Here is a 56823-nt window from a genome sequence, read left to right on the forward strand (position 1 = left end):
CCTGGAGGCGGAAGGCCTGCTCAGCCGCACCCGGAGCCGGGAGGACGAACGGGTAGTGATTGTCGAGCTGACCGAAGCGGGCCGGGCATTGCGCGACAAAGCGCAGACCGTGCCGCAGTGCATTCTCGGCGCCAGTGGCTTCACTCTGGAGCGCTTGCAGAAATTGCAGGCTGAATTGCAGGCATTGCGTGGCCACCTGGAAGACAGCCTGAATTAAGCCCCCACCATATCCCCCTGTAGGAGCGAGCCTGCTCGCGAAAGCGGTGCATCAGTCGAAGCGGATGTCGCCTGACACGACGCCTTCGCGAGCAGGCTCGCTCCCACATTGACTTCAACGATCACGAAAATATTTTTCGCGCCCGAACTCCCTCGCCAGGCGCTCTAGATCAAGCCTTACGCTCCCCTTCCATGCCTTGTCTTTGAGCAAAGCGCCCTTTTTTCCTGAAATTTATCTTGCGCACTAAACATTTGCGCTATACATTCTCTTCACACCTACTTAGCGCGCAAACAATTAGCGCATAACAACACCACCATGAGGCTCACACCATGCAAACTCTCTACACCGCAATCGCAACTTCCACTGGCGGCCGTGACGGTCGTGCTATCTCCAGCGACAACGTGCTCGACGTCAAACTGGCCACGCCGAAAGAACTCGGCGGTGCTGGCGGCGCGGCGACCAACCCTGAGCAACTGTTTGCTGCCGGCTACTCGGCCTGCTTCATCGGCGCGCTGAAATTCGTCGCCAGCCAGACCAAACGCAAGATTCCTGACGACGCGTCGATCACCGCTCACGTCGGCATCGGCCAGATCCCGGGCGGCTTCGGTCTGGACATCGACTTGCACATCAGTCTGCCGGGCCTGGAACACGCCGATGCGCAAGCGCTGGTCGACGCCGCCCACCAGGTCTGCCCGTACTCCAACGCCACCCGTGGCAACGTCGATGTCCGTCTGCACGTGACCGTCTAAAATCACCGAAGCCCCCGGCCCGAACAAGGAAATGGAACATGAACACTTTCAGCAAAGTCTTGACCGGTACCCTTCTCGCCCTGTCTGTGCACAGCGCTTTTGCCGGTGATGTCGAACACAACACTCAGGCCTTTCTCGATGCGCTGAATGCCGGCACCGGCAAGCCGATCGAGCAGCTGTCGCCCAAGGATGCCCGCGCCGTGCTGGTCGGCGCGCAGTCCGGAGTCAAGTTGACGCTGCCCAAAGCCGATGTCAGCGAGAAGACCATCCAGGTCGATGGCCAACCGTTGAGCCTGACCATCGTCCGTCCGGCCGGGGTCACGGGTGAGCTGCCGGTGTTCATGTTCTTCCACGGCGGCGGCTGGGTGTTGGGGGATTTCCCGACTCACGAACGTCTGGTGCGGGATCTGGTGGTCGGTTCGGGGGCGGCGGCGGTGTTCGTCAATTACACCCCTTCGCCGGAGGCGCATTACCCGGTGGCGATCAACCAGGCCTACGCCGCGACCAAGTGGGTGGCGGAACATGGCAAAGAGCTCAACGTCGACGGCAAGCGACTGGCCGTGGCCGGCAACAGCGTCGGCGGCAACATGGCCGCGGTTGTTGCGCTGATGGCCAAAGACAAGGGCACGCCGGCGATCAAGTTCCAGGTGCTGCTGTGGCCGGTGACCGATGCCAACTTCGACACCGGTTCCTACAACCAGTATGCCGAAGGGCACTTTCTCACTCGCAACATGATGAAGTGGTTCTGGGACAACTACACCACCGATGCCAAGCAACGTAACGAGATCTATGCGTCACCGCTGCGCGCCAGCACTGCGCAACTCAAAGGCCTGCCGCCTGCACTGGTGCAGACCGCCAGCGCCGACGTATTACGTGATGAAGGCGAAGCCTATGCACGCAAACTCGACGAGGCCGGGGTGCCGGTAACGTCGGTGCGTTTCAACGGCATGATCCACGACTACGGCTTGCTCAACGTGGTCAGCCAGGTGCCGGCAGTGCGTTCGGCGATGTTGCAGGCTTCGCAAGAGCTGAAAGAACACCTGAAATAAACACCTATCCCAATGTGGGAGCGAGCCTGATCGCGAACGCGTCCTGTCACACAACGCTTCACCGAATGACACACCGCTTTCGCGAGCAGGCTCGCTCCCACAGGGTTCAGAACGTTTGCAACAGGCACAAAAAAACCCGACTCAATGGTCGGGTTTTTTCTTTGCGCAAAAAGCAGTGCTTATTTGGCACGGCCTTTGTAGGAACCGCCTTCGCGGGTATCGATCTCGATCATGTCGCCGATTTCGATGAAGTCGGCAACCGACAGCTCGGTACCGTTCTTCAGTTTGGCAGGCTTCATCACCTTGCCGGAAGTGTCACCGCGCGCGGAGCCTTCGGTGTAGTCAACCTGACGCACGATGGTGGTCGGCAGCTCTACGGAAACCAGACGCTCTTCGAAGAACACGGCTTCGCAAACGTCGGTCATGCCTTCTTCAACGAAAGGCAGAACGCTTTCGATGTCTTCGGCGTTCAGCTCGTACATGGTGTAGTCAGTGGTGTCCATGAACGTGTAAGTGTCACCGCTGATGAACGACAGGGTGGCTTCTTTACGATCCAGGATCACGTCGTCCAGCTTGTCGTCCGCACCGTAAACGGTTTCGGTCTTGTAACCGGTCAGCAGGTTCTTCAGCTTGGTCTTCATGATCGCGCTGTTACGGCCCGACTTGGTGAATTCAGCTTTCTGAACCAGCCAAGGATCGTTGTCGATACGGATCACGGTACCGGGTTTGAGTTCTTTACCAGTTTTCATTGCGGATATCCGAATTTGGATGGGATTTACAAAAATCTAGGCCGCGTATCATATCCAATTTACATAAAACTGCACCAGCGCCGTGGCAAGATCGGCCTGCAAGGCCTGTTCCAGACACCATGCTTCGGCGTTTTCCCGCAGTTCGGGCCAATGATTTCGCGCCGCCAGCCAGTGTTCGCCGATAGGCTGGCCCGCGCTCCACGCTCGCCACAGACCGTTCATCGCCTCGGCAGCAGCAGGTGAAAGGCCCCTGCTGTAGAGCTCAAGGAAAGCATCGAGCTTGTCCAGATGAATGTCATCGTCCTGCTGATAGATGTGCCAGAGCATCGGCCGTCCCGCCCATTGCGCGCGCACGAACGAATCTTCGCCGCGCACCGCGTTGAAATCGCAACACCACAGCAAATGATCGTATTGGTCCTGGCGCACGAAGGGCAGTACTTGCACGGTCAGCGACTGACGCTGATGAATCGCCCCGACCGTCAGGGTTTCCACGCCCAGCCAGCGCGCCACATCGCCGAGAATCCGCCCTTCCGGCACCAGCAGGTGCGTAGGCTTTGCGTCGGCCGCCAACACCTCCAGCCAACTGGCCAAACCGGCGTTTTCGTAAGCAAACAGCGAGATCAATTGCGCATCAGGCGCAGGATCGATGCCGAGGCCTTGGAGGAATTGTCGCTGTGCCGGCCGATTCTGCTGAAATTGCCGACGCTGTTCGAGCAGTCCGCGTTCGCGCAGCAGCCCGCCCGTGCCCGGTTTGAAGCCCGGAAAAAAGAAGAACTTCTGCACCGTTTTGTATTTCACCGACGGCAGACCGTGGCAGCCGGTCACCCAGTCCTCGGCGCTGAGGTAATCGAGGTTGAGCCACAGCGGCGGCGTTTCCCGGGCGGCCATGCTGTCCATGTACTCGGTAGGCAACTGACAGGCAAAAGCGGCGATGACGACGTCGGCAGCGTCGGCATGCAGCCATTCGCTCGGCCAGTGGCGCACGTCGACACCCTGCTGCCATTGTTGCGCGAGATCGATGTCGATCTGCGGGCAGATGCGCTCGAATGCACGCAGATCGTCCACCCACAGGCGCACCGGCAAGGCCTGTTCGGCCACCAGTTGCCGGGCCAGACGCCAGGTCACGCCGATGTCGCCATAGTTGTCGACCACGGTGCAGAAAATGTCCCAGCGGGGTTTTCCTTCAGGCATGCCTTTCTCCCGTTGGCAAAAGCATCGATTGTCCGCATAAATGCGCTCGCGCAGAAGAGCCGACGGCGATTAATCTTCGTGCGACAATCGCCACTTGCCCGCAACCATCCGCCAGGAGGCCTGTCATGCCCTACCGTCCGAATTCGCGTCGTCCCTTGCCTGTTCAGCTTAGCGCGCTGCAACTGACCGGCAGCATTGCGCTCGGCCTGTGGCTGGGCTTCCTCGCCATTGCCCTGACCTGCTGGCTGCTTTCGCATTTGTTGTTTGCCAAGCAATTGGCCCCGGTGGCTCAAGCGGTGCAGCAATTGGCCAATCCGCCAGCAGCCGTCGAGCCACAGCAGGACGTTGCGCCGCCGCCATCGCCGATGTTCCAACAGTACGAAGAAAACCTGCGCAAGAACGAACAACAGGCCCGGCTGGATCAGGCGCGCGCCAATTCGCGCAATGCGTCGAACCCCAAATGCCAGTTCTGGCTGCAGCAGGACCAGACCGCGCCGACCGAAAAGAGCCGCGCCAACGTTTTGCAATTCTGTGATTGAACATGAACAAACACAGCGTTCACCAATTGATTCTCGACAGGCTGCGCATCGACCTCGACATCGCCGAACGCGCCGCGCAAACCGCTTACGAAACCGCGACCCACGAAGAAAACATCGCCGAAAACAAGTACGACACCCTGGGGCTGGAAGCGTCGTATCTGGCGGCAGGTCAGGCGAAACGGGTCGAGGAGATTCGCCAGTCACTGGCGCTGTGCCAGAAACTGACGTTGCGCGCTTATGACGAAAATCGCGGAATCGAGGTCGGCGCCCTGCTCGGTCTCGAAGATGAAAAGGGTCGCGAGCAATGGCTGTTTTTGGCGCCGGATGCGGCGGGCCTGAAAGTCGATGTGGTGGGTCAGCCGATCACCGTCATCACCCCGCGCTCGCCATTGGGCAAAACCCTGCTGGGCAAGCTCGAGGGCGATGAGGTGGAGATTCTGGTGGCGGGCACCCGGCAACAGTTCACTGTCACCGAGGTGCTCTGAAGCGGATGCTTAGTGAACGGGCAGTTCGACGCCGTCGAACAGCTCTTCCAGCTCTTGCTTGTTGTGGCACTGAATGGCTTTGGCCATGACCTCGCGGGTCAGGTGCGGGGCGAACTTCTCGATGAAGTCGCACATGAAACCACGCAGGAAAGTGCCACGACGGAAACCGATCTTGGTGATGCTCGATTCGAACAGCTCGCTGGCATCCAGCACCACGAGGTCGTTGTCGAGTTTGGTATCCACCGCCATCTTCGCCACGATGCCCACGCCCAGGCCCAAGCGCACGTAGGTTTTGATCACGTCGGCGTCAGCCGCAGTGAACACCACTTTCGGCGTCAGGCCACGATGGCTGAAGGCTTCGTCGAGTTTGGAGCGGCCGGTGAACCCGAACACGTAAGTGACGATCGGGTACTCGGCCAGCGCTTCGAGGGTCAGCTTCGGCAGTTTCGTCAGCGGGTGGCCCTGAGGCACGACCACGCAACGGTTCCAGCGGTAGCACGGCATCATCACCAGATCGCCGAACAGCTCCAGCGCTTCGGTGGCAATGGCAAAATCGACGGTCCCGTCAGCGGCCATTTCGGCGATCTGCATCGGCGAGCCCTGATGCATGTGCAAGGCCACGTCCGGGTATTGCTTGATGAAATTGCTGATCACCGGCGGCAGCGCATAACGTGCCTGGGTGTGAGTGGTGGCGATCGACAGGGTGCCTTTTTTCTCGTTGGAGAATTCCTGGGCGATCTGCTTGATGCTTTCGACCTTGCGCAGAATCTCGCCGGCGGTGGTGATGATGCGCTCACCAGCGGGGGTTACGCGGGTCAGGTGTTTGCCGCTGCGGGCGAAGACTTCGACGCCCAGTTCATCTTCCAGCAGGCGGATCTGCTTACTGATGCCCGGTTGCGAGGTGTACAGGCTTTGGGCGGTAGCGGAAACGTTGAGGTCGTGGTGCGCCACTTCCCAGATGTAGCGCAGTTGTTGAAGCTTCATATCAATCCCTCAAAGCAGGTAGACGCCACGGGCATCAGCGACGGTATATAACTATATTAATGGTTTGAAGAATAAATCTAGAACTTTTTATCAAAACGCCATTATTCCTGCTTCAGCGATCCTCCCGCCGCCGGCGCTCCATCAAAGGCACCAGATAAACCGGCACCTTGGCCAATTGCAGGACCCGCGCCGCCGTGCGCCCCAACGGCGTTTCCGCGCCGACGCCATGGCTGTGACTGCCGACGATCAGCAGGTCGACCGAGAGCTTGTGCACCTGCTCGAGAATCACCTGCGACGGGTCCCCCTGCAGCACGCGCACTGCGCGAATGCGCTGCAGATCCAGCTCGCCGTCGTCCCCCAGTTCTTCACGAAAGCTGTCCAGCACCCGCTGTTCGATATTGGCGATGACTGTTTTCAGACCCTGACTATGGAATTCGTTCAATGCCTGCTCGTCGAGATAGCTCTGCAACACCGACTCGGCAAACAGCCCCATGGGTTCCACCGCGTGCACCACATACAGATCGGCATTGAAAGTGCGGGCCAATGCCAGCGCATGCTGCATCACGAACGGTGCGTAAAGACCGAGGTCGGTGGCATACAGCATTGAGCGAATCATGGGACCTCCTCACGTGCCGACGATGGCGGAGATTGATTCAGCTTAGCAGCGCCTTGGCGAGTACGACGTGCGACGCAACGTCCTGAATGAAAAGGCTCTAGATCGTTGGTTCGTTACTGATGCCATGGGGCACGTGACCCGTGGCGACGACTTCGCGGGCCAGTTCGCAGTGGCCGGTCTGGTCATCGAAAAACACGTCGGCGGCGAAGGCTTCAAGGAACGCGGATTTGGTCAGTCCGCCGAGAAACAGCGATTCATCGAGACGGATATCCCATTCGCGCAGCGTGCGAATCACCCGCTCATGGGCCGGCGCCGAACGCGCGGTGACCAGCGCCGTGCGGATCGGGCAATCGTCATCGGGGAATTCGCGCTGCAACAGATTGAGCGCCGCGAGAAAACCTTTGAACGGTCCACCACGTAGTGGCTCACGCGCCGATTCGCGTTCCCTGGCCTGAAACGCTTCCAGCCCGCCGGACTGATAAACCCGCTCGGATTCGTCGGAAAAAATCACCGCGTCACCGTCGAAGGCAATGCGCAATTCATCGCTGGCCGCGCGGCTGGCGCCACCGGAGAGAATGGTCGCCGCTGCAAATCCGGCGTCCAGCGCCGCGCGAACATCTTCGGCATGGGTGGAGAGAAACAGGTCGCAGCCAAACGCTTTCAGATAAGGATACGGACTACGCCCACCGACGAACGCTGCGCGGGAAATCGCCAGACCGTAATGGTGAATCGAATTGAACACGCGCAGCCCGGTGTCGGCGCTGTTGCGCGAGACCAGAATCACCTCGACCCGCGCGCGACCAAGCCGACTGTTCAGGCTCAGGAGTTTTTCCACCAGCGGGAACGCATCGCCCGGCGCGAGAATTTCGTCTTCGTGCTCGATCTGATATTGCCGATAGGCTTCGACGCCGCTCGACAGGTAAACCTTGTGGCTTTCGCTCAGGTCGAACAAGGCGCGCGAGGAAATCGCCAGCACCAGTTTGTCATCGATGTTATTGGCCATGCCTTCCCCCAGCAAGCAACCGACTCAGGTATTGCGTCGGTCGATGAAACACAAAAGGCGATACAACGCCTCGATACGCGGCAACTCACAGCCCGCCGTTTTTGCCGCCGCCAGTGGCCGGGCGTAGATCGCCTCCAGCTCCAGCGGGCGTTTGTGTGAAAAATCGTGGTACATGCTCGGCCAGTAGTCGGGCATTTTTTCAGTCATGGTGAACAGGTACTCGGCGTAGCCGGGCGGGATCTCGTATCCGCAAGCCTTGGCACCCTGTACCACCTCGGCCATCAATGCCTGAATCGAAGCGCGACTGTCGGCATCGGCCATCAGCGCTGCGGTGCCCGCGCCGAGCAATACCGAAAGCCCGTTGTAAGGAACATTCCAGACCAGTTTCTGCCAGCGCGCCTGATGCAGGTTGGCCATGGCTTGCGAATCAATGCCAGCCGTGCGGAACAGCCCGGCGCCCTCTTCGACAATTGCCATGCGCGCGACTTCATCGATGGCCGGGCCACTGTGGTAGCCGACATTCACCGCGCCAAGCGCCTGATGGGTAATCTGCCCCGGGCCGTCGCGATGCACACAGATCAGGCACAGACCGCCGAGCAGATGCAACGAATCCGGCAACAGCGCCCGCAGGCTGTCTTCGACGTCCAGACCGTTTTGCAGCAACAGCACTTTGGCCTCGGGTTTAGCAGCCTGAATGATCGCCGGCGCCAGACCGGCGTTGCTGGTGGTCTTCGTGCCGACCAGCAGCCAGTCACAAGGTGGCATGTCTTCGGCGGCGGAATAGGCATTGGCCGGATGCAACGTTAAAGGGCCGTGCACCGCACTGTTGATCTGCAAACCGCGCTCAGCCACCGCCGAGAATTCGCTGCGCAACAAGAAGTGCACATCGAACCCGGCGCGCGTCAGCATCACCCCGTAGAACCCACCGATTGCACCGGTGCCGATAATCCCCACCACCGGTTTGCTGACTGTTTCGCTCATGGCAACTCCTCTGCAATTCGACCCAGCGCCTGCGCCACTGCCTGGTCGAGTTCATCAACGGTCAGGCGAGTGTGCACTGCGCCAAAGAACTCGCCGTCACGCACCACAAACAGCGCCGGCAAATGAAACACCTGATAACGCTCCACCAAGCCGCCATTGTCGCCGGCATCGATCCAGCACAGCCGATCGATGGCCAGCGCCTGGCCGGGCAGGACCTCGCGGGCATAGCGACAACTGGCGCAGCCGACGCTGGTGAAAATCACCAGGGAAACACCGCTCATCGCCAGCAGCCGCTGGTCGGCGTCGAAGTCGGTCAGCTCGTATTCGGCCACTATACTGGGGGAAACCGTGGCAACTGGCCGACACAGGGAGTCTGTGCTCATGGGACGTTTCATTCCTCATCCGGACGAAGTGCCGGTTGAATTGACGTTACTCAAGCCTGAATGCATTTCCAGACAACAGCTGCACACTATCAGCCTCGGCGGCATCGCTTGCAATTACCACCGCGCCTGGCGTCATGGCACCGCATTGCAAGTGCGCATGCCGACGCTGAATGCCGACTTCTGTTATCCGGGTTACGTAGCCTGGTGTCTGCGTCGCAAAAAGGGCTATCTGGTGGGCATCGCTTTCACTGACGAACAGACCCTGTTCAGCGCGCGAATGGGTGAGCAGATGTGTCAGATCGAACGCTATTACCGCATGCAGGACAGCCATGACGACCTGCAGGATATTCAAGCGCTGGCGCTGCAATGGGTCGAGCAGCACGCCGAAGAGTTCTCCCATGACAACCTGCGCAAGGCTTTTGCGCAGCCAGCGCTGGACTAAAGCACCGCTTGCCCATTGTCGAGCCGCGTCTGACGCGCTAAGGTTCGGCTCCCCCGACGCGCTAAATCCGCTGTGCTCCGCCGCGCGGGGATCGCTGGCGGCCGGCACCCGTGACCTGACGAGTAAACGATGGCTGATTTACCGATCAACGACCTAAACGTCGCCTCTAACGAGACCCTGATCACTCCCGATCAGCTCAAGCGTGATATCCCCCTGAGCGACGCCGCCCTGCGCACCGTCACCAAGGGCCGCGAAGTCATTCGCAACATTCTCGATGGCACCGACCACCGTCTGTTCGTCGTGATCGGCCCATGCTCGATCCACGACATCAAGGCCGCCCACGAATACGCCGACCGCCTCAAGGTGCTGGCTGCGGAAGTCTCCGACACCCTGTATCTGGTCATGCGCGTGTATTTCGAGAAGCCGCGTACCACCGTCGGCTGGAAAGGCCTGATCAACGATCCGTACCTGGATGACTCGTTCAAGATTCAGGATGGTCTGCACATCGGTCGTCAGTTGCTGCTCGACCTGGCCGAAAAAGGCCTGCCGACCGCCACCGAAGCCCTCGACCCGATCTCTCCTCAATACTTGCAGGACCTGATCAGCTGGTCGGCCATCGGCGCGCGCACCACCGAATCGCAGACTCACCGCGAAATGGCGTCCGGCCTGTCCTCCGCCGTCGGCTTCAAGAACGGTACCGATGGCGGCCTGACCGTAGCGATCAACGCCTTGCAGTCGGTGTCCAGCCCGCACCGTTTCCTCGGTATCAACCAAGAAGGCGGCGTGTCGATCGTCACCACCAAAGGCAATGCCTACGGTCACGTGGTGCTGCGTGGTGGTAACGGCAAGCCGAACTACGATTCGGTCAGCGTCGCCCTGTGCGAGCAGGCGCTGCACAAGGCGAAGATCAAGCCGAACATCATGGTCGACTGCAGCCACGCCAACTCCAACAAGGACCCGGCCCTGCAGCCGCTGGTGATGGAGAACGTCGCCAACCAGATCCTCGAAGGCAACCAGTCGATCATCGGCCTGATGGTCGAAAGTCACCTGAACTGGGGCTGCCAGGCAATCCCCAAAGACCTCGCCGATCTGCAATACGGCGTGTCGATCACCGATGCCTGCATCGATTGGTCCGCCACGGAAAACACCTTGCGCAGCATGCACGCCAAGCTCAAGGACGTACTGCCGAAACGTCAGCGCACGTAAACAGGGTTTCGCGGGCACAAAAAAACGCCGGGGATTGCCCGGCGTTTTTTTGTGTGCGGTTCAGATCTTCGCGGCGCGGCGCTGATGGCGCTCCATGTAGCGCTCAACGTAGGAACATGACGGAATCACCGTGTAACCCATTTCTTCGGCGTATTGCAGCGCCTTTTCCGTCAGCGCCGCGGCAATGCCACGGCCGCGCAGGGCGTTGGGCACGAAAGTGCGATAGATATCCAGGGTCTGCTTGCCCAGATCCATGTAGGTCAGGTAAGCACGGTGACCGTCCACAGTGGTCTCGAATTGATGACCAGCCTGGTCATGGTGGATGGACAACGCCTCGCTCATCACTACTCCTCGCGGGTCTTGGATTCTGACCCCTACCTTACCGATGTTTTCCCGGCGAAGGAACATCTACGCCACCCCGTGCCTGATGGACACCGAGAAGAGCCACACCGATCTCGCGCAACCTGACACCTGCTGAATAGTACGCACCAATGGCAAAAATGCTCAAGGTGCGCTCGTCATCGAACGGTTCGTGTGCAGCGGCTTCGATGCTCGCAGGTATAGCCGCACGAGGTTCTTCGCGGGCCATTTGCCTGTACATTGCCGGAATGTTGAGACTTAAGACGTGTAACCTTTTTTAAAGTCACCTGTACATCAACAAAGATACGCGAAGCGCTTCGCAGAAGCGCAACAAAAGTGTGGACGAATTCATTTAGAAAGACTCTAGCCAAACTCGCAAAAACAGCACGCGAGGGCGGGAACTTTTTCCGTTTGAGTCGCTCACACCGGGGCTTGCAGCTGGATATTTTTTATACAGCGCGGTTAAAAGTTGCTCGAAAAAGAATCAACGCCTACAATTTTTTTTGCTTCTTGCGCTACGTCAGTTTACTTACTACAAGTAATGGGTAGTATGTACGCCGGCTATTTCCTCAATCGTGAGGAGACAGCCACTTAATTTGAAAGTCCTTGAAGGGGAACACGATGAACAACGTTCTGAAATTCTCTGCTCTGGCTCTGGCCGCAGTTCTGGCTACCGGTTGCAGCAGCGCATCGAAAGAAACCGAAGCACGTCTGACCGCTACTGAAGACGCAGCTGCTCGCTCCCAGGCTCGTGCAGACGAAGCTTACCGTAAAGCTGATGAAGCTCTGGCTGCTGCTCAAAAAGCACAACAGACTGCTGACGAAGCTAACGAGCGTGCTCTGCGCATGCTGGAAAAAGCTAGCCGCAAGTAATAATCCCTCGGGATTGTTATCGAGCCGACCCGGTTTCCGGGTCGGCTTTTTTGTGCCCGGTGCTTTTCTCCGGGCCATAAAAAACCCGCCGATGCTGCAGGCATCGGCGGGTTTTCGATCAGTGCTTACTGCTGCAGATCGATCGGTGCACTGCTCACCATTGGCGCCGAAGTATTCGGCACGGCAATTTCTACCGGCAGGCCATCTTCGGCCGCGACCACATCACGCACCACATCCCAGTTCATGCGCAGGTTGCTGGTGATGTCTTCACGCTTGAGCATCGCGTTGATCACCGCTGTGTGCTTGTCGACCACCGACGGGTTGCCCTTGTCGTCGAGCGGCGTGTGCGCTTCCAGATAGACCTTGCCGCCACTGCGACCGAACTTGTAGGGATCGTTGATAATGCGCACCGAAGTGCCCACCGGCACCATGCCGGCCATTTCCAGTACGTTGTTGTTGAACATGCGGAAGCAGCCGTGGCTGGTGCGCATGCCGATGCCGAACTTCTTGTTCGAACCGTGGATCAGGTAGCCCGGCGTGCCAAGCGTGAACTTGAACGGGCCGAGCGGGTTGTCAGGACCGGCCGGCACAACGTTCGGCAGCGGGTCACCGTCAGCGGCGTGCTCGGCTTTGATCGAGGCTGGAGGCGTCCATGTCGGGTTAGGCGTTTTGGCGATGATCGAAGTGTGCGCGATCGGCGACCCCCAACCTTCACGGCCAATGCCCAGCGGGAAGGTGTACACCACGTCGCGGCCTTTCGGGTAATAGTAGAGGCGGTATTCGGCAAGGTTGATGACAATGCCTTCACGCGGGCCCGGCGGCAGGATGAAACGCGTTGGCAGGACGATCTCGGTACCGGCGCCCGGCAGCCAGGCATCGATGCCCGGGTTGGCCGCGACCATTTCCGAATAGCCCAGATCATAGGTGGTGCCCAGATCGGCGAAGGTGTCTTCGTACTTGGCTTTGATCACCTGCACCTGGCCGACGATATCCTCGCCGGGTGGTGGCAGGGGAAGCTCCAATGCAGCAACGGGACCGGCCACACACAGGGCGGCAAGTGACAGGCAGCGGGTGACGGCAGGAAAGCGCGGCAACATCCGGAAAATCCTTCGCATGATCATCAAGGGTATAGGGGCGCGATTGTACACCGCGGCCTGGGGATTCGGGGAAGTAGCGCCGCTATAGGCGACAGGGTGCGTTCAGGGTGGGAGCGAGCCTGCTCGCGAAAGCATTGTGTCAGCCAGCATGAATGTCGATTGAAAAGACCTTCGCGAGCAGGCTCGCTCCCACTTTTTGATCTTGAGCGGTCAGAGCTCGAAGCGCAGCTCAGGCCAGATCGGCGAGGTTCCGCGCTTCTGCGATTCGAGGATGGCCCGGCACAGCGAGCACAGGCGCTGATCCTGGAACACTCGGCGATCCACATTCGACCAGCGCGGTTGCGCCGGCAACAGGCTGCCGCACAGCGTCCGATCGGCCGAGCCACCGAGCTCCAGCTGACGCGTCACCAGATGCACCCGCACTTCCTGGCAGGCGAACAGGTCCAGCTGCTCGTCAGGCTCGATCAGTTGGTAGGCAAACAGGGACCAGGCAGGACGCGGCATCGGGGGCTCCAAATTCGGGGGCGCCACATTAGCCGAAAGCCTGCCACTAGAAAAGCCTCATAACAGCGGTTTTAGCGTCGGCCAGACATTTTCCAGCAACTTGCCCTGAGCCCCGGCCGCCGGGTGTAGACCGTCGGCCTGCATCAGGTCGGGATGGCCGCCGACACCGTCCAGAAAAAACGGCACCAACGGGATGTTTTTCTCTTCGGCGAGCTTGCCATAGACCTCGGCAAACGAATCGGTGTAACGCTTGCCGTAGTTGGGCGGCAACTGCATCCCCAGCAACAGGACTTTTGCACCGCTCTGGCGGGAGCTGTCGATCATCGAGGCAAGATTTTGTTGCAATTGCGTCGGCGGCATCCCGCGCAGGCCGTCGTTGCCGCCCAGTTCGAGGATTACCAGCGCAGGCTTATGCTCTGCAAGCAGCGCCGGCAGCCGCGCCTGGCCTCCGGCGCTGGTGTCGCCACTGATCGAGGCGTTGACCACTTTATCGTCGAAACCCTCCTGTTTGAGCCGCTGCTCCAACAGCGACACCCACCCCAGACGGGTATCCAGGCCGAAACCGGCGCTGATACTATCGCCAACGATCAGGACAGTACCCGCCGCTGCGTTCTGGGCCATGCACATCAAGGCCAGGCCAGCACTCAAAAACCATACACGCATCGGATTCTCCATGGGCGCAAGCATTCTCACCGCGAAGAACCTCAGCAAAGTGGTTCCCAGCGCGGAAGGTGAACTGACTATCCTGCACGAACTCAGCCTGGAACTGAACAAGGGCGACAGCCTGGCCATCGTCGGTGCATCCGGTTCCGGCAAATCCACCCTCCTCGGTCTGCTTGCCGGGCTCGATCTGCCCAGCAGTGGCGAAGTCACCCTCGCCGGCCAGGGCCTGAGCAATCTCGACGAAGACCAGCGCGCCAGAATCCGTGCCGAACACGTTGGATTCGTCTTCCAGTCATTTCAGTTGCTCGACAGCCTCAATGCGCTGGAAAACGTCATGCTGCCGCTCGAACTCGACGGCCGCAAAGACGCTCGCGAGCGCGCCACGCAACTGCTCCAGCGCGTCGGCCTCGGCCAGCGCCTGACTCACTCGCCACGCCAGCTCTCCGGCGGTGAACAGCAACGCGTGGCGATCGCCCGCGCCTTCGCCGCCGAACCCGACGTGCTGTTCGCCGACGAGCCGACCGGCAACCTCGACAGCCACACCGGCGAGCGCATCAGCGACTTGCTGTTCGAATTGAACAAGGAACGCGGTACCACTCTGGTGCTGGTAACCCACGATGAACGCCTGGCCCATCGCTGCCGGCGCCTGATCCGTCTTGAAGCCGGGCTGTTGGTCGCCCCTCTGGAGCCTTGATGGCACGCTTGCCGCTGTTGCGTCTGTTCAGTCTCGCCCTGCGCCAGCTCATGCGCGATGCCCGCGCCGGAGAGTTGCGCGTGCTGTTCTTCGCGCTGGTCGTGGCGGTGGCGGCAAGCACCGCCATCGGTTATTTCGGCGCCCGCCTCAACGGCGCGATGATGCTGCGCGCCACCGAGTTTCTTGGCGCCGATCTGGTGCTGGAAGGCAGCTCGCCGGCCCGCGAGGAGCAAATCCGCAGCGGCACCGAGTTGCGCCTCAATCATGCGCAAGTGGTGGAGTTCTCCAGCGTCATCGCCACCGACAACGGCATTCAGTTGTCGAGCATCAAAGCCGTCGACCGCGCCTACCCGTTGCGTGGAGAGCTGAAGAGCGCGCCAGCGCCATTTGCCAGTGAAGAAGTCGGCGGCGAACCGCAACCCGGTGAAGCCTGGGTCGAGGCACGCCTGCTGACCGCGCTGGACCTGAAGATCGGCGACAGCATCGATGTGGGGATGAAAACCCTCAAGCTGACTCGCGTGCTGACCTATGAACCGGATCGCGCCGGCAACTTCTACAGCCTGACGCCCCGGGTGCTGATCAACCTTGAAGACCTTGCCGCCACCGGCGTGGTGCAACCGGGCAGCCGGGTGAGTTACCGCGAACTGTGGCGCGGCGAAGCGCAGGCGCTGGAAACCTATCGCGATTTGATCAAACCGGGCCTGGCCGCGAATCAGCGAATCCAGGACGCCCGCGATGGCAACCGGCAGATCGGCGGCGCACTGGGCAAGGCCGAGCGCTATCTGAACATGGCCAGTCTGGTCGCAGTGTTGCTGGCCGGTGTCGCGGTGGCGTTGTCGGCCAACCGTTTTGCCAGTCGGCGCTTCGATGCCAGTGCCTTGCTGCGCTGCCTCGGTCTGTCACGCCGGGAAACCATGGTGCTGTTCAGCCTGCAACTGACCGTGCTCGGCCTGGTTGCCGCAATCAGTGGCGCCCTCCTCGGCTGGCTGGCGCAACTGGGTCTGTTCGCCTTGCTGCATGATCTGCTGCCGAATGATGTGCCACCGGGGGGCCTGTTTCCGGCGATGGCCGGGATCGGTACCGGACTGGTCGCACTTGCCGGTTTTGCCCTGCCACCACTGGCCGCACTCGGCCGCGTCCCGCCGCTACGAGTGTTGCGCCGCGACATGCTGCCGATTCCGTCGAGTACATGGATGGTCTACGGCGCGGCATTGGGTGCACTGGGCCTGATCATGTGGCGCCTGAGCCTCGACCTTTTGTTGACGTTCGCCCTGCTCGGCGGTGGTGTGGTCGCCGCGCTGGTGCTCGGCGGGTTACTGCTGTTGCTGCTGCAAAGCCTGCGCCGGATGCTGGCACGGGCCTCGTTGCCGTGGCGGCTGGGACTTGGCCAACTGCTGCGCCACCCGTTGGCAGCGGCCGGACAATCGCTGGCCTTCGGCCTGATCCTGCTGTCGATGGCGTTGATCGCTCTGCTGCGTGGCGAACTGCTCGACACCTGGCAAAACCAGTTGCCGAAAAACGCTCCAAACTATTTCGCCCTGAATATCCTCCCGGCTGATAAACAGGCTTTCGCCGATCACCTGATCAAGGTGTCCGCGCAAGCGGCGCCGCTGTATCCGGTGGTGCCGGGACGGCTGATCAGCATCAACGGCGAGGCGGTACAGCAAATCGTCAGCAAGGATTCGGCCGGTGACCGCGCCATTCAGCGCGACCTGAGCCTGACCTGGGCGGCTGATCTGCCGGCCGGCAACAAGCTCACCGGCGGTTCCTGGTGGAGCGGCCAGCCCCCCGACGACGTGCCGGGCGTCTCGGTGGAAGGCAAAGTCGCCGAAAGCCTGAAACTCAAGCTCGGCGATCACATGGTGTTCAGCGTCGGCGGGGTCAATCGTGAAGCGAAGGTCACCAGCCTGCGCGAGATCAACTGGGACAACTTCCAGCCGAACTTCTTCATGATCTTCCAGCCCGGCACCTTGAAGGACCTGCCGGCGACCTACCTGACCAGTTTCTACCTGGCACCAGGACACGATCAGCAAATCGTTGAGCTGTCGCGGACCTTTCCGGCAGTGACCATCCTGCAGGTCGAAGCGTTGCTCGAACAGCTGCGCAGCATCCTCGCTCAGGTCACCCTCGCCGTGGAATATGTGTTGTTGTTTGTCCTCGCAGCGGGGATGGCGGTGCTGTTCTCCGGTTTGCAGGCAACACTCGATGAGCGTATTCGCCAAGGTGCGCTGTTGCGGGCGCTGGGAGCCGAGCGGCGGTTGCTGATCAAGGCGCGGCGTATCGAGTTCGGCTTGCTGGGCGCGGTCAGCGGCTTGCTCGCGGCGATCGGTTCGGAAGTGGTCAGTCTGGTGCTGTACCGCTTCGCCTTCGATCTGCCGTGGCATCCGCATCCGTGGTTGCTGGTGTTGCCGCTGATTGGCGCAGCGCTGATTGGTGGCGCCGGCGTGTTCGGCACCCGTCGCGCACTGAACGCCAGCCCGCTGACAGTGTTGCGCGAGGGTTGATAGACTCCAGCGTTCTTAATCACAAGAAGTCGCCATGAGCCGTTATCGCCCTCCCCGCACCGCCGGCACCGCGCTGATCACCCCCGAAGGTGAAGCGCGGATGCGCGCTGAATTCCATGAGTTGTGGCATGTGCGTCGTCCGCAGGTCACCCAGGCTGTGAGTGAAGCGGCGGCGCAGGGCGACCGGTCGGAGAACGCCGAGTACACCTACGGCAAAAAAATGCTGCGCGAAATCGACAGCCGCGTGCGCTTTCTCACCAAGCGTCTGGAAGCGCTCAAGGTGGTCAGCGAAAAACCCAGCGATCCGAACAAAGTCTACTTTGGCGCATGGGTCACTATCGAAGACGAGGACGGCAAGCAATCGCGCTACCGCATCGTCGGCCCCGATGAACTGGATCTCAAACTCGGTTTGATCAGCATCGATTCGCCGCTGGCCCGCGCCTTGATCGGCAAGGCGCTGGATGCGGAAGTCCGGGTGCAAACGCCGACCGGCGAGCAGTTCGTTTACATCGTCGCCATCGAGTATCCGTAACCTGGATCAGCGGCGGGTGATCAAGCCTTGCCGCGCGACCCGGGTCAGTTGTTTGATCATTTCCGGCGCATCCTCTGCACTCGGCGCCTGAATCACCGCCAGATCGAAACTGTCGGTGGCGAAACGCGCCAGCGACTCGCCGTCATCGACAAACTGGATCAGGAACGCGGCAGGACCGCCGCTGCGACGTGGCCAGCCATCGAGATAACGCAACAGCGTTGGCTGATGTTTGCCACCAAGGAGGATTTTCGGGTTGCGCTGAGTGACATGTGCCGTGATCGGCGCGGGACGTGCTGGAGGGCGTAGTGCATTCATCGTGTCGAGTCTCTGCCTCAAAAGTCTGCATGGCAGGTGAGAGGCAACACCGAACCAGCGCTTTAGCGGTATTTCGAAGCCCTGTTCCGGCTTCTGACGGCGACTGTTGAAGTCACCTGGCGCCCCGCAAGTAGCTGTTTAAATCGGCGCATGAGCAACATCCTAGAGAACGTGACCGAGCAGTGTCAAGAATCGGCCGCAACAAAAAAGGCCCGCGCAATGCGGGCCTTTTCCTTGAGCCAGAGCCTTCAACCGGCGATGGCGCGATCCGCCGACAGCTTGCCGGCACCTTCGATCAGTACCGCGATGCTACCGGCCAGCAGAGCCAGGGCGAACTCGTAACCGTTGTTGGCCATGAACAGACCGTTGCCGATGTGCACCGAGAAGATTGCTACCAGCGACAGGAACGCCAGGCCCAGTGCTGCCGGGCGTACCAGCAAACCGATGATCAAGGCCAGACCAGCGAAAAACTCTGTACCGCCGGCCAGCGAGGCCATCAGATAACCAGGGGTCAGGCCGATGCTTTCCATCCACTGTGCAGTGCCGGCCAGGCCGTAACCACCGAACAGACCAAAGAGTTTCTGCGAACCGTGGGCGGCGAAGATCACGCCGACAGCAATGCGCAGGACAGTCAGGCCGTAACCGGCGCGGGTGAACAGAACCTTGTTGATCAGAGAGCTCATAGGGCATTCCTTGTTGTGCAGAAGTGTTTGTGTGTTTGGGTTGGCCGCTATATTAATCAGTTTATTTCATGTTTAAAGCGCAAAAATTGCGACATAACAATCTAATTACCAGATCATTTTCGAGAAACCACTTTCTGCCCCCGAGGCTCCAGCGACTCCCGCTCGCGGTCGAATGCCAGGTAGTACTTGTTCACGCTATTAACATAGCTGACGGCGCCCATTCCCACCTGCTCCATGGCAATGCGCTCGACCTGGAAGAACCACTGGTTCGGATTCAGGCCACGGCGGCGGGCTTCGGCGCGCATGCCCTGCACGCGCTCGGGGCCGATGTTGTAGGCGGCAAGGGTGAAAGCCATGCGTTCACGCTCATTGAGTTTTGGGCTGCTGAAAAACTTGCGGCGGATCATCGCCAGGTACTTGGCCCCGGCCTGCACATTCGCATCGAGATTCTGGATATTGCTCACGCCGACCCGTTGCGCAGCGGACGGCGTGATCTGCATCAGCCCGGTCGGGCCGCTGCCGCTGCGGGCGTTGGGCTGCAGACGGGATTCCTTGAACGCCAACGCTGCGAGGTTGAGCCAGTCCATGTTCTGCGCGTCGGCGTGCTTCTGCAGGGTCGGGCGCAGCTTTTCCAGACGCTGGCGATCGGCCTTGGCCAATGGATTGTGCACTTGATACAGACGTCGATAGATGCGCAGGAACGCCGCGTCTTCGTCCGAAGGTTTCTTGTAACCGGTAAGGAAGCGATCAATGCTGGCGCGCAACATCGACGCGTCGCGGCGTACAAACCAGTGCTCCTCGCCCGGCTCGCCGAGGCTCAGTTGCCGATCGAGGCGCAGCTTCGGCAGGATCTTGCCCCAGCGCTCGGCAATCGGTTGCTCGACGATGGTCAAATGGAAAATCCCACCCTGAACCATCTCCAGCACGTCCTCCACCGCCAGCGTCGGATCGACCCATTCGATGTTGATCGGCGCCAGCTTGTGCAGCGCCAGTTTCTGGTTGAGCTGACTGACCACCTCCCCCGCCGCACTGCCGGTCGGCAGCGCCAGGGTTTTGCCGGAGAGCTGTTCGACTTTGGTGTAACGGCGCTGGCCCTTGATGCCGACCAGCACCAGCGGCACGTTGCTGGCAATCGGCTCGCTGCTGGCGACCGCATAGCCCGACGGCAGATCGAGCAGCTCGCCGGGTGCCACCACGTCACCCTCGCCACGCTGCAAGGCGCCGAGCAATTGATCCTTGGCTTTGGGAATGATCTTGAGAGTGACGTCCTGGCCGTCGCGGGCATGGCCGTTGAGGTATTGCTCGAAGGCGCGCAGTCGATGGTATTCGACACCGATGGCCTGGCCCTGGACTTCGCCCGAGCTGTTGCGGCTCTGATTGACCAGCACTCGCAACACGCGGCTGCTGCGAATCTCGGAGAGATCGCGAACCTTGGCCGCCGGCACGGCTTGCAGCGGCCCGGGCAGGCGCGCGACCGCCGTCACCGGCAGCAGCAACGCAGCGCATAACAAGAGCAGAACCGAGGGACGATGCATCCACTCTCCGAAAAGAATACGGGGCGATTTCATCGTGAAAAGGATGTCATCACCGACGAAAACAGAGCGCTTCGAGCGCTGGTAAAGTGCGAGAGACTGGCACAGTGATGGCATTGTCGCCACCCCATGGTCTTTCGCGGCCTCAACAGACAGCCATAAGTCGTTGTAGTTCTTGGCTTTTCTTATAAATCTACAGCTCTGATATGCTTTCCGGCCTTCGGCCCGAGGTAGCACCATGCAACTCATCGATATCGGCGTCAACCTGACCAACCCCAGTTTCGCCGACAAACACCAGGCTGTGCTCGACCGCGCCTACGCCGCCGGCGTCTGCCAGCTGGTGCTGACCGGCACCAGTGTCGAGGGCAGCGAGCAGGCGCTGGAACTGTGCCAGCAACTGGATGAAAGCGGCCAACGGCTGTTCGCCACCGCCGGCATCCACCCGCATTCGGCCAGCGACTGGAACGCTGACAGCGGTCGCCGTTTGCGTAGTCTGCTGAAGGAAACCAACGTCGTCGCAGTAGGTGAATGCGGGCTGGATTTCAACCGCGACTTCTCCCCGCGCCCGCAACAGGAAAAGGTCCTGGAAGAACATCTGGCGCTGGCCGTCGAGCTGCAATTGCCGGTGTTCCTGCACGAGCGCGATGCCAGTCAGCGCCTGCTGGAGATCCTCAAGGACTTCCGCGATCAACTGCCGGGCGCTGTGGTGCACTGCTTTACCGGCGAGCAAAAAGCCTTGTTCAGCTACCTCGATCTGGATCTGCACATTGGCATTACCGGATGGATCTGTGATGAACGCCGGGGCACGCATCTGCATTCGCTGATGAAGGAAATCAAACCGGGGCGCCTGATGCTGGAAAGCGATGCGCCGTATTTGCTGCCACGCACGCTGCGGCCGAAACCGAAAAGCGGCCGCAATGAGCCAGCGTTTCTGACAGAGGTGTTGCGCGAGGTGGCTTTGCATCGCGGCGAGACCGAGGAACAACTGGCCGCGCACAGCACCGCGTGTGCCCAGGCATTTTTTAAACTTCCGACGTTGGTGTAAAACGCAAAAGATCGCAGCCTGCGGCAGCTCCTACAGGATTTACGCCGGTGAGAATGTAGGAGCTGCCGCAGGCTGCGATCCTTTGATCTGTTGATCCGCATCAAACAATGGCTTTCTGCATAGCGGCACAATAATGGCACCTTGCCAAAACTGTTTCCGCTATCAGAGAAGACCTCCATGGGTGCCTGGCTTAGCAACATCTCGCTGAAATACAAATTCTGGGCGGTCAACGCGGTCGCCTTTGTCACCACACTGCTGTTGGTGCTGTACGCCGTACACCTCGAACAGCAAGCCCGCTGCGACGCCGCGCAAGCATCCGCTCAGGGGCAGGCACAGTTGCTCAAGGCTTGGCCGCCCGGGCAGGCGCTGCCCAAATCCGCTCAGGTGCTGACCTTCAAGCACGGTGAGGCGCCGCGTCTCAACGACCAACCACTGCTGGAAATCACCGAGAGCAACGGCTGGAATGAGATCAACCGGTTGCCGCTGTTCGGCGAAAACCCGTTGCTGGGCGCCGAGGTGTTCAGCCGTGCCGACGGCGAACAAGTGGCCGTCCTCGCTTATGCCCCGAGCCTGAGCCAAGTGTTCAGCGAACGCTTCACCCACTATGCGCTGGCGGTGTTCGTGCTGATGCTGGCGATGCTCGGCGCCTCGCAACTGCTGATCCGCTTTCTGCTCAGCCAGCTCAACACCTTGAAGGACGTCATGCTGCACGTTGAAAAAACCGGCGACCTGGCGGCTCGCGTGCCCCTGGTTGGCAAGGATGAAGTCGGGCAGATGGCCAATGCCTTCAACGCCATGCAGGCCGGTTATCAACGTGTGGTTACGACGGTCGCCAATACTGCGCGACAACTGGATGTCGGTGCTGCGCGGTTGGCGTCGAGCATGAACGATGTGCGCCACGGCATGCTCGGCCAGCAGAGCGAAACCGATCAGGCCGCCACCGCGATCAACGAAATGACTGCCACCGTTTATCACATCGCCCAGCACGCCGGCGCCACCCGCGATCTGTCGAAAACCGCCGATGGTCTCGCCGGCAGTGGCCAGCAAGTGGTGTCGCGGGTGCAGCAGTCGATAGCCGGACTGTCCACCGGCGTGCAGCAGACCGCACAAATGATTCAACGTCTGGCCGAAGACAGTCAGAAGATCAACGGCGTGGTCAGCGTGATTCACAGCATCGCCGAGCAGACCAACCTGCTCGCCCTCAACGCGGCCATTGAAGCGGCACGCGCGGGTGAAATGGGCCGAGGGTTTGCCGTGGTCGCCGATGAAGTGCGCAACCTCGCCAAACGCGTGCAGGCCTCCACCGACGAGATCACCGGCATGATTACTGCGTTGCAGGCTGGCACCCGCGATGCGGTGGATTTCATGCAGGAAAGCTCGTACAAGGCCGACGATTGCGTGCAGCAGGCTCAGGAGGCCGGCGAGGCGCTGGCGGACATCACCGCAGCGGTAGCGCAGATGCGTGAAAGCAATACGCAGATTGCCGTGGCGGCGGAGCAGCAGAGCCAGGTCGCCGAAGAAATGAACCGGGCAGTTGTGAGCATTCGCGATGTGACCGAGAACACCGTGCAGCAGACAGTGGATTCGGCGACGACCAGTAATGAGTTGGCGACGCTGGCCGGGGCGCTTAACAAGGCGATCGGGCAGTTGAAGCTCTGAAGATCAAAGATCGCAGCCTTCGGCAGCTCCTACAGGGGGGAACGCATTCCAAATGCAGGAGTGAGCCTGCTCGCGATGGGGCCAGATTGGGCACCATCAAAAACAGCCATTGGCGCTATCAACTCAATAGCCAACCTTGATTCGCCGCACTCCGCGCCCGGGCCTATTCTTCAAGCATATGTTCGACATGGATTGAGGAGTAGCAAATTATGGGCAAACGTCACCCCAACCTTCCCGCGTGGCAATGGCGCGCTTACCCGGGCAATCATCAGCACCCGACCAATCTGGTTCTGCACCTGATTGCCGTGCCGCTGTTTATTGTCGCGTTTCTGCTGATCGTGTCGGGGGTGTTCAGCCTGAGCCTGGCCAGTGTTGCCATCGGTGTGATCGGTATCGTCGCGGCGCTGGGCTTGCAGCGCCACGGCCACGGCCTGGAGGCGCAAGCCTCCGAGCCGTTCAGTGATCACAAAGATGCCGTTTCACGCCTGCTGGTCGAGCAGTTTCTGACCTTTCCGCGTTTCTTTCTCAGCGGCGGCTGGTGGCGCCTGGCGTGAGCGTCACCGTCGGCATTGATCAGGCGAAGATCGTCACGGTCTGGCGACTCATGGCAATCAACTCCCCTTGCGCGCTCCACAGTTTCGCGGCCACATGGCCGTAACCGTCGGCAGCGTATTCGATATCGGCCAGGTATTGGCACCAGTCCAGCGTACTCAAATCGTGTAACGGCTGAACGAATTCGATGGTCCAGGTCAGCGTACTGCCCGGTGCAGGTTTCTTCAGATACGGCAGCAGCGCCGGTGGCCAGGCATCGACCAACGCCAGCAGATGCGCTTCGTTGACAGGCTCCTCCTTGACGTCCCCACGCAACCGCACCCAACCGCCCATCAAGCGCGATGGCGTACCGGAGAACGGAATGCCGCCGACGCTCCAGCGCATGGCCAGATGCCGCATGAATTCCGGGGTCACACCCTTGATGTAGGGCAGTTCCTGGCATTCTTCCCAATGTTTCATCGTTGGCGCCTGATAGGCTTCGACAGCCACTTCCGAGGGCCGCGATGCGCCGAAGCTGCCCTGAACGATCGTCACCACCTGACCATTCTGCAGAGCTCGGCCAAGCACCTGGCTGACGGCTTTGCCTTCGCGCAGCACGTCGACTTGAAAACTCACCGGCACGTCGGGTTCGACCGGCCCGACAAAAGTGATCGCCAGCGAACGCACCGGGCGCTCCGCCGGCACCCTGGCGCGCATGACTTCAAATTGCAGGGCGGCCACCAGCCCGCCAAAACTGGCCCGACCCTGTCCCCATTCGGCGGGGATGGTCACTTCTGGTTGTTGGCGGACAGCATCGAGCAGATCGCAAAAGCGCATGGCAACCTCGAAAAAGCGCAAAAGGAATGCAGGGATCTTACCCAGCCCGGGACAGAGGCGCAGCGTCTATTCCGGTCAAATGGGCTGACAGATAGGCCTTGACACGTTTCGATTTCGCCGCAAACCCTTGTAGGAGCTGTCGAGTGAAACGAGGCTGCGATCTTTTGAGCTGTTTGCAAATCAAGATCAAAAGATCGCAGCCTTCGGCAGCTCCTACAGAGGGAGGCGCAAGCTTCAGGATTTGAAACAAGCGGCGCTGAATTTTTCCAGCACCTGATCGGCCTTCAGCTCTGCCGTGACCAACCCGGCCTGCCACGTTGCCACGCAAGGTTGCAGATCGGCTTCCTGTTCGGCACGCGCCAGCCATTGCCAGCAATCGTGCCAGTCGCCCAGCGCACCTTGCGCGGACTTCAGATGCTTAAGTGCCGGTTTCGGCAAGCGATCCAGCTCGGGGTAGGCTTCGATGCCATAGCGCACGCGCTTGATCAGCAGGCGCAGACGATGGCGGTCGTGGGCGGGATCGTGCAGCGCCGCAACGAGTTTCTGCCATTGTTTGCTCAAACGTTTTTCGATGCGTTTATCCAGATCCTTGAGCAAGCCCTGACGCTGAGACGCGCGAAGGAAGCGTGGAAAGGCGTCGAGAATCATCAGCAACGAAGCCAGCTCTGCACTCGCTGCCAGCGCTGGATAGGCCTCGGCCATTTGTCCCAGGCGCCGCTGTGCGGCCTCGGGTTGATCATGCTCGAGCAGATAAGCGGCGAGCACCTCGCGATCGCGCCACGGCGTGGTCAGATCGCCCACCGCCGAAGCCGCTGCCTCCAATTGCTCGACACCCGGCAACCCACGCAACGGCCGCAACAGACTGCGCAAGCGCCGCACCGTGGTGCGCAAATCGTGCAACGCCTCGGGATCGGTACGCGCAGTCAATCGCGCCTGACACGCCAGCAGTCGCACATCCAGGCTCAACACATGAGCCACCAAACGATCGATCATGGGGGTCTACTCCGTAGACAGCGGCAAGCTTTTAGCTTTTAGCTGCAAGCTGCAAGCTGCAAGCTGAACGCGTTTGCTTCAAGCTTGCGGCTTGCGGCTTGCGGCTAGAAGCTTGCAGCTGCTTTTTAACGTCCTGCGCGGGATTCGCGGATGTAAAAGCGGGCTTTCTCGGCTTTCTTGCTGCAGCCTTCGAAGCCTTCGAATTGTTGCTGGGTCTTGGCAGCGGTCAGCAGCGACAGGGCTTTGGAATAGCTGACGGTGCCGGCGAAGCCTTCAGCCTTGGCCAGGTCCAGCTCGTGCCAGGCCGCGTCGAGTTGGCTGCCGCAGCTGTCGCGGTACGCGGTTTTGCCGGCGCAACCGGCCAGAACCAGAGCCATCAACGGTACACAGATCCAGGCTTTCATCACTTACACCTCAAGGTAGGTCAACAGTCGTGCAGGTAAGACGGCCCGGCAGCGAAAAAGTGCCTCGCTCGCGGCTCAAACCAACATGGCGCAGAGCATAGCGCCGAAGCATTGGGCGCGAGCGAAAAACGACGTCTCTGCCTCGCCCAGCGACCTTGGCGATTGAGCCGTCTGGCCGATGCGTGCATTGTGCAGGCTTGTCGGGAGGAAGTTTGATGAAAAAGCGTGTCGCACTGGTGCTGGGCTCCGGTGGCGCCCGGGGCTATGCCCATATTGGCGTTATCGAGGAAATTGAAAAACGCGGCTACGACATTGCCTGCATTGCCGGTTGTTCGATGGGCGCGGTGGTTGGCGGCATCTATGCCGCCGGCAAACTGGAAGACTATCGGCGCTGGATCGAAAGCCTCGATTACCTCGACGTGCTGCGCCTGGTCGACGTGAGTTTCCGTCTCGGTGCAATTCGCGGGGAAAAAGTCTTCGGGCAGATCCGCAAGATCGTCGGCGAGATCAATATCGAAGACCTGCGCATTCCCTACACCGCTGTCGCCGCCGACCTGACCAATCAGCAGGAAATCTGGTTTCAGGAAGGCTGCCTGCATCAGGCCATGCGTGCCTCGGCGGCGATTCCCAGCCTGTTCACTCCAGTGATGCAGGGCAACCGCATGCTGGTCGACGGCGGCATTCTCAATCCGCTGCCGATCGTGCCAGTGGTGTCCAGCCACTGCGACTTGATCATCGCGGTCAACCTCAACGCGACCAACCAGCGCCAATACAAGCTGCCAGTGATCGAACGGCCGCCGGCGTTCCGTTCGCGCTTCGACAGCCTGATCAATTCGCTGGGGTCGAAGTTGCCGTTCCGGCGCAAACAGGCCGAGCAATTGTTGAAGCTGGAACAGGAAGCGTTGCGCGCCGAAGCGGCGGAAATCAATCCGTGGCTTGAAGGCGTCGAACCGCAAAGCCAGCAACCGGCCGCGGCGCCCGAGCGTGAGGGCGCGCCGAAATCCGCCACCGGTTCCTTCATCATCGACAATGTCGGGCCGGCGTCACTGTTGGATCTGATCAACCAGAGTTTCGAGGTGATGCAGACCTCACTGGCGCAGTACAAGATCGCCGGGTATCCGCCGGATATCCTGATCAACGTGCCGAAGCGGGTGTGCCGGTTTTTCGAGTTTTACAAGGCACCGGAGTTGATCGCGCTGGGCCGGGAGATTGCCAGCGATACGCTGGATCGGTATGAGCAGGAACAGGGTTGATCTGATCCGGATATTTCAGGGCATTCGATGGCGTCTTCGCGAGCAGGCTCGCTCCCACAGGGGAGATGCATTCCAAATGTGGGAGCGAGCCTGCTCGCGAAGGCGCCGGATCAGGCGCCACAAACCTACAGACCACCCTCCCCCAACAACCGATACCCAACCCCCGCCTCGGTCACGATAAACCGGGGCTTTGTCGGATCATCCGCGAGCTTCTGCCGCAGATGCCCGACCACGATACGCAGGTAATGACTGTCCTCGGTGTGGGTCGGGCCCCAGATATCCTTGAGCAATTGTTGCTGGGTGATCACCCGCCCCGGATGCCGTGCCAGTTGCGCCAGCACCGCATATTCCTTGCGGGTCAGCGCCACTTCGACACCGTCGAGCAATACTCGCCGATAGGCCAGATCCACAGTCAACGGCCCGAAGCTCAGCGCCGCCTGCTGCGCCTCCCCCGCCGGCGCCTGACGCAACAGCGCACGGACCCGGGCGAGAAATTCCTGGATGCCGAACGGTTTGGTCACGTAGTCGTTCGCACCGCCATCCAGCGCTTCGACTTTCTGCCCTTCACTGGCACGCACTGACAGCACCAGCACCGGCATAGCCGCCCATTCGCGCAACTCGCGCAGCACTTGCTGACCGTCCATGTCCGGCAGGCCGAGGTCGAGCACGACCAGGTCCGGTTTGCTCAGCGCAGCCTGCGCCAGGCCTTCGGCACCGGTGCCCGCCTCCAGCACTTTATAGCCCTGTGAAGCGAGGCTGATGCGCAGGAACTTGCGGATCTGCGGTTCGTCGTCGATGACCAAAATGGTTGCGGTCTGGCTCATGAATTCACGTCAGCACAATAGAGTGGCAAGAGAGTAGCGCAGTCGGCCTCAGGCTTCATGGTCCATGCCCGGTTGCGCCTGCAGCGGCAGATGCAGAGTGATGCAGGTACCCCGCCCGTCGATGCCGTCAGACACCGAAATGTGCCCGCCGTGGGCGCCGACCATACCCTGACAGATCGCCAGGCCCAGCCCCGTGCCCTGCCCGCCGCGATCACCGCGCGCGGCGGTATAGAACATGTCGAAAATCTTCGCCCGCTCCTCTTCGGGAATCCCCGGGCCCTCATCGCTGACCGAGAAGAAAATCTCCTGCTCATCGGCGCCGGCGCGCAGCTGCAGGCGCCCGTGATTGGGCGAAAAGCGTGCGGCGTTTTCCAATACGTTGACCAACGCCTGCTCGATCAACGCCGCGTGCACGTAAAGCAACGGCAACTCGGCGGGCACCTCGGTGCTGACCTGCAGCGGCGCCAGCACTGCGCGCAGGCGATTGAGCGAACTGCCGACGATATCGGCCGGCGACACCCAGTCCCGCGCCAGCTTCAAGGCGCCGTGGCCCAGACGGGTCATGTCGAGCAGGTTCTGGATGTAGCGGTCGAGGCGTTCGGCCTCGTCACGGGTGCCTTCGAGCAACTCGCGACGATCTTCCAGGGGGATCGCTTCGCCGAGGGCCAACAGGCTGTCGATGCTGCCGCGCATGGCGGTCAGCGGCGTGCGCAAATCATGGGACACCGAGGCCAGCAAGGCGCTGCGCAATTGCTCGGTTTCGCCGTGCAGGCGCGCCGCTTCCAGGTCATCGGCCAACTGCGCGCGGGCCAGGGCTTGTGCCAGTGGCTGGCTCAACGCGGTGAGCAAGCGGCGGCGCTGACCGCTCAAGGTCTGGCCTTCTTTGGCGCACACCCCGAGCAGCGCCAGCGGTCCGTCCTCGACCGACAACGGCCACCACCACCAACGCCCGAACGGCAGCGTGCCGGTGCCCTTGCCCGCCGATTGATCGTGTTGCCAGGCCCAATCGGCAGCGGCGCGTTCCGCTTCGGTGAACTGCAGCGGCCCACCGGTTTCGACTTTCCAGGCACCCTGTGCGTCGCGGTTGAGCAGGCACAGTTGCAGATCGCTCCAGCCCTCGAGGTGCTGCGCCGCGGCGCTGACCACCGCCTGGCGATCGGTCGCGGCAGTAAGTTTGCGCGACAGGTCGAGCAGTTCGCTGGTCTCTTCCTGAGTGTCACGCAGGGCCTGCAATTGTCGACGCTGACGCGCCGCGAGATTGCCGGTGAGCGCCGCCATCAACAGAAAGAACAGCAGCGTCAGCACGTCTTCTTCGCGCTGAATGCTGAAAGAAAAATTCGGCGGGATAAACAGAAAATCGTAGGTCAGAAACGACAGCGCCGCACACGCCAGCGCCGGGCCGAGACTGCTGCGCACCGCCACCAGCAACACCGCCGCGAGAAACACCAGCGAGATGTTCGGCAGCGGCAGCACGCTCGACACCGCCCAGGCCAAGGCGCTGGCCAACAACGTCGCGACCAGCGCCAGCACATAGTCGAACCACACCAGCTTCAGCGGATTGCGTAGGCGCGGTTGATGTTGCTGGTGATCACTGTCGAGTACGTTGATTTCCAGGCCATGCGCCTGACGCAGCAGCCGCGCCGCCAGCCCGCCACCGAACAAACGACGGCGTAATCGCGGCCGCGACTGGCCAACCAGCACCAGGCTGGCACGGCGTTCGGCGGCGTGTTGGATCAGGGTTTTCGCCACTTCGCCGGCACGCAACAGCACCACCTCGCCGCCGAGGCGTTCGGCCAGTTGCTGCGCGCTTTGCAGACGCAATCGCGACTGCTCGTCGCGGGCGCTGCCGTTGTCGACATGCACCAGACTCCACGGCAGATGCCGACGCTGAGCCACGCGACTGGCGTGGCGCACCAGACGCTCGGCCTGCGCATCGCCGTCCACACCGACCAGCAACCGCCCGCGCACCGCCGGGGCGGCCTGACCGAGTTGGCGATAGCCTTGGGCGAGGTCGTTATCGACCTGCGCGGCGGCGGTCTGCATTGCCAGTTCGCGCAGTGCGGTGAGGTTGGTCTGGGTAAAAAACGCATCGATGGCCGCCCTCGCCTGCTCGGGCACGTAGACCTTGCCGTCACGCAGACGCTCGAGCAACTCACGCGGCGGCAGGTCGATCAGCAGCAGCTCGAAGGCTTCCTGCAAAACCCAGTCGGGCAAGGTTTCGCGTACCTGCACACCGGTGATGCCGCGCACCTGATCGTTGAGGCTTTCCAGATGCTGGACGTTGACCGTGGTGAACACGTCGATGCCGGCGGCGAGCAGTTCCTGAATGTCTTGCCAGCGTTTGGCGTGACGACTGCCGGGGGCATTGCTGTGGGCCAGTTCATCGACCAGCACCAGGTTCGGGCGGGCGGCGAGGATGCCGTCGAGATCCATTTCCTCCAGTAGCACGCCCCGGTATTCGCTGCGCACCAGCGGTTGTTGCGGCAGGCCACCGAGCAACGCTTCGGTTTCGGCGCGGCCGTGGGTTTCGACCACGCCGGCGAGGACTTTCACGCCCTGGCGCAGTTGCGAGTGGGCGGCCTGGAGCATGGCGTAGGTCTTGCCGACGCCGGGCGCGGCGCCGAGGAAAACCTTCAAACGGCCACGGCCGTCCCGGGGCAGGTCTGCTAACAGTGCGTCGGCGCGGCCGGAGTCGCTCATGCTTGGATTGCCTTGTTCGGTTTGAGATTGGTGTGAAGCGTCAAGAGATCGCAGCCTTCGGCAGCTCCTACAGGGGTAATGCGATTCATGTAGGAGCTGCCGAAGGCTGCGATCTCTTGATTTACAGGTTTTGCAGTGCCAGGTTCAGCTCCAGCACATTCACCACTGGCGGGCCCACCAGCGGCTGTTCGATGTGCGCATCAAGCAACTGCTGCAAGGTCGACACCGGCAGGTTACGCGCCGCCGCGACACGCGCCAGTTGATAGGCAATTGCTGCCGGTGGCAAGTGCGGATCGAGGCCGCTGGCGGAGGTGGTCAGCAGTGCCAGGGGCACCGGGCCCTGGCCGGGGATTTGTTGCTTGTGAGCGTCTTCGATCACACGGGTAGCAAGGGCCGGATTGCTCGGTGCGAGGTTGCTGGCGCTGCTGGCGACCGTGGCAAAGGCCCCGGCGGAGGGGCGCGGGTGGAACCAGCTGTCGCCGCTGAAATCCTGGGCGATCAACGACGAGCCGCGTACTTTGCCGTCGGCATCGTGGATCAGACTGCCGTTGGCCTGGGCCGGGAATGCGACCTGGGCGATGCCGGTGACCGCCAGTGGGTAGGCGACGCCGGTGATCAGGGTCATCAGCGCCAACAGGGTCAGGGCTGGGCGTAGTGTTGTGGACATTGCAGAATCCTCGATTCAGAAACCAGTACGGTGTTGAGTCAGATAAAGCGTTGCGCATTCTTCGCGAGCAGGCTCGCTCCCACAGGGGAATGCAGTTCCAAGTGGGAGCGAGCCTGCTCGCGAAGGGATCACACCAGATGCAACGCCGTAAGCAGCATGTCGATCGCCTTGATCCCCACGAACGGCACGACAATCCCGCCCACGCCATAGATCAGCAGATTGCGCCGCAACAAGGCCGCCGCACTCGCCGCCTGCACGCGCACACCGCGCAATGCCAGCGGAATCAGCACGACGATGATCAAGGCGTTGAACACAATTGCCGAGAGAATCGCGCTCCGCGGACTGCTCAAGTGCATGATGTTCAACACACCCAGTTGCGGGTAAATCGAAGCAAACAGCGCCGGCAGGATCGCGAAGTATTTGGCGATGTCGTTGGCGATGGAAAACGTCGTCAGCGCGCCCCGGGTTACCAGCAATTCCTTGCCGATCTGCACTACGTCGAGCAGTTTGGTCGGGTCGCTGTCGAGGTCGACCATATTTGCCGCTTCCCGTGCCGCTTGCGTGCCGTCGTTCATCGCCATGCCGACGTCTGCCTGAGCCAGTGCCGGGGCGTCGTTGGCACCGTCGCCGCACATCGCGACCAGGCGACCGTCGTTCTGCTCGTGCCGAATACGCGCGAGTTTTTTCTCCGGCGTGGCTTCGGCGAGGACATCATCGACGCCCGCTTCAGCGGCAATGGCAGCGGCGGTCAGCGGGTTATCGCCGGTGACCATCACCGTGCGAATCCCCAGTTTGCGCAGCTCGGCGAAACGCTCGCGAATACCCGGCTTGACCACGTCCTTCAGATGAATCGCACCGAGCAATTTACCGTCGGCGCAGACCAGCAACGGCGTGCCACCGCTCTGGGCGATCTTGTCGATTTCCCGCGCCAGCGCCGGGGCCAGATCCCCTCGTTGCTGGCCGAGAAATGCCAGCAACGAATCCACCGCGCCCTTGCGATAAACGCGGCCCTGATAGTCGACACCGGACAAACGGGTTTCGGCGCTGAACGGCACGGCGGTCAGGGTTTCCGGCGACGGCTCCGGTTGTGGATGCAGGCCACGGAGAAACTCGACGATCGATTTGCCTTCAGCGGTTTCATCCGCCAGGGAGGCGAACAGCGCGCCCTCCGCCAGCTCACGGCCGGTCACACCCGGCGCGGCGTACACCGCGCTGCAGCGACGGTTGCCGAAGGTGATGGTGCCGGTCTTGTCGAGCAACAGCACGTGCACATCACCCGCCGCTTCCACCGCGCGACCGGACTTGGCGATCACGTTCAGGCGCACCAGCCGATCCATCCCGGCGATACCGATGGCCGAAAGCAGCCCGCCGATGGTGGTCGGGATCAGCGTGACCAATAACGCCACGAGGAACACCAGCGGCAGGCTGCCATTGGCAAAGTGCGCGAACGGTTGCAGGGTGACGACCACCAGCAGGAAGATCAGGGTCAGGCCGATCAGCAGGATATCCAGCGCCACTTCGTTCGGAGTCTTCTGGCGTTTGGCGCCTTCGACCAGCGCGATCATGCGGTCGAGGGTCGATTCACCGGGGTTGGCGGTGATCTTCACCAACAGCCAGTCGGACACCAGTCGCGTGTTGCCGGTGACGGCGGAACGGTCGCCGCCGGACTCGCGAATCACTGGCGCCGATTCCCCGGTAATCGCTGCTTCGTTGACCGCCGCGATGCCTTCGATGACTTCGCCGTCACCGGGGATCATTTCCCCGGCTTCGACACGCACCACATCGCCCTTGCGCAGAGTGGCGGCGGGCACAATCCTGAAGCTGGCGTCAGCCTGACGGCAGCGCGCGCTGAGGCCTTCACTGCCGGCCTTGAGGCTGTCGGCGCGGGCCTTGCCGCGACCTTCGGCCAAGGCCTCGGCGAAGTTGGCGAACAGCACGGTGAACCACAGCCACAAGGCGATTTGTGCGGCGACGAAGGTCGGCACGTCGGCATCCGGAATGAAGCACAGCACGGTGGTGAAAATCGCCGTCAATTCGACCACCAGCATCACTGGCGAACGCGCCAGTTGTCGTGGGTCGAGCTTGACGAAGGCTTGCACCAACGCCGGGCGCCACAGGGCCGAGATCGCAGTTTTTGCTTGTTCCGGCGCTTTGACGGCGACGGGTTTTATTGCAGGCATATTCATGGATGGATTCCTTAGAAGCCCATACTTAAATGTTCGGCGATAGGACCGAGCGCCAGCGTCGGCAAGAACGTCAGGCCGCCCACCAGCAGAATGGTCACGGTCAACAGGGTCACGAACAGCGGGCCGTGGGTCGGGAAGCTGTTCTGGCCGACCGGTGCGCTTTTCTTCATCGCCAGGCTGCCGGCCAATGCCAGCACCGGCAGGATGTAACCGAAGCGGCCGATCAACATGCCCAGGCCGAGCATCAGGTTGTGAAATGGTGTGTTCGCGCTCAGGCCACCGAACGCCGAGCCGTTGTTGGCGCTGGCCGAGGTGTAGGCATAAAGCAACTGACTGAATCCGTGCGGGCCGGGGTTGCTGATGGTCGCCGCCGGGCCGGGCAGCACAGCCGCAATGGCGCCGAGCACCAGCACGCCCACCGGCATCACCAGCAGCGTCACCACCAGCAATTGCACCTCGCGGGCCTGGAGTTTCTTGCCGAGGTATTCCGGGGTGCGGCCAATCATCAGACCGGCGAGGAACACCGCGATCAACACGTTGAGCAACATCCCATAGAGCCCCGCGCCGACGCCGCCAAAGATCACTTCGCCGACCATCATGTTGACCAGCGCAACCATACCGCTGAGCGGGTTGAGGCTGTCATGCATGCCGTTGACCGAGCCGTTGGAGGCCGCCGTCGTCGTCACCGACCACAGCACCGTGGCAGTGGTGCCGAAGCGCGCTTCCTTGCCTTCCAGCGGCGCAGTCTGCTCGACGGCGGCGTTGTTCAGGGTCGGATTCGGCTGATATTCGGCCCACAGCGAGGTGGCGCCGCCGATCAGGAACAACGCCAGCATGCAGGCGATGATTGCGCGACTCTGGCGCAGATCCTTGACGTAATGGCCAAAGGTGAACACCAGCGCCACCGGAATCAGAATGATCGACGCGACTTCGAAGAGGTTGCTCCAAGCGCTCGGGTTCTCGAACGGATGCGCCGAATTGACTCCGAAGAAACCGCCGCCGTTGGTGCCCAGTTGCTTGATCGCAATCTGGCTCGCGGCCGGGCCGAGTGGAATCACTTGATCGACACCCTGCAGCGTCACGGCGTTGACATACTGGGCGAAGGTTTGCGGCACCCCCTGCCAGACCAGATACAACGCCAGCAACAGGCACAGTGGCAGCAGGCCATAAAGGGTGGCACGGGTCATGTCGACCCAGAAGTTGCCGAGGGTCTGCGCGGACTTGCGCCCGATGCCACGGCACAGCGCGACCAGCACGGCGAGACCGGTGGCGGCACTGACGAAGTTCTGCACGGTGAGACCGACCATCTGACTCAGGTAGCTGAGGGTCGCCTCGCCGCTGTAGGACTGCCAATTGGTGTTGGTCATGAAACTGACCGCCGTGTTGAACGCCTGCGTCCATTCCTGGCCCGGCAGATTCTGCGGGTTGAGCGGCAGGTGATCCTGAAACAATAGAATCGCAAACAGCAGCAGGAAACCGGCGAGGTTGAACGCCAGCAGCGCCAGCGTGTACTTCTGCCAGCTCTGCTCGGCCTGCACATCGACCCCGGCGAGCCGATAGCACCCGCGCTCGACCGGGCCAAGAATCGGCGTCAGCCAGGTTCGCTGGCCCTCCATGACCTTGTAATAGAAACGCCCGAGCAACGGTGCCGGCAGCAAGACCAGCGAAAAAAACCCGAGGATCAGCCAATAGTCATAACTGTGCATAGCCGCTCCTAGTTCCGGTCCGCGCGCAACAGCGCAACCAACAGATAAATGAACAGCCCCACTGCCAGCAGCAGTGACACCCCGTCCAGAACGCTCATGGAAGATCTCCGTGTAACGGCGTATTGCCGTGTGTGCGGTGATTGTCGGGAAGGAGGCTGTAAAGGAACGAGAGCGAGGCGCAGCGTGGGGCATAAAGAAAGCGTAAAGAGTGGGTTTATGCGAGCGTTACAGCTGATCTTTGCGGGGTCTGGACTGCCGTCTTCGCGAGCAGGCTCGCTCCCACATCTTGAATGCATTCACCCTGTGGGAGCGAGCCTGCTCGCGAAGACTGCAGAGCGGGCAACAACGCACCCAACTGGCGCACTCTGCCTGCACATTCAGCTCGAATCATCCCCGCTGCGACAGCTTTCAACTCATTACGACTTGTTTCACCGCAATGGCACGCCCACTGCACACGCCCTCTCCCGAGCTTTCCAACCGTTGCGGGAGCAAGCGCATGAACACACAACTCAAACCCACGCTGGGCACGTTGCACCTGTGGGGCATTGCCGTGGGGCTGGTGATTTCCGGGGAATATTTCGGCTGGAGTTACGGCTGGGGCGTGGCCGGCACGCTGGGTTTTCTGGTGACCTCGTTCATGGTCGCGACCATGTACACCTGCTTCATCTTCAGCTTCACCGAACTGACCACTGCAATTCCCCATGCCGGCGGGCCGTTTGCCTACAGCCGCCGCGCGTTCGGTGAGAAAGGCGGATTGATCGCCGGACTGGCCACACTGATCGAATTCGTTTTCGCACCACCGGCGATTGCCCTGGCGATTGGCGCTTATCTGAATGTGCAATTTCCGGCACTCGACCCGAAACACGCGGCGGTCGGCGCCTACATCGTCTTCATGGGGCTGAACATTCTCGGGGTAAAACTGGCCGCCACGTTCGAGCTGGTCGTCTGCGTGCTGGCCGTGGCTGAGTTGCTGGTGTTCATGGGCGTGGTCGCGCCGGCGTTCAGCTTCAGCAACTTTGCCCTGAATGGCTGGGCCGGTTCCGACGTCTTTGGCGCGCCTGCGATTGCCGGGATGTTCGCGGCGATCCCGTTTGCGATCTGGTTCTTCCTCGCCATCGAAGGCGCGGCGATGGCTGCCGAAGAAGCCAAGGATCCTAAACGCACGATTCCGAAAGCCTACATCAGCGGCATCCTGACCCTGGTGCTACTGGCGATGGGGGTGATGTTCTTCGCTGGCGGCGTCGGCGACTGGCGCACTCTGGCCAACATCAACGACCCACTGCCGCAAGCGATGAAAACCGTGGTCGGCGACAACTCCGGCTGGCTGCATATGCTGGTCTGGATCGGTCTGTTCGGACTGGTGGCGAGTTTCCACGGCATCATCCTCGGCTACTCACGCCAGTTCTTCGCCCTCGCCCGCGCAGGTTATTTGCCCGCTTCGCTGGCAAAACTGTCGCGCTTCCAGACACCGCATCGCGCGATCATCGTCGGCGGGCTCATCGGTATCACAGCGATCTACAGCGATGGCCTGATCAACCTCGGTGGCATGACGCTGACGGCGGCGATGATCACCATGGCCGTGTTCGGCGCGATCGTGATGTACATCATGAGCATGCTCAGCCTGTTCAAATTGCGTAAAGCGGAACCCAATCTGGAACGCACCTTCCGCGCGCCTTGCTATCCACTCGTTCCGCTGATTGCACTGGTGCTGGCGGTGGTGTGCCTGGTGGCGATGGCGTGGTTCAACACACTGATCGGGCTGATTTTCCTTGGCTTCATGGCGGTCGGTTTCGGCTATTTCATGCTCACCGGCCAACTGCGCGCCAACGCGCCTGCTGACGCCATGCTCACCGGCCTGTAACGACCGTCCCCTGTAGGAGCTGACGAGTGAAACGAGGCTGCGATCTTTTGATCTTGTTTCCAGGCTCAAGAGCTCGCAGCCTCGTTTCACTCGTCAGCTCCTACAGGAATTTCAGATGCACCGGGTACAAGCGGCCTAGAATGGAACCACTGCGAAGTCGTTTCGCTCAAAAGTGATAGGCAGCATCGCACGGCGAAATCCTCGCCCGTCGAGCTGCCATTAAGGAGAGCCGTTATGCCCTGGTATGCCTGGTTGATTCTGGTCGTTGCGATCGGCTCGATTGTTGGCGGATTGATGATGTTGCGCGACACCGCCAACAAGGTCGAACTGACCGATGAAGAACGCAAGCGCGTCGCGCAACGCAATGCCGAAGCGGATGCCAAGGACGCACAGGACCGCTGACACCAACCCCGCCAACATGGCGGGGTTGGTTTATCCAACGCAATCGGACTTACCCGCACGCCTTTTAGATTTTAGAAGTACAGTCACCATTTAATCTTCCGTGGTTAAGATGGCAGCATCTTCGCGGAGAGCTCCACATGCGTTACTCGCCAGACCACAAAGCCCAGACCCACCAACGCATCATCAAGGAAGCTTCGGCGCGATTTCGCAAGCACGGCATCGGCGCCACCGGCCTGCAGCCTTTGATGAAAGCCCTGGGCTTGACCCATGGCGGCTTCTACTCGCACTTCAGATCCAAGGAAGAACTGGTCGAAAAAGCCCTGCAAGAGGCCGGCGAGCAAGTCGCGGGCCTGTGCGAAGAAATCTTCGCGCAGGAAAATCCTCTGCAAGTGTTCATCGACACCTACCTGTCAGAGTGGCATCAGACCTCGCCCCACGAAGGCTGCCCGCTGCTGACCATTTCCTCGGAGCTGGGCCTGCGCGGCCAGCCAAGTCCAACCAGCGACGAAGTCCTCAATGCTCGGCTCGAACAGATTCAAGGAACACTCGAAGGCGAACACGTCGCTGAACGCAGCATCGTGATCATGGCAACCCTCGCCGGCGCACTGCTGCTGTCTCGCAGCGTCGCAGATGCCGACTTCGCCCAGCGCATCCTCGACGTCACCCGCGAACATCTTAAGCAATCGAGCGATTAAGCTTCCCAGCGTTTGAACAGCACGCTCGCATTCACCCCGCCAAAACCGAAGCCGTTGGACAACGCGAACTTGATCGGCATCGAGCGCGCCTCGCCATGGACAATGTCCACACCTTCGCTGGCCGGATCCGGGTTTTCGAAATTGAGCGTCGGCGGCACCACCTGATCACGGATCGCCAGCAGAGTGAAAATGGCCTCCAGTCCTCCCGCAGCACCGAGCAAATGACCGGTGGCGGATTTGGTCGAGGTTACGGCGATATTGTTTTCAGCACCAAACACAGCCTTGATCGCCGCCAACTCACCCAAATCACCGACCGGCGTCGAGGTCGCATGAGCGTTGAGGTGCTGCACCTGCTGCGGCGTCACCCCGCCCTGAGCCAGAGCCAATTGCATCGCCCGACGCGCACCACTGCCATCTTCCGGCCCGGCGGTCAGGTGGTAGGCATCGGCTGTCGTGCCGTAGCCGACCAGTTCCGCCAACGGCTTCGCCCCGCGTGCCAGCGCATGCTCCAGCGATTCGATGACCAACAGACCGGCACCCTCACCCATCACAAAACCATCGCGCCCGCTGTCGAACGGCCGCGAAGCTTTTTCCGGGGTGTCGTTGTAGCCGCTGGACAGCGCCCGCGCCGCCGCGAAACCGGCGAGACTGACGCGATCGATCGAAGCTTCAGCACCGCCACATACTGCGATGTCCGCCTCCCCCGCCCTGATCAACCGCGCTGCATCGCCGATCGCCTGAACCCCGGCGGCACATGCGGTCACCGGTGCGCCCAACGGCCCTTTGAGACCATGCTGGATCGAGACATGACCGGCCGCGAGATTGACCAGAAACGATGGAATGGTGAACGGCGACAAGCGTCGAGGGCCGCGGCTGTCGGTGGTGCGAACGGCATCGGCAATCGCACCGAAACCGCCGACGCCCGAGCCGATAATTGTCGCAGTCCGCTCCTGGCTTTCAGCGTCCGCTGGATGCCAACCGGCCTGCTCCAGCGCCTGCCGCGCCGCTTCCATGGCAAACATGATGAAACGGTCCATCTTCTTCTGTTCTTTGGGTGGCGTGGCGCGATCCGGATCAAACCCGGCCTCGGCATCCTCTTCCACCGTGGGCACGCTGCCGCCGACCCGGGTCGGCAGACCAGCCACAACCGCATCGGGCAGGTTGCGCAACCCGGAACGACCGGCCAGCAAACGCTGCCAGACGATTTCAACATCACTGCCCAAGGGTGAAACCAGGCCCATGCCCGTGACGACGACTCGACGTTGGTTCATATCGTGGTTACCCCTTATCAATTCAAAATTCGATGTGTAACGGTGTGCTGCGATTCGGCTGCTGAATCAGTCCCGAACAAAATTATTATAGGCATAATCAAGGCACAATATGATACCCGTAATTTTCAGCGTTCAGGCATCCACCAGATCGGCACCCAATAAAAAGGCCGGTCAATGACCGGCCTCTCGGCGTAGAACTGTCAGCTTAGTTCACTTCCAGCTTGTCACGGTTGCGATCCAGAATCGCCTTGCCAATCCCCTTCACTTCCAGCAACTCATCCACCGACGCAAACGGCCCGTTTGTATCCCGATACGCAACAATTGCCTGCGCCTTCGCCTCCCCCACACCCGCCAACTCCTTCTGCAACGTCGCCGCATCCGCGCCATTGAGGTCGATCTTGGCGCTTGCCGAGGGCGCAGCCGCATCCATCAGCAAAGGCGCTTTGGTTGTCTCGGTGGTCGCTACAGGGGCAGCAATCGCAGCGATCGAGGCGCTGGTGAGGAAAGCAAAGATCAGCGAGTAGAAATAACCGGTACGCATAAGTGACGCTCCATCATCGTTTTAGAAAGCAGCTTTTCCCAAGCTGCTCTCCAAACGTAGGTCATGATGGAGCGAAGTCAAAAATGTGAGCGTTACAGGATGTGAAACAATCAAGGATCGATACGACGTTGCTGGTAGATCCAGTCAACAATTTCTCCGTCGGGGGTGTAGCCAGAGACGGTTTCGCGCAGGAGTTGGCGGACGCGTGTGTAGTCGTCGGATTCGACGGCTTTGAGCAGCTCGCTCAACCGAGCTTTCAGGACATCCCAAGGAAGGTGATCTTCGTTGGCGCTCATGATCATCGGATGCGACGTCGCTGCGACGTTGTCACCGATCAGCAATTCCTCGTACAGCTTCTCGCCCGGGCGCAAGCCGGTGAACTCGATGGAGATGTCGCCCTGTGGGTTACGCTCCGATCGGATGCTTAGTCCTGACAGGTGAATCATCTTTTCCGCCAGCTCGACGATCCGCACGGGCTCGCCCATGTCCAGGACGAAAACGTCTCCGCCCTGCCCCATTGAACCCGCCTGGATGACCAACTGTGCGGCTTCCGGGATCGTCATGAAGTAGCGAGTGATTTTCGGATGAGTGACCGTCAGTGGCCCGCCGGCCTTGATCTGGCTATGGAACAGCGGGATGACTGAGCCCGAAGAACCCAGCACGTTGCCGAAACGGACCATGGTGAAACGGGTTTTGTTGACTCTGGAAACGTTGGCCTTATCGCCGAATAAAACAGGGGCGATCTCACGGCTCAAAGCCTGAAGCGTCAGTTCCGCCAAACGCTTGGTGCTGCCCATGACATTGGTCGGGCGGACCGCTTTGTCAGTGGAGATCAAAACAAAATTAGCCACTCCGCACTGTAACGCGGCCTGAGCGGTATTTAGGGTACCGATCACATTGTTCAGAACACCTTCGGCAATGTTGTGCTCAACCATGGGCACATGTTTGTAGGCAGCCGCGTGATAAACCGTATCCACATCCCAGGTTTTCATGACATCCAACAGCTTGTGTTGATGGCGGATGGAACCAAGGATTGGTAACAACTGGACCGCCACCGACTCTCGGCCTTCTCTCTGTTCAAGCTCCGAAAGAATACTGTAGAGATTGAACTCGCTATGATCGAAGAGTATGAGCTTGGTTGGCCCAAGAGAAAAAATCTGCCTGCAGAGCTCAGAACCAATAGAACCGCCGGCACCGGTTACTATAACCGTTTTGCCTTTAATACAGCGTTCGAGCAATTCAGGTTGTGCTGGAACCGAGTCGCGTCCCAGCAAATCTGCAATATCCACTTCCTGAATATCTTCCACCTTGACACGGCCACTCGCGAGGTCCGTGAAGTTCGGAACACTGCGAATATGCAGGGGGAAGCTTTCCAGAAAATTAAGAATCTCCCGGCGACGGGCGCGCGTCGACGAAGGTAGAGCCAAGAGAATTTCTTGGGCCCCTGTTTCGTCGATCAACTGTTGGATGTGCTTGGGCTTATAGACCTGCAGGCCAGCGATTATTCGATCAGCAATGCTCGGATCGTCATCGATGAATGCGACCGGACGCATAACCCGTCCCATGCGTAGCGCCGCGACAAGTTGATTGCCAGCGACCCCCGCACCGTAGACTGCGACCTTGACCAGACCATCATCGCGATTTGTAAAGGGCACGTGCTGAGCACCGGCAAACCAGTCACCCATGAAATATTGGCGCATGCAAAGACGCAGACCGCCAATGATGACGAGGCTCAACCACCAATAGTTGAAAACGATTGATCGAGGCACCACGGCCTCGTGGTTGCTATACCAGTAAACTACGAGTGCCAAAAGCAGCGCAGACAGGCTGACCGCCTTGACGATCGCTATGAGTGCATCATTTCCAAAATATCGCATGACAGCACGATACATGCCGAAGCGGATAAACAGCGGGATGGCGACAATAGGTGCACATACGAAAAGCCAAAAGTGCACCTTCAGAGGGTTATACATATCGTCCAGACCTAACCGGACGATAAAAGCCAACCATAGAGCAGCCCAGACCAGCACGATATCTGTGGCAACCTGAATGAGCCTTTTACGGCGTCGGGGAAGGCCTAACAGGTACCCTCTGATTTTATCCATGAACCCTTCATCCACCTTTTATCATTCCGTGTAGCAACTTGGGCCAGGGCAGTAGCTCCTGGGTACGTTGTGACCACTCTAACCCTAGATGACACAATTGTTATTGCTTAGTTCTTTTTCCTACCGCTCCAGCTCTCCAGCGCGAAAGCACTTTGCCAGGACGAGCAATGGCATGTAAGCCACGAACACGCCCAACAGGCCGTTCAGGTCAAAACGTGTCACGCAGATTGCAATTGGCAACAACCAAAAGACATTGATCGCACCGACAGCGATTGTTACCGGCAAATGTCTACCGAAACGACGCGACGCGAATTGATAGGCGTGGCTGCGATGCGCCTCGTAGACCTTGTCTCCTCGGACCAGGCGGCGAAAAAGCGTGAACGTTGCGTCGACAATAAATACCCCCAACAGGATCACCCAAGCCCACAGCAATGGTGGGCTGGCCCAGGCCGCCAACAGAGACAAGCCTCCCAGGACAAAACCTAGGAAACCGCTCCCAGCATCACCCATGAAAATTCGGGCAGGTGGGAAGTTCCAGTAAAAAAACCCTAAAACAGAAGCCGCGAGTAACAAAGGCGCCCAAATCAACTCCTCAAGCCCAGCCAACCAATAAAGCAGGCAAGCACTGAGACAGACACATATAGCTTCCACGCTTGCGATACCGTCAATGCCGTCCATAAAGTTGTACAGGTTGAGTAACCAGACTAGGTAGAACGTTGCCAACGCGTAGCCTGCCCAACCTAAACTCAGAGACATGCTGAACAGCTCAATAGGTGGCGCTCCCCCGATCCAGCTCAGTAACCAAACGGCAGACGCAAAATGCCCCATCAACCGCCAACGGGCTGCGATGTGACCATGGTCATCCATGAAACCGATCATTGCGATGACACCGCCTCCCCCCGCTATAGCGAAAAAAAATTCTGCTGGCATCAAGCCACTTAGCAGCAGCAAAAAAAGCGACAGAATGAACGCCAAGACAATTGCAACACCGCCACCGCGCGGAGTAGCGACAATATGGGAACTTCGCGCGTTTGGAATGTCGACCAGACTTCGAGCTAATGCATAGCGACGCAGCACATCGGTCATGACGAACGCAATGGCGAAAATTACCGGAATGAACCAGGCGAAACTCATTTTTTACGAGACTCCAGAAAATGTGCCGCCGTTACCTGCAAGCCATCATTCAAAGTATATGGCGGGCGCCAGCCCAATAATCTGCGATTTTTCTGGATATCGACCTTCAACGACCCCAGAAGCCGCTGCGCAACGGTGCCTCGACCGACCAAATCAGCTAATAACGTGAGCATCTTTACAGGAACAGGGATGAGCCGCGTCTTCGTACCTAGCGAGTTTAAAAGACGCCGCATCAACTGTGTCGTCGAGACATCTTCATCATCACTGACCAAGAAAACCTCGTTAGCAGCACGAGGATGGTCAATACATGTACTAACCAGATCAACAACATTTTTCACAAAAACGAGGCTTCGTGAATTATTAACTGATCCGAAGGGCAGAGGAATGCCCTTGATTAGCCATTGCAACATTTGATGAAAATTCGCGCCCACTCCTGGGCCGTAAATCAGCACGGGGCGAATAACGACAACCTCAATTGCGCCTGTCTGAGCAAGCTGCATCAGTTGCTGCTCTGCTTCGCACTTAGAGATGCCATACGCGTCCGATGGATGTGGCGTATCGTAAGCAGTGAATGCATCGTTGATGGAAGTACTCTCGCCATTAACCTTGATGGAGCTGATATATATGAATCGCTTGACGCCCGCCTCCGCAGCTTCCCGAGCAAGGCGAAGGGTTCCTTGGACATTTATCTTGCGAAATTTTTCGATTGACTGGAGTGGTTCTTCATCCATGACATGCACGCGAGCCGCCGCGTGTACGACGACATGAACGCCAGAAAGAGACTTGCGCCAGTCTGTGTTGTTGTTGATATCCGGAATGTGAGTCACAGTAACGTTATCGGGCAGCTTTACATCAATATTACGAAGTGGAGCAACAACTATCGTATCTGGAGAACTGCAAAAATGTTCCACCAGGAACCTACCCAAGAAGCCAGTCGCACCAGTGACAAGAATTTTTTTCTGCATTTTGACCGATTTAGGCAAGAGAAAACAAAAATGCGGTAGACCAGCTTCGTTAAGCCCCAGCAAACAATCAACTTTTTTCTGTTTTTAGAAAGCGGCGGAATATTTTTTTGAGCGCACGAGAGACGGTCAGCTTAATACCTCCCTCATACATAGAGATCTCAATCAACAACCAATAATGCGCCAAGCTCCTGATGAAGCTGTCCCAGATAGAAGTGTGAACAGGCAATACTTTACTGCTCATCAAAATTTGCGCGCCTTGCTGAAAAAGCGAGACCCATTGATTCGCAACCACGGCGATATCAAATCTGCGGCGCACATCATCGTACGCCTTGTCCGCGATAGCGCCCCTTTGCTGCTCATCATCCAAATATCGTTCGATTGCGGCAATCCAGCACTCGGCCAGATTGTTTTTGACGAGTAAGCCAGTAGACCCATCTACAACTGAATCAACGTAACTTTCGGAGTCTGTATATATTCCAGCGCAACGAAACGCGGAGTACTCGCGGTATTTATTGTTAGTTTTATACTTATTAGACGCTTTATCATCCAGAGGTGCAAGACCAATCTTCCAATTGCGCTGAGCCTGGAAGGATATATAATCAGCATAACTGTTCATATGTCTGAAAAACCTCACCCTCGGACCTTGCTCCAACCATTTGGGAAGACAACCGACGAACTCAAAAACTATATCGTCCCGGCGCGCAAGAAAATATGGAATGACATCTCTAAGTACCTCTAAATCGGCTTCGCGCGACGGGCTTCCTGCAAAGCCGATCCGATATTCAGCATCCCTAGCGTCACTTTCAGCTGGCAGTAAAGAGAAGTCAAAAAAAGCTGGCAAAAGAACAGTATTTGAGTTCTTCGGGACTATAAACTCTTTAAGCGCACTCGAATTAGTAATCACAGTATGCGCTTTTCCAACAGCAAATCGCAGCGATCGCCGTATAATGGGGTGCTGATAATATTTCGCAAGCGCGGTATCACCCTCTATCAACCAGAAGTTATCATCAATATAATAAAAATACGGGATATTGCTACGCTTTAAAGAGTGCATCCATGATACTGCAACCGGATCAGCCGTCCTTACGAACAAAGGCACCGCATTACCAGATAGAACATGTTCAGTAAGTTCTGTAAGATAAACTTTCCTATATCTCACACCAAGTCCTGAACATTCGTGCAATAGCTGTTCGGTTAATTGAGTAGTCGCGATATCCGCCTCGACAATCAGCAGAATATCAACAAAAGAACTAGCATTACTCATCATGTGAAAAGCATACGTATGGAATGACTTTCGTAGAGCGCAGGGGCCAACGGGGTGTAACTAAACATTCTACAACATTCGCCTTAATGTATAAATCTTTTGCAAAAAAGCGGATGAACGCCAAATTTTCCTGTTTGAACGTTTCGCCAATTGAAAAATTCACCACACCAACTGTATCAATCCCGGAAAGTACTTTGATCGCATTCCACACCACCTTATTACTCCTGTCCACTAATTCGACACCGAGGTGCGCATTATGAGCGTCTCCAGAGAGGTAAACACATACGGATATGGAGTCACACTCACCCGCACTACTTACTGGATACTCGACATATCCATCGGTGGGTATGTCCTTACCAACCCGATAACCAATCGGTTCGCGACGAGAGTAGTTAGTGGCTACATGATTGTTAAAACGTTTCAAATCCGCATCAGGCAAATCAGGTCCCGCCATGAGCAGCCGGATGAGTTTTTCGTTTCTAAGCAGCTTCCGCTCACACTCAGCAACGTGAACATACTGCTCCTTGAACCGCTGATCCAAAAATTCTTCAGCATACGAAAAAGTAGAGCATTTTTCTTTATCGTATAAGTTGGCATCGTTTCTAGATTTCTGCAGTGCAGGAGTATCCAAAAAGGGATAACTATCCAAATTCTCAGTCAACGCAACATAATCATCCTCATTACCTTCCTTCCAAACCACAAGATGATAGGCAACTTGGTGACATACATCAGTCAAATGTTGTCGCATCTCCCTTCGGCAATCAGGATCCATCTTGTTGAATCTAGGAAAATAAAAAAACTCCATCCGCAGCAATCGAATCTCTAATCCGGGATCAGAGTTATCGGATTGCGACAGTCCCCACGTGACTGCGTGTGGATGGTAGTATTCCTTTTTATCAATGGGCGCCCAAGAACAACTAGACCAGAACCTCGGCGTATGCTCATTGAAAACTTGAAGATGATACGGATTGGCTAGATTTAGCTTTTGTTCATAATAGGGGACGACAATACAAATCTGAGCCTTATGCTTACAAACGCGATAAAGCTCTCTCATTGTAAACATCAGATCTGAGACATGTTCCAGGCTATGAGCCGCGTGCACCAGCTCAATGGAGTTGTCCTCAAATGGCAAAGGTTTATCAAGATCCGCTACTACTTGAACACCCGGCAGTGGGAATCTGTCAACACCGACAAACCCAGGCAGGCATTTCGGCCCACAGCCTATATCTAACTTCATCGGCAAACCTATACAGTCGATATTTCCACGAATGGATACACAGGCAAACGCTTCAAACCCGCATAACGATATTTAACAAGTTCAAAAATGTATACTGGATGAGACGCCCGAGCAAATACACGCAGTTTGTATTCAGCCGAGGAATCAACATTTCCATCATCTACTCGAAATTCAACTGGTGATGACAGATCCAAAGAATGGAGCGACAAGAATTTATTCAAAATAATTTCGCCGGACGCACCAACTAACTCGATGCCAATAAGCCCATCTTGAAATCCGTCAGTAGCGAAAGCTAACAGAATAGACTTAATCTTTTTCGAACTATTTATCGGATATTCCAAGTACGGAATATCATGTAATGATTTTGACATCTCAAGGACGATACCCGTACCGCCCTTCTTGGCGGATACAGAAAACGCTTTCAAGTCACGAAACTCGGGCATTAGGCTGTCCCACAAGTCGTGCTTGCGAGCCATAAAACCCAAACGTTTCGAAACCGAGGCTGCGTGTCTCCATCTAGCCAGCTCTTCAAGACTATGAATCAATTTTCGTGGACTTTTCAAGGAGTCATTAGTTGTAATAAAATTGATGTTGCTGTGATTTCTTGCGAGAATTTTCAGCCTGTTCTCGACTGTAGTAAAACCATTGAAGGTCGCCTTCTTAGATATCAAGTCTAAAACTTGAGAACTGGTCATCCCTGAGAACATCTCTGCACAGTACTTTTTATTATTTTCTTTGAATTTGGAAATACTAGACACATCCAAACTCTCCAACATTTCAGACCATGATCGAGCACTGAACGGAGAAGATACAACGTAGCCGATATTGAGATCTTTCACTTGGGAGTACGGAAAATAATCAGGCACCACAAGTGCTGCGCCAACTACATCAGCAGACTTCGCAACATTCATTGTTTTATAAATATTATTCGACGACGTACTGGGCGCATGGATGAGTATATCCGGGCTGTGTTTGGCAATCTGCAACAATGCTGACTCCCAATTCAGCTCATGCGGTATCGCCACTACCTCCAGCCGTTCATGCTGTTCAAGCACCTCAACGAGTGCTTTAGTAGCCCCACCCACTACCAATTTAATCCTTCTACCCGACTCAACGTACCGAAGAAGTGCAGGTACTACTATATCTTGAAGTGCGGAAAGCCTGTGTCCACCGCCCGCAAATGCAATTACCAGACTTTCGAGATCTACGGCACGCTCGTCAGCTACTATTTTCAAATCGCAGAACGCAGGTGGAAACATCATTATGTTCGGATGAAGCAGATGCTCCTCGAAATAATCGTAAAGAGTGGAAGTACTTGTCAACACGCCTGAGTATTCACTAAGCTTACGTCTCAACGTTGGCTTACTGACATCCTCAAAACCAATAACCTCTTTATCTTCTTGGAGAAGAGTGAGATTGTCATCGATAAAATAATAACAAGGAATTTGCATTTTTTTTGCAGCTTCGACCCATTCTGAAAATGGCTCCAACTGCCTTACAACAATCAAACAACTCGCGTGCGCAATTTCTGCAATTGGCCAGTTCCAAGGACGAATTACTCTAATTCGGCTTTTCCAATATTCCGGCAAATAATCGAAAGTTACAGTCGTGCTGGCATCGTAGTGACACGAAAGCACCAGAACCTTCCGACTGTCATTCGAATTCAACTGAGAGCTTTTGATATCTATGAATTGTCTAGTACGCGCGTGAGCTACTGCCATCTCTTTAGACGTGACAGCTGTACAATATGACGTAAATTCTGGCAAAGCGAAAATATCGTATTCACCGATGTTTTCCGGACGAAGTGAAAAATTACGCTCCTGCTTAATTCGCTCTTCAGAGGCCCAACTGTCTAACGCATATGTTTTCCCTAGACTATCTTCGGTTGCAGGCCCCCCTACCTCTCCAACACTAACCTCTACGTAACGGAGAATATATTTTCTCGAAATTCTTCTCCATAAGTCCCAATCACACACCCGAGTCATGAGGATGTGTGGATCGTACAGACCTATGTCCTCAAAGATGAATCGAGGCACCAATACCGCATTGTTTGCAATAAAATTCCAAGAATTGATATTATTTGTCGACAAGCTTGCACCCAGGTGCTCGACTTTGTCTTCACCGGATCCTAGCTCGTTAACCCGCATCGCAACCGATCCATAGACCACTTGATCTGGAGTGGTCTGCGCGTGAACGTAAAGTTCTTGCAGTGCATCAGGAAAGAAAATGTCATCATCAAACGCGAACGCAATGTAGCTACCGCGAGACTTCGAATATGCTTCATATTCAGAGATTGCCGGCAAGCCAATATTTTGAGGATGACGAAGACAACTGACCCGCCCGTCTTTCGCCATAAACTCTGAAATTATATCAGCACTGCCATCCGTACTAGCATCATCAACAATGATTAGCTCGAGATCAGCCAGTGTCTGACTCAATACGGATTCGATTGCATTACGAAGCTTCCCGCTCTTCGCTCTTCGAAATGTTGGTAGCAACACCGAAACAATAGGAAACTTGCTATTATTGTAAGAGCTTCCTGGCATCCACTGGGTTTCGCGAATGAGATCTTTAACTTTCATATGCGAAGTCCTATGCGGTTGCCGAATAGTTTTCAGAGTAAGCTTTTAGCACTTGATCAGTTTTTCCGTCCATGCGAAGCCTTCCTTTTTCCAACCAAATTGTGCGCTCACAAAAGTCACTGACCAAATCCGGAGAGTGGCTCGAAAAAACGAGAATTTTCCCCTGAGTCATGAATTTTTTCATCCGCTCTTGGGCTTTGTGAGCAAAGTTAATATCCCCGGCACCCATGACCTCGTCGAGCAACAGAACCTCAGGATTAATCGCTGTGGAAACAGAGAACGCCAACCGGATGAACATACCGGCAGAATAAGTCCGCACTGGGTAGTTCAGAAACTCACCCAACTCCGAAAATTCAGCGATTTCCTGCATTTTCGCATTTATCTCTTTTGGTTTGAGACCTAGCAGTAATGCGCGTATTTTTATATTATCCCAACCGGATTGATTCATCTCGAAACCTGTCGCGAACTCGAACATCGGGCATACATGTCCATATGTATGAGCAACACCGGTCGTGGTAGGATAAATTCGCGCCATAACTTTTAGTAATGTACTTTTACCTGCGCCGTTCAAACCAATCAAACCGACGCGCTCTCCCTTTTCAATAGAAAGATTGATGTTAGAAAGCGCATTGATTGTGTATTCTTTTGTATTAGAAGAAGCGGGACGACGCAATAGTTTATTCTTTACTCGGCCCAGAAAATCTGTCTGCCCAGTAAACACGACACTTGCATCACGCAAAACAATTGAAATATCAGTCATAGCATATAAACCAGTTTCTTATCCATCTTAGAGCCCAGCAATATGCAGACTACCCACAAAACAGTTAGGTATGCAGCGCAAAACATATAATCTTGCTTCACTGCAAACGAACCCTCTAAAATCGGAAATCTTATTACATCCACTAAGTAGTACAAAGGGTTATACTTGTAGACAAAATCGAAACCCCGATCTTTCAACATAGCGACCGGAAAAAGGACTGGCGTAATGAAAAACAGAACCTGGAAGATCCCGGTAAGGGCGTGCGGAAGATCCCTGAAGCGAGCGGATAGATATGCGCTCAGAGTAATGTGCCCTAACCCAGCAAGTAACAATATCCCGAGTCCGGGCAGTGCATATAGCCATCCCATCGGGTTGAAACGATCAAAGAACAACAGCGTTCCGATTAAAGCGCACACTCCAATCATCATCACTGCAAATAATGTCACCAATACTCGGAACAGATAAATCTGTTTCGGGAAAGAGAATTGTTTAATGTACCCCTCGGAGCTTATAAATGCATAACCCCCTTCTACAAAGGAGGCCACCAGAAACCCCCAGATGATTAAGCCACAAGTAAGATAAGGAAGAAACTCAGCCATGGGCTGCTTTAGTAACACCCCGTAAACCATACCCGCACCTAAAACCATCATTGCTAGGTTTATAAGTATCCAGAGCGGGCCTATTGCAGATCTGCGAAATCGGGCCTTGATATCCTGAAGTCCCATGAACAACCATACTCGCCATTCAAGAAGCGATTTCAATGCATTGGGTAAAAAACTATTCTGACTGATCATCTAAAGCCTATTTAGCTCAAGCACTATTAATTTGCCATTACGGGAAACTTCGGTGAAGCCCAGCTTTTCGTATAACTTTATTGCCCTCACATTGTCTTCCAGGACTTCTAGAAATACACTTTCAAGTCCGAGCTGCTGCCAACAGGTTTCAATCAACAATTGGCAGCCTCGCTTGATATGGCCTTTACCCGCGTTATCTGGCGCAGCTAGAAAGCGTCCAACCTCGGCACGCTTTCTTTTTAGATCCACGCCATAAACAGCGCACTGCCCCACCAACTCACCATCCGCCGCGATGACGAACACAAAATCATCAGACTTTTTAGTATATGACTCAAACCACTTTACGTGATTGTCCCATTCAATGATGTTTGAGTTAATAAACCATCGGCGATTTTCGTCTCGATTTCTCCAGTCCAAAGTGAACTGTAAATCAGCCACGTCTAGTAGGCGGATCTCGACGACTTCATCAGATGTTGAGTGGAGGGTAGGTTTCATTTTGCGTACTTGGCTACCAATTGAGATACGGTGTCTACATCTGTTTTAGTGAGGCCCATGTGAACCGGGAGCGAAATAATTTCCTGGGACGCCAATGCTGCTTTAGGGCAAGTGCCATTACCATGGGCATACATACGATACTCCGTGTTATCACGGTAATGTACGCCTGGGTATACCTGATGCTCGTTGAGGGCCAGCATCAGCTCTTCGCGGTTTTTGACACGGATTTGCACAAGGTGGGTCGACGACTCACATTCCGGATTGATTTCAATAAAGCGTACTTTATCGTTACCTTCCAAGTTTTCGCGATACCATTTGGCCAGCTGGCGACGGTAAGCGTTATCACGATCAAGATACTTCAACGCAACCAGGCCCATGACAGCCATGATCGAGTTACCGTGGTATTTGAAGCCGACTTCTTCAACATCATACATCCACTTGTACGCACCCTGAGCGGCAGTACGAGCGTAAGTATCCTTGTTGATGCCCAACCAGCTCATTTTGCGTACACGCTCGTCATCTTCAGCGTCTTTGAAGCAGATCATGCCGGAATCGGCCGTTGCCAGGTTTTTTACGGCCTGGAAGCTGAATACCACAACGTCCGCCTCTGGACATACATGACGCCCATTCATGCGGGTACCCGACATGTGGGCGGCGTCAAGAATCAGAGCGATGTTGCGTGTTTTGCAGATTTCGAGAATTTTTGAGTATTGACCGACATTGCCGCCAATACCTACGAAAATCAAAGCCTTGGTTTTATCGGTGATGCGTTGCTCAACGCTAACGGGATCAAGACAAAGCGAGTCATCAACATCTGCGAATACCGGCGTCAAGCCTGCGCAGAGAATGGCGTGGTTGGTCGATACGAAAGTCAAGGGAGTAGTAATGACCTCTGCGTCATCGCCCCACCCATTCTTCGTCTTGAGTAAGCGGAAAGCCAGTTCCAGACCTACGGTATTGGACGAAAGAAAATGTGCGTGAGGAAGTCCGGTGTAGGACTTCCATGCTTCTTCCATCTCAACAGTTTTAAAACCCAACCCAGTCCAGCCTTTCTCAAGACACTCACGAATACCTTCAAGGCATTCGTCGACACGAAATTTAGGTACAAACAGTTGAATTGACATGTATTTAGCCTCGAATCACAAGTGCTGTGCGGTTTTAAATTTCTATCCAATTACATCTATCGCAGAAAGGCTCGTATTGAGTCTGGCCTGCTGAGTACAACATCAATGACTCTCGTGTTCCAAGAGGCGCTTGAGATACTTCCCGTAACCATTTTTGATCAATGGCATAGCTAATGCGAGCAATTGCTCGTCCGATATCCATCCCTTGCGCCATGCTAGCTCTTCGGGGCACGCAACCTTAAGCCCTTGCCTGTTTTCCAAGGTAGCAATGAAGTGGCTCGCTTCGAGCAGAGACTCGTGAGTGCCCGTATCAAGCCAAGCATATCCCCTTCCCATGATCTCTACGGAAAGACTGTTACGCTCAAGGTAGACACGGTTCACATCCGTGATTTCCAACTCGCCACGATCAGAGGGTTTAATACTTTTGGCAATCTCAACGACGTTTGCATCGTAAAAATAGAGGCCGGTCACGGCGTAGCTAGATTTCGGCTCTGATGGCTTTTCTTCTAGGCTGATTGCTTTGCCTGACTTGTCAAACTCGACCACGCCATAGCGCTCAGGGTCATTCACGTGATATGCGAAGACACTTGCACCGTTGTCACGCTGCATCGCATTCGCCAAGAGTTCTTGGAAGTCATGGCCATGATAGATGTTGTCGCCTAATACTAACGCACATGCATTACCGTCGAGAAACTTCTCGCCAATAATAAATGCTTGGGCCAAGCCATCCGGTGACGGCTGAACGGCGTAACTCAGATTGATTCCCCACTTGGCACCGTCACCCAAAAGCTGCTCGAAACGAGGAGTATCCTGTGGCGTGGAGATAATCAAAATATCTCTAATTCCCGCCAGCATTAATGTGCTGAGGGGATAATAAATCATTGGTTTATCAAAAACCGGAAGCAGTTGCTTCGATATTGCGAGCGTTGCTGGATGCAGACGTGTTCCAGAGCCACCCGCCAGAATTATACCCTTACGATACATAATCATCCCTGCCTAGCGATGTCAGAGAGCGTTCTTTTAATATAGGTTTTCCAATCAGGAATAATTATATTGAACGCGTTTTGAATCTTACTGTTATTGAGTCTTGAGCTTATAGGTCTGACCGCTTTCGTAGGATATTCAGAACCGCTAACGGGCCTGATATCTTTTTCCGTGCAGTTCAGAGGTATTCCAAGACTCAATGCCTCAGTAACCAAATAACTAGCGTATTCATACCAACTCGCGTACCCCGACGATACTAAATGGTATGTACCACTCAGAGATTGGGTATCCGCACTGTTCAAAATCCGATAAAGACACAGTACAGTCGTATCTGCGATGAATGAAGCACAAGTAGGCGCGCCCGTTTGATCACTCACGACCGAAAATTCTGTCTTTGTTGCCGCCAGATTCAAAATCGTTTTAGCAAAATTTCTACCGCGAGAGGAATAAATCCAACTGGTTCTAAGTAAAAGATGGTTACAGCCGCTAGCGGCCACGGCCACTTCACCCAGCGCTTTGGACCTGCCATATGCATTCAATGGGTCTGGGAGATCAGTCTCATCATATGGAATGTCGGATGCCCCATTGAATACGTAATCGGTAGAGTAGTGCACCAGCCAAGCATTATTCTCCGCCGCATACTCGGCCAGCACCTTCACCAATAGAAAATTGATTCTTTCGGCGTCTTGCTCGTATGTTTCTGCTAATTCAACAGCGTTATATGCCGCCGCATTGACGATAATATCTGGACGCTCTTGACGGAGATAAGCTGACACGGCGTCAAAATCCGCCAAGTCAACCTTACTTCGATCACAGGCCGCGAAGTCTCCAAGCAGGGGTAAGGAGCGCTGTAGCTCCCACCCCACCTGCCCGTTACTACCAAATAACACAATTTTTTTCATATGTACTGCCTGCTTACCCAATCCCGATAAGCGCCGCTAGTAACATTGCTAACCCATCCCTGATTTTTCAAGTACCACTCGACAGTCTTGCGAATACCAGTTTCGAAAGTCTCGGCCGGTTTCCAGCCCAATTCACGTTCAAGCTTCCGGGCATCAATTGCATACCGACGGTCGTGGCCGGGGCGATCAGTTACATAAGCGATTTGCTGATGGTAAGGCTGGCCGTCCGACCGCGGGCTCAATTCGTCAAGTAACGCGCAAACAGTATTTACAATGTCGAGATTGGGCTTTTCGTTCCAACCGCCGACGTTATAGGTTTCGCCAATCTTACCAGCTTCGAGAACCCGGCGGATTGCGCTACAGTGGTCTTTGACATAGAGCCAATCGCGGATCTGCTGCCCATCGCCATACACTGGCAGAGATTTACCGGCAAGCGCGTTGACAATCATCAACGGAATCAGCTTTTCCGGAAAATGGTATGGGCCATAGTTATTTGAGCAATTCGTAGTCAGTACAGGCAAGCCATAAGTATGGTGGTAGGCACGTACCAAGTGGTCACTCGCAGCCTTGCTTGCCGAATAAGGACTGTTAGGTTCGTACTGATGAGTTTCGGTAAAAGCCGGATCATCTTTTGCCAGGGATCCGTAAACCTCATCCGTAGAAACGTGCAAGAAGCGAAACGCCCCTTTTGCGCTCTGCTCGAGATCGCCCCAATAAGCTCGCACAGCCTCTAAAAGCCGGAAGGTACCGACAATATTTGTTTCAATGAAATCTTCGGGACCGTGGATCGAGCGATCAACATGAGACTCGGCGGCAAAATTTAAGATCGCACGTGGTCGATGGTCGCTTAACAAGCGCGCAACCAAGTCGCTGTCACCGATATCACCTTGGATGAAGGTATGCCGCGCATCTCCATCCAGACTGGCCAGACTTTCCAGGTTTCCGGCATAAGTGAGTTTGTCCAGGTTGATAACCTGCTCATCCGACTGCGTTAGCCAGTCCAGTACAAAGTTTGCCCCGATAAAACCGGCACCGCCAGTGACTAAGATGGTCATAAATTAGATCTTTTTCAATAGAACGACGAGAATGAGTCCGAGGTTTCCAAAAAGCGTCTGCCGGTGAATTCCGGCCCGCTGAAAACCCAGGATTCTTGGAAATAGTTTCTGTTTACGTGCTTTTTTGAACCGACCAAAGGTGACCTTATTTTCAGGGCTCAGCCGATGACTCATCGCTTCAAGCTCATGGATTATCTGATCGTTCCATCTGCAGAAACTGCCTTGGAAGATCAAAGGCAAACGCCCTAAACGAGCTACCCAGCCGGAGTTCCCGCCTATCAGGTTTTCATCATGCTGACGGTAAAGCAACATGGGCTCTGGATCATAATGAACCTTTCCTCCAGCCCCGGAAATGAGCACATATGCCCACCAATCGTGGCAGGGGGCATCCACCCGATCACCCGCTTCAAGGAGGAGATTACGTGCGGCTCGATTGAATACCATGGTGTTCCCACCCCCGATGCTTTGAACCAGGGCGTTGGAAAAATGTGGGGGAAGTCTAAAACGTGGCGAATACCCGCAGGATGCACCCGACTCGCCAATCAATTCTGTACGACCGCAATAAAGTGCAGGGATATCAGCAGGTACGTTCTGTAGCCAGGTTATCGCCTTCTCAAGCTTCGCATCCTTCCAGATGTCATCTTGATCCGACCAAGCATAGAAATCTGCAGAGATGTCGGATCGGCAAGCCAAGGACAGAAAATTGGCTACGAACCCCCTCTTGGGACCTTCCGATATGTGAACGCGTTGTGCGCCCATTGTGATTCGAAATGTTTGTAACATCTCCTGCGTCCCATCCTGGGATCCATCGTCGGAAACGTAAAGCGTCCAATTGGGATGCGTCTGACGTCGAAAAGACTCGAGTTGCTCAGCAAGAAACGATGTACCGTTGTAGGTGCATAGGAGAATTGCAACGTTCGCAACAGGCTCGCCAGCTGCCTGGACGGCATGATCTGTATCAAAATGCTGGTCTGAAACCGTCACAAAATCCCTCTTTGCGCGAACCGTCGCCCCATAGAGGCGTCATCACTGTAAAAACTGTCGATATGGTTGTGTTCTGAGCGAACGATTGTACATTCTACATCAATCGAAGCAACTCACACCTCCAAAAACCGACGACAGCCTTGCGCCTCTGAGATCCGTCGCAGAGAGAAATGACAGGTCCTGACCGATGTCTCGAAGCAGTAAAGATCTCCAGCTCGCCGGAGCAAGACAGCAAACCATTGAAAGTTGAAATCTTGAGCCATCAGCGCTACTAACGCGTAAACACTAAATACCGAGCAGCCCCTTCGGCTTCCGGACGACGAAGGATTAGGCACCGCCCGAACCTAATGTAGCGCCACTTACGCAATGTCAAATCCAAACGCCCTATAGGAAGCACGATTCGCTGGCATTATGAACAATCATAAATTCTTTACCACTACTGAAATAAAGCGACTTCTTTCCGTCCTACAAATATAGTGATCAGGCAGATCAAGAGGAACAGAATTTTATCG

57 protein-coding genes and 1 pseudogene (2 of these 58 only partly in view) are annotated in these 56823 nt (G+C 57.0%); 18 read left to right on the forward strand and 40 right to left on the reverse strand.

Translation table 11 applies throughout. From position 1 onward, the window contains the following. From VNV36_RS16070 to VNV36_RS16080, 3 genes are all read left to right on the forward strand, one after another. Positions 1-217: the final stretch of a MarR family winged helix-turn-helix transcriptional regulator gene (locus tag VNV36_RS16070; protein ID WP_325718619.1), read on the forward strand. Its footprint begins 239 nt before the window's first position; only the last 217 of its 456 coding nucleotides appear in the window; its start codon lies beyond the left edge, outside the window; its stop codon occupies positions 215-217. Positions 218-546: 329 nt separating this feature from the next. Then, a complete protein-coding gene (locus tag VNV36_RS16075; protein ID WP_325718620.1) occupies positions 547-966 on the forward strand; it encodes an organic hydroperoxide resistance protein in 420 nt (139 codons plus the stop codon). Between the two features lie 38 nt (positions 967-1004). Continuing rightward, positions 1005-2015, forward strand: coding sequence for an alpha/beta hydrolase (locus VNV36_RS16080; RefSeq protein WP_325718621.1), 1011 nt, complete (start codon positions 1005-1007; stop codon positions 2013-2015). A gap of 179 nt (positions 2016-2194) precedes the next feature. Here the strand turns inward: VNV36_RS16080 and VNV36_RS16085 are convergent, their stop codons facing one another. Beyond that, positions 2195-2764, reverse strand: a complete 570-nt coding sequence (locus VNV36_RS16085) for an elongation factor P (RefSeq protein WP_003226785.1) — start codon at positions 2762-2764, stop codon at positions 2195-2197. A gap of 48 nt (positions 2765-2812) precedes the next feature. Then, positions 2813-3955 (reverse strand): elongation factor P maturation arginine rhamnosyltransferase EarP, encoded by a 1143-nt coding sequence (earP, locus tag VNV36_RS16090; protein ID WP_325718622.1) that lies wholly within the window; start codon positions 3953-3955, stop codon positions 2813-2815. A gap of 125 nt (positions 3956-4080) precedes the next feature. Here earP and VNV36_RS16095 point away from each other — a divergent pair, with 125 nt between their 5' ends. Together VNV36_RS16095 and VNV36_RS16100 are read left to right on the forward strand one after the other, a co-directional pair. Next, entirely contained in the window at positions 4081-4494 is a 414-nt protein-coding gene (locus VNV36_RS16095) for a hypothetical protein (RefSeq protein ID WP_325718623.1), read from the forward strand. 2 nt (positions 4495-4496) lie between these two features. Beyond that, positions 4497-4979 carry a GreA/GreB family elongation factor gene (locus VNV36_RS16100; RefSeq protein ID WP_325718624.1) on the forward strand — a complete coding sequence of 161 codons (483 nt, stop codon included), beginning with the start codon at positions 4497-4499 and terminating at the stop codon, positions 4977-4979. Positions 4980-4988: 9 nt separating this feature from the next. Here VNV36_RS16100 and cysB read toward each other — a convergent pair whose 3' ends face one another. The 5 genes from cysB to VNV36_RS16125 form a co-directional block, all read right to left on the reverse strand. Then, positions 4989-5963, reverse strand: a complete 975-nt coding sequence (gene cysB, locus VNV36_RS16105; protein ID WP_007908591.1) for an HTH-type transcriptional regulator CysB — start codon at positions 5961-5963, stop codon at positions 4989-4991. Between the two features lie 112 nt (positions 5964-6075). After that, the gene (locus VNV36_RS16110; RefSeq protein WP_325718625.1) at positions 6076-6579 is read right to left on the reverse strand and encodes a universal stress protein; all 504 of its coding nucleotides are present in this window, start codon (positions 6577-6579) and stop codon (positions 6076-6078) included. Positions 6580-6676: 97 nt separating this feature from the next. Then, positions 6677-7582 carry a 5'-nucleotidase gene (locus VNV36_RS16115; RefSeq protein WP_325718626.1) on the reverse strand — a complete coding sequence of 302 codons (906 nt, stop codon included), beginning with the start codon at positions 7580-7582 and terminating at the stop codon, positions 6677-6679. Positions 7583-7606: 24 nt separating this feature from the next. After that, on the reverse strand, positions 7607-8563 hold the full coding sequence (locus VNV36_RS16120) for a putative 2-dehydropantoate 2-reductase (protein ID WP_325718627.1): 957 nt from the start codon (positions 8561-8563) through the stop codon (positions 7607-7609). Continuing rightward, complete coding sequence (locus VNV36_RS16125) at positions 8560-8946, reverse strand: thioredoxin family protein (protein ID WP_325718628.1); 387 nt, start codon at positions 8944-8946, stop codon at positions 8560-8562. The genes VNV36_RS16120 and VNV36_RS16125 overlap by 4 nt, the downstream gene beginning before the upstream one ends. Here VNV36_RS16125 and VNV36_RS16130 point away from each other — a divergent pair. Then, positions 8945-9388, forward strand: coding sequence for a PilZ domain-containing protein (locus VNV36_RS16130; protein ID WP_325718629.1), 444 nt, complete (start codon positions 8945-8947; stop codon positions 9386-9388). The genes VNV36_RS16125 and VNV36_RS16130 overlap by 2 nt on opposite strands. A 129-nt stretch (positions 9389-9517) precedes the next feature. Further along, entirely contained in the window at positions 9518-10594 is a 1077-nt protein-coding gene (locus VNV36_RS16135) for a 3-deoxy-7-phosphoheptulonate synthase (RefSeq protein WP_325718630.1), read from the forward strand. 60 nt (positions 10595-10654) lie between these two features. Here VNV36_RS16135 and VNV36_RS16140 read toward each other — a convergent pair whose 3' ends face one another. Further along, positions 10655-10936, reverse strand: coding sequence for a GNAT family N-acetyltransferase (locus VNV36_RS16140; RefSeq protein ID WP_325718631.1), 282 nt, complete (start codon positions 10934-10936; stop codon positions 10655-10657). 639 nt (positions 10937-11575) lie between these two features. Between VNV36_RS16140 and oprI the strand changes: the two genes are divergently transcribed. Beyond that, positions 11576-11827, forward strand: coding sequence for an outer membrane lipoprotein OprI (gene oprI / locus VNV36_RS16145; RefSeq protein WP_003183784.1), 252 nt, complete (start codon positions 11576-11578; stop codon positions 11825-11827). A gap of 125 nt (positions 11828-11952) precedes the next feature. On the opposite strand, the gene VNV36_RS16150 is transcribed toward oprI, so the two are convergent. The 3 genes from VNV36_RS16150 to VNV36_RS16160 all read right to left on the reverse strand — a co-directional run bounded on the left by VNV36_RS16150 (position 11953) and on the right by VNV36_RS16160 (position 14091). Then, entirely contained in the window at positions 11953-12924 is a 972-nt protein-coding gene (locus VNV36_RS16150) for a L,D-transpeptidase family protein (RefSeq protein WP_024013783.1), read from the reverse strand. Between the two features lie 210 nt (positions 12925-13134). Continuing rightward, a complete protein-coding gene (locus VNV36_RS16155; protein WP_039759936.1) occupies positions 13135-13428 on the reverse strand; it encodes a hypothetical protein in 294 nt (97 codons plus the stop codon). Between the two features lie 57 nt (positions 13429-13485). After that, positions 13486-14091, reverse strand: a complete 606-nt coding sequence (locus VNV36_RS16160; protein WP_325718632.1) for an arylesterase — start codon at positions 14089-14091, stop codon at positions 13486-13488. 10 nt (positions 14092-14101) lie between these two features. Between VNV36_RS16160 and VNV36_RS16165 the strand changes: the two genes are divergently transcribed. Genes VNV36_RS16165 through greB form a run of 3 tightly spaced genes read left to right on the forward strand, consistent with a single transcriptional unit; the run spans position 14102 to position 17821 of the window. After that, positions 14102-14785, forward strand: coding sequence for an ABC transporter ATP-binding protein (locus VNV36_RS16165; RefSeq protein WP_016770883.1), 684 nt, complete (start codon positions 14102-14104; stop codon positions 14783-14785). Then, positions 14785-17289: an ABC transporter permease gene (locus tag VNV36_RS16170; protein WP_325718633.1), complete on the forward strand. Its 2505-nt coding sequence runs from the start codon at positions 14785-14787 to the stop codon at positions 17287-17289. The genes VNV36_RS16165 and VNV36_RS16170 overlap by 1 nt, the downstream gene beginning before the upstream one ends. Positions 17290-17323: 34 nt before the next feature. Beyond that, positions 17324-17821, forward strand: coding sequence for a transcription elongation factor GreB (gene greB / locus VNV36_RS16175; RefSeq protein ID WP_016770885.1), 498 nt, complete (start codon positions 17324-17326; stop codon positions 17819-17821). Positions 17822-17827: 6 nt separating this feature from the next. On the opposite strand, the gene VNV36_RS16180 is transcribed toward greB, so the two are convergent. From VNV36_RS16180 to VNV36_RS16190, 3 genes are all read right to left on the reverse strand, one after another. Beyond that, complete coding sequence (locus tag VNV36_RS16180; protein WP_041478394.1) at positions 17828-18136, reverse strand: hypothetical protein; 309 nt, start codon at positions 18134-18136, stop codon at positions 17828-17830. A 248-nt stretch (positions 18137-18384) separates the two neighbouring features. Further along, entirely contained in the window at positions 18385-18819 is a 435-nt protein-coding gene (locus tag VNV36_RS16185; protein ID WP_039759946.1) for a DoxX family protein, read from the reverse strand. A 113-nt stretch (positions 18820-18932) separates the two neighbouring features. After that, positions 18933-20354: an MltF family protein gene (locus tag VNV36_RS16190; protein ID WP_325718634.1), complete on the reverse strand. Its 1422-nt coding sequence runs from the start codon at positions 20352-20354 to the stop codon at positions 18933-18935. Between the two features lie 235 nt (positions 20355-20589). On the opposite strand from VNV36_RS16190, the gene VNV36_RS16195 reads away from it, so the two are divergent. From VNV36_RS16195 to VNV36_RS16205, 3 genes and pseudogenes are all read left to right on the forward strand, one after another. Next, positions 20590-21396, forward strand: a complete 807-nt coding sequence (locus VNV36_RS16195) for a TatD family hydrolase (RefSeq protein WP_325718635.1) — start codon at positions 20590-20592, stop codon at positions 21394-21396. A 177-nt stretch (positions 21397-21573) separates the two neighbouring features. Beyond that, positions 21574-23055, forward strand: a complete 1482-nt coding sequence (locus VNV36_RS16200; RefSeq protein ID WP_325718636.1) for a methyl-accepting chemotaxis protein — start codon at positions 21574-21576, stop codon at positions 23053-23055. 209 nt (positions 23056-23264) lie between these two features. After that, a pseudogene (locus VNV36_RS16205) lies at positions 23265-23628 on the forward strand (DUF962 domain-containing protein). Here the strand turns inward: VNV36_RS16205 and VNV36_RS16210 are convergent. The 3 genes from VNV36_RS16210 to VNV36_RS16220 all read right to left on the reverse strand — a co-directional run bounded on the left by VNV36_RS16210 (position 23629) and on the right by VNV36_RS16220 (position 25820). Continuing rightward, a complete protein-coding gene (locus VNV36_RS16210; RefSeq protein WP_325718637.1) occupies positions 23629-24423 on the reverse strand; it encodes an acyl-CoA thioesterase in 795 nt (264 codons plus the stop codon). It abuts the pseudogene before it with no gap. Between the two features lie 234 nt (positions 24424-24657). Further along, positions 24658-25416 carry a CHAD domain-containing protein gene (locus VNV36_RS16215; protein WP_325718638.1) on the reverse strand — a complete coding sequence of 253 codons (759 nt, stop codon included), beginning with the start codon at positions 25414-25416 and terminating at the stop codon, positions 24658-24660. 125 nt (positions 25417-25541) lie between these two features. Beyond that, positions 25542-25820, reverse strand: a complete 279-nt coding sequence (locus VNV36_RS16220) for a hypothetical protein (RefSeq protein WP_016770894.1) — start codon at positions 25818-25820, stop codon at positions 25542-25544. 215 nt (positions 25821-26035) lie between these two features. Here VNV36_RS16220 and VNV36_RS16225 point away from each other — a divergent pair, with 215 nt between their 5' ends. Further along, positions 26036-27073, forward strand: coding sequence for a patatin-like phospholipase family protein (locus tag VNV36_RS16225; RefSeq protein WP_325718639.1), 1038 nt, complete (start codon positions 26036-26038; stop codon positions 27071-27073). Between the two features lie 125 nt (positions 27074-27198). Here VNV36_RS16225 and VNV36_RS16230 read toward each other — a convergent pair whose 3' ends face one another. The 6 genes from VNV36_RS16230 to kdpF form a co-directional block, all read right to left on the reverse strand. After that, positions 27199-27897 carry a response regulator gene (locus VNV36_RS16230; protein WP_325718640.1) on the reverse strand — a complete coding sequence of 233 codons (699 nt, stop codon included), beginning with the start codon at positions 27895-27897 and terminating at the stop codon, positions 27199-27201. A 48-nt stretch (positions 27898-27945) separates the two neighbouring features. Next, the gene (locus tag VNV36_RS16235; RefSeq protein ID WP_325718641.1) at positions 27946-30597 is read right to left on the reverse strand and encodes a DUF4118 domain-containing protein; all 2652 of its coding nucleotides are present in this window, start codon (positions 30595-30597) and stop codon (positions 27946-27948) included. 121 nt (positions 30598-30718) lie between these two features. Then, positions 30719-31264: a potassium-transporting ATPase subunit KdpC gene (kdpC, locus tag VNV36_RS16240; protein ID WP_325718642.1), complete on the reverse strand. Its 546-nt coding sequence runs from the start codon at positions 31262-31264 to the stop codon at positions 30719-30721. A gap of 128 nt (positions 31265-31392) precedes the next feature. Beyond that, on the reverse strand, positions 31393-33450 hold the full coding sequence (gene kdpB, locus VNV36_RS16245; RefSeq protein ID WP_325718643.1) for a potassium-transporting ATPase subunit KdpB: 2058 nt from the start codon (positions 33448-33450) through the stop codon (positions 31393-31395). An 11-nt stretch (positions 33451-33461) separates the two neighbouring features. Further along, positions 33462-35156: a potassium-transporting ATPase subunit KdpA gene (gene kdpA, locus VNV36_RS16250; protein WP_325718644.1), complete on the reverse strand. Its 1695-nt coding sequence runs from the start codon at positions 35154-35156 to the stop codon at positions 33462-33464. Positions 35157-35164: 8 nt separating this feature from the next. Then, positions 35165-35254 (reverse strand): K(+)-transporting ATPase subunit F, encoded by a 90-nt coding sequence (gene kdpF / locus VNV36_RS16255; protein WP_007899818.1) that lies wholly within the window; start codon positions 35252-35254, stop codon positions 35165-35167. Positions 35255-35652: 398 nt separating this feature from the next. Between kdpF and eat the strand changes: the two genes are divergently transcribed. The 3 genes from eat (at position 35653) to VNV36_RS16270 (ending at position 38114) form a co-directional block, all read left to right on the forward strand. Continuing rightward, positions 35653-37017 carry an ethanolamine permease gene (eat, locus tag VNV36_RS16260; RefSeq protein WP_325718645.1) on the forward strand — a complete coding sequence of 455 codons (1365 nt, stop codon included), beginning with the start codon at positions 35653-35655 and terminating at the stop codon, positions 37015-37017. Between the two features lie 234 nt (positions 37018-37251). Then, positions 37252-37419 (forward strand): DUF2897 family protein, encoded by a 168-nt coding sequence (locus VNV36_RS16265; RefSeq protein ID WP_016770901.1) that lies wholly within the window; start codon positions 37252-37254, stop codon positions 37417-37419. A gap of 137 nt (positions 37420-37556) precedes the next feature. Then, on the forward strand, positions 37557-38114 hold the full coding sequence (locus VNV36_RS16270) for a TetR/AcrR family transcriptional regulator (RefSeq protein WP_325718646.1): 558 nt from the start codon (positions 37557-37559) through the stop codon (positions 38112-38114). Here the strand turns inward: VNV36_RS16270 and fabF are convergent. The 17 genes from fabF to VNV36_RS16355 all read right to left on the reverse strand — a co-directional run. Further along, positions 38111-39385: a beta-ketoacyl-ACP synthase II gene (gene fabF, locus VNV36_RS16275; protein WP_325718647.1), complete on the reverse strand. Its 1275-nt coding sequence runs from the start codon at positions 39383-39385 to the stop codon at positions 38111-38113. The two genes, VNV36_RS16270 and fabF, sit on opposite strands and share 4 nt — an antisense overlap. A 205-nt stretch (positions 39386-39590) precedes the next feature. Beyond that, positions 39591-39926: a ComEA family DNA-binding protein gene (locus VNV36_RS16280; protein ID WP_325718648.1), complete on the reverse strand. Its 336-nt coding sequence runs from the start codon at positions 39924-39926 to the stop codon at positions 39591-39593. 110 nt (positions 39927-40036) lie between these two features. Then, on the reverse strand, positions 40037-42031 hold the full coding sequence (locus VNV36_RS16285) for a polysaccharide biosynthesis protein (RefSeq protein WP_325718649.1): 1995 nt from the start codon (positions 42029-42031) through the stop codon (positions 40037-40039). A gap of 120 nt (positions 42032-42151) precedes the next feature. Then, positions 42152-43165, reverse strand: a complete 1014-nt coding sequence (locus tag VNV36_RS16290; protein WP_325718650.1) for an MraY family glycosyltransferase — start codon at positions 43163-43165, stop codon at positions 42152-42154. Next, positions 43162-44130, reverse strand: a complete 969-nt coding sequence (locus tag VNV36_RS16295; RefSeq protein WP_325718667.1) for a UDP-glucose 4-epimerase family protein — start codon at positions 44128-44130, stop codon at positions 43162-43164. Before VNV36_RS16295 ends, VNV36_RS16290 begins: the two co-directional genes overlap by 4 nt. Positions 44131-44197: 67 nt before the next feature. Beyond that, positions 44198-45397, reverse strand: a complete 1200-nt coding sequence (locus VNV36_RS16300; protein WP_325718651.1) for a glycosyltransferase family protein — start codon at positions 45395-45397, stop codon at positions 44198-44200. After that, positions 45387-46631, reverse strand: coding sequence for a class I SAM-dependent methyltransferase (locus tag VNV36_RS16305; protein ID WP_325718652.1), 1245 nt, complete (start codon positions 46629-46631; stop codon positions 45387-45389). Before VNV36_RS16305 ends, VNV36_RS16300 begins: the two co-directional genes overlap by 11 nt. Before the next feature lie 8 nt (positions 46632-46639). Then, positions 46640-49213: a glycosyltransferase family 2 protein gene (locus VNV36_RS16310; protein ID WP_325718653.1), complete on the reverse strand. Its 2574-nt coding sequence runs from the start codon at positions 49211-49213 to the stop codon at positions 46640-46642. Positions 49214-49223: 10 nt separating this feature from the next. Then, entirely contained in the window at positions 49224-49973 is a 750-nt protein-coding gene (locus VNV36_RS16315) for an ABC transporter ATP-binding protein (RefSeq protein ID WP_325718654.1), read from the reverse strand. Continuing rightward, the gene (locus VNV36_RS16320; RefSeq protein WP_325718655.1) at positions 49970-50767 is read right to left on the reverse strand and encodes an ABC transporter permease; all 798 of its coding nucleotides are present in this window, start codon (positions 50765-50767) and stop codon (positions 49970-49972) included. Before VNV36_RS16320 ends, VNV36_RS16315 begins: the two co-directional genes overlap by 4 nt. Continuing rightward, entirely contained in the window at positions 50768-51262 is a 495-nt protein-coding gene (locus VNV36_RS16325) for a GNAT family N-acetyltransferase (protein WP_325718656.1), read from the reverse strand. Continuing rightward, positions 51259-52386, reverse strand: coding sequence for a DegT/DnrJ/EryC1/StrS family aminotransferase (locus VNV36_RS16330; RefSeq protein ID WP_325718657.1), 1128 nt, complete (start codon positions 52384-52386; stop codon positions 51259-51261). Before VNV36_RS16330 ends, VNV36_RS16325 begins: the two co-directional genes overlap by 4 nt. Positions 52387-52488: 102 nt before the next feature. Beyond that, the gene (rfbA, locus tag VNV36_RS16335) at positions 52489-53370 is read right to left on the reverse strand and encodes a glucose-1-phosphate thymidylyltransferase RfbA (protein ID WP_325718658.1); all 882 of its coding nucleotides are present in this window, start codon (positions 53368-53370) and stop codon (positions 52489-52491) included. Between the two features lie 2 nt (positions 53371-53372). Next, positions 53373-54272: a dTDP-4-dehydrorhamnose reductase gene (gene rfbD, locus VNV36_RS16340; RefSeq protein WP_325718659.1), complete on the reverse strand. Its 900-nt coding sequence runs from the start codon at positions 54270-54272 to the stop codon at positions 53373-53375. Continuing rightward, the gene (gene rfbB / locus VNV36_RS16345; protein WP_325718660.1) at positions 54269-55327 is read right to left on the reverse strand and encodes a dTDP-glucose 4,6-dehydratase; all 1059 of its coding nucleotides are present in this window, start codon (positions 55325-55327) and stop codon (positions 54269-54271) included. The genes rfbD and rfbB overlap by 4 nt, the downstream gene beginning before the upstream one ends. A gap of 3 nt (positions 55328-55330) precedes the next feature. Next, entirely contained in the window at positions 55331-56311 is a 981-nt protein-coding gene (locus VNV36_RS16350) for a glycosyltransferase family 2 protein (RefSeq protein ID WP_325718661.1), read from the reverse strand. A gap of 436 nt (positions 56312-56747) precedes the next feature. After that, a protein-coding gene (locus VNV36_RS16355) for a glycosyltransferase (protein WP_325718662.1) crosses the window boundary here: on the reverse strand, positions 56748-56823 show its 3' portion. It continues 860 nt past the right edge of the window; the window shows 76 of its 936 coding nt (coding positions 861-936); its start codon lies off the right edge, out of view; the stop codon is at positions 56748-56750.

The sequence above is a fragment of the Pseudomonas sp. genome (genome assembly GCF_035554175.1).
Lineage (GTDB): Bacteria > Pseudomonadota > Gammaproteobacteria > Pseudomonadales > Pseudomonadaceae > Aquipseudomonas.

Excerpts from the sequence above, each read along its gene's own strand:
- VNV36_RS16230 (WP_325718640.1), bottom strand. The coding sequence starts at position 27,897 with ATGAGCCAGACCGCAACCATTTTGGTCATCGACGACGAACCGCAGATC.
- rfbD (WP_325718659.1), bottom strand. The coding sequence starts at position 54,272 with ATGAAAAAAATTGTGTTATTTGGTAGTAACGGGCAGGTGGGGTGGGAG.
- VNV36_RS16140 (WP_325718631.1), bottom strand. The coding sequence starts at position 10,936 with ATGAGCGAGGCGTTGTCCATCCACCATGACCAGGCTGGTCATCAATTC.
- VNV36_RS16325 (WP_325718656.1), bottom strand. The coding sequence starts at position 51,262 with ATGAAACCTACCCTCCACTCAACATCTGATGAAGTCGTCGAGATCCGC.
- kdpF (WP_007899818.1), bottom strand. The coding sequence starts at position 35,254 with ATGAGCGTTCTGGACGGGGTGTCACTGCTGCTGGCAGTGGGGCTGTTC.
- VNV36_RS16130 (WP_325718629.1), top strand. The coding sequence starts at position 8,945 with ATGGGACGTTTCATTCCTCATCCGGACGAAGTGCCGGTTGAATTGACG.
- VNV36_RS16310 (WP_325718653.1), bottom strand. The coding sequence starts at position 49,213 with ATGAAAGTTAAAGATCTCATTCGCGAAACCCAGTGGATGCCAGGAAGC.
- VNV36_RS16155 (WP_039759936.1), bottom strand. The coding sequence starts at position 13,428 with ATGCCGCGTCCTGCCTGGTCCCTGTTTGCCTACCAACTGATCGAGCCT.
- VNV36_RS16295 (WP_325718667.1), bottom strand. The coding sequence starts at position 44,130 with ATGCAGAAAAAAATTCTTGTCACTGGTGCGACTGGCTTCTTGGGTAGG.
- VNV36_RS16150 (WP_024013783.1), bottom strand. The coding sequence starts at position 12,924 with ATGTTGCCGCGCTTTCCTGCCGTCACCCGCTGCCTGTCACTTGCCGCC.
- VNV36_RS16280 (WP_325718648.1), bottom strand. The coding sequence starts at position 39,926 with ATGCGTACCGGTTATTTCTACTCGCTGATCTTTGCTTTCCTCACCAGC.
- VNV36_RS16110 (WP_325718625.1), bottom strand. The coding sequence starts at position 6,579 with ATGATTCGCTCAATGCTGTATGCCACCGACCTCGGTCTTTACGCACCG.
- VNV36_RS16125 (WP_325718628.1), bottom strand. The coding sequence starts at position 8,946 with ATGAGCACAGACTCCCTGTGTCGGCCAGTTGCCACGGTTTCCCCCAGT.
- VNV36_RS16220 (WP_016770894.1), bottom strand. The coding sequence starts at position 25,820 with ATGAAAGCCTGGATCTGTGTACCGTTGATGGCTCTGGTTCTGGCCGGT.
- VNV36_RS16270 (WP_325718646.1), top strand. The coding sequence starts at position 37,557 with ATGCGTTACTCGCCAGACCACAAAGCCCAGACCCACCAACGCATCATC.
- VNV36_RS16095 (WP_325718623.1), top strand. The coding sequence starts at position 4,081 with ATGCCCTACCGTCCGAATTCGCGTCGTCCCTTGCCTGTTCAGCTTAGC.
- VNV36_RS16215 (WP_325718638.1), bottom strand. The coding sequence starts at position 25,416 with ATGATCGATCGTTTGGTGGCTCATGTGTTGAGCCTGGATGTGCGACTG.
- VNV36_RS16135 (WP_325718630.1), top strand. The coding sequence starts at position 9,518 with ATGGCTGATTTACCGATCAACGACCTAAACGTCGCCTCTAACGAGACC.
- VNV36_RS16200 (WP_325718636.1), top strand. The coding sequence starts at position 21,574 with ATGGGTGCCTGGCTTAGCAACATCTCGCTGAAATACAAATTCTGGGCG.
- greB (WP_016770885.1), top strand. The coding sequence starts at position 17,324 with ATGAGCCGTTATCGCCCTCCCCGCACCGCCGGCACCGCGCTGATCACC.
- VNV36_RS16165 (WP_016770883.1), top strand. The coding sequence starts at position 14,102 with ATGGGCGCAAGCATTCTCACCGCGAAGAACCTCAGCAAAGTGGTTCCC.
- VNV36_RS16075 (WP_325718620.1), top strand. The coding sequence starts at position 547 with ATGCAAACTCTCTACACCGCAATCGCAACTTCCACTGGCGGCCGTGAC.
- VNV36_RS16100 (WP_325718624.1), top strand. The coding sequence starts at position 4,497 with ATGAACAAACACAGCGTTCACCAATTGATTCTCGACAGGCTGCGCATC.
- VNV36_RS16305 (WP_325718652.1), bottom strand. The coding sequence starts at position 46,631 with ATGAAGTTAGATATAGGCTGTGGGCCGAAATGCCTGCCTGGGTTTGTC.
- cysB (WP_007908591.1), bottom strand. The coding sequence starts at position 5,963 with ATGAAGCTTCAACAACTGCGCTACATCTGGGAAGTGGCGCACCACGAC.
- VNV36_RS16195 (WP_325718635.1), top strand. The coding sequence starts at position 20,590 with ATGCAACTCATCGATATCGGCGTCAACCTGACCAACCCCAGTTTCGCC.
- fabF (WP_325718647.1), bottom strand. The coding sequence starts at position 39,385 with ATGAACCAACGTCGAGTCGTCGTCACGGGCATGGGCCTGGTTTCACCC.
- VNV36_RS16120 (WP_325718627.1), bottom strand. The coding sequence starts at position 8,563 with ATGAGCGAAACAGTCAGCAAACCGGTGGTGGGGATTATCGGCACCGGT.
- VNV36_RS16170 (WP_325718633.1), top strand. The coding sequence starts at position 14,785 with ATGGCACGCTTGCCGCTGTTGCGTCTGTTCAGTCTCGCCCTGCGCCAG.
- VNV36_RS16180 (WP_041478394.1), bottom strand. The coding sequence starts at position 18,136 with ATGAATGCACTACGCCCTCCAGCACGTCCCGCGCCGATCACGGCACAT.
- rfbB (WP_325718660.1), bottom strand. The coding sequence starts at position 55,327 with ATGACCATCTTAGTCACTGGCGGTGCCGGTTTTATCGGGGCAAACTTT.
- kdpA (WP_325718644.1), bottom strand. The coding sequence starts at position 35,156 with ATGCACAGTTATGACTATTGGCTGATCCTCGGGTTTTTTTCGCTGGTC.
- VNV36_RS16080 (WP_325718621.1), top strand. The coding sequence starts at position 1,005 with ATGAACACTTTCAGCAAAGTCTTGACCGGTACCCTTCTCGCCCTGTCT.
- VNV36_RS16190 (WP_325718634.1), bottom strand. The coding sequence starts at position 20,354 with ATGCATCGTCCCTCGGTTCTGCTCTTGTTATGCGCTGCGTTGCTGCTG.
- VNV36_RS16300 (WP_325718651.1), bottom strand. The coding sequence starts at position 45,397 with ATGATGAGTAATGCTAGTTCTTTTGTTGATATTCTGCTGATTGTCGAG.
- eat (WP_325718645.1), top strand. The coding sequence starts at position 35,653 with ATGAACACACAACTCAAACCCACGCTGGGCACGTTGCACCTGTGGGGC.
- VNV36_RS16225 (WP_325718639.1), top strand. The coding sequence starts at position 26,036 with ATGAAAAAGCGTGTCGCACTGGTGCTGGGCTCCGGTGGCGCCCGGGGC.
- VNV36_RS16320 (WP_325718655.1), bottom strand. The coding sequence starts at position 50,767 with ATGATCAGTCAGAATAGTTTTTTACCCAATGCATTGAAATCGCTTCTT.
- VNV36_RS16160 (WP_325718632.1), bottom strand. The coding sequence starts at position 14,091 with ATGCGTGTATGGTTTTTGAGTGCTGGCCTGGCCTTGATGTGCATGGCC.
- VNV36_RS16210 (WP_325718637.1), bottom strand. The coding sequence starts at position 24,423 with ATGCGCTTTTGCGATCTGCTCGATGCTGTCCGCCAACAACCAGAAGTG.
- VNV36_RS16115 (WP_325718626.1), bottom strand. The coding sequence starts at position 7,582 with ATGGCCAATAACATCGATGACAAACTGGTGCTGGCGATTTCCTCGCGC.
- VNV36_RS16185 (WP_039759946.1), bottom strand. The coding sequence starts at position 18,819 with ATGAGCTCTCTGATCAACAAGGTTCTGTTCACCCGCGCCGGTTACGGC.
- VNV36_RS16315 (WP_325718654.1), bottom strand. The coding sequence starts at position 49,973 with ATGACTGATATTTCAATTGTTTTGCGTGATGCAAGTGTCGTGTTTACT.
- VNV36_RS16085 (WP_003226785.1), bottom strand. The coding sequence starts at position 2,764 with ATGAAAACTGGTAAAGAACTCAAACCCGGTACCGTGATCCGTATCGAC.
- VNV36_RS16290 (WP_325718650.1), bottom strand. The coding sequence starts at position 43,165 with ATGAGTTTCGCCTGGTTCATTCCGGTAATTTTCGCCATTGCGTTCGTC.
- kdpB (WP_325718643.1), bottom strand. The coding sequence starts at position 33,450 with ATGAATATGCCTGCAATAAAACCCGTCGCCGTCAAAGCGCCGGAACAA.
- earP (WP_325718622.1), bottom strand. The coding sequence starts at position 3,955 with ATGCCTGAAGGAAAACCCCGCTGGGACATTTTCTGCACCGTGGTCGAC.
- kdpC (WP_325718642.1), bottom strand. The coding sequence starts at position 31,264 with ATGTCCACAACACTACGCCCAGCCCTGACCCTGTTGGCGCTGATGACC.
- VNV36_RS16265 (WP_016770901.1), top strand. The coding sequence starts at position 37,252 with ATGCCCTGGTATGCCTGGTTGATTCTGGTCGTTGCGATCGGCTCGATT.
- oprI (WP_003183784.1), top strand. The coding sequence starts at position 11,576 with ATGAACAACGTTCTGAAATTCTCTGCTCTGGCTCTGGCCGCAGTTCTG.
- VNV36_RS16330 (WP_325718657.1), bottom strand. The coding sequence starts at position 52,386 with ATGTCAATTCAACTGTTTGTACCTAAATTTCGTGTCGACGAATGCCTT.
- VNV36_RS16285 (WP_325718649.1), bottom strand. The coding sequence starts at position 42,031 with ATGGATAAAATCAGAGGGTACCTGTTAGGCCTTCCCCGACGCCGTAAA.
- VNV36_RS16235 (WP_325718641.1), bottom strand. The coding sequence starts at position 30,597 with ATGAGCGACTCCGGCCGCGCCGACGCACTGTTAGCAGACCTGCCCCGG.
- rfbA (WP_325718658.1), bottom strand. The coding sequence starts at position 53,370 with ATGTATCGTAAGGGTATAATTCTGGCGGGTGGCTCTGGAACACGTCTG.